We start from the raw sequence: 57,671 nt of genomic DNA on the forward strand, positions 1-57,671 counted from the left end.
CTTCTCCAAAACCGAGGTTTTCCGTAGTGCTCATCGTTCCCGATTTTGCAAGAATCGCCATTTTTCTATTAAGTGGAAATACATCAAATATGGCAAAAATCGGCTACATGCGAGTGTCAACAAATGACCAATCCACGGATTTACAGCGAGATGCATTAGTTTGTTCAGGTTGTGAGCGAATTTTTGATGACAAAATAAGCGGAAAATCATCAAAACGACCAGGGTTGAATCGGGCATTAAAAGCTCTCCACGCTGGCGATACTCTGATCGTTTGGAAGCTAGATAGATTGGGACGGAGCATGCGGAATTTGGTTGTACTGGTGGAAGAACTTCGGGAGCGTGATGTTAAGTTCCAAAGTCTAACCGATCACATCGATACTGACACACCAATGGGAATGTTTTTCTTTCATATCATGGGGGCATTAGCAGAAATGGAGAGAGCTTTAATTGTTGAGCGGACTCGAGCAGGGTTAGCGGCAGCTCGGGCGAGAGGCCGTATTGGTGGCCGTCCACAAGCGCTCACACTAGAGGATAGAGAAATGATTACACGGTTACTGGATAACGGCCAAACCAGACAACAAATAGCCATTATTTATGATGTTGGCATATCGACAATCTATAAATATTTTCCAGCAAGCACAACATGATTCGGCGTTTAGTTTATCGAGTACAGTTATTTTTGTCTGTGTTACCTGGAGTGTCCAGCACAGTTAATTACAACTGTGCTTCAGCTAACTTATGAAAGTAACCCGTCGATTGCTCCGCTTGCGGCGTTTAATGCTGTTTCGGCGCCGCTGCGAATGTTTGTCACCAAATCACCGAACGATGACGATTGCAGCCGTTCGCGATAGTCCTCGTCTACGCGTTGCAAGCTGAGGGAAAACTCTATCTTCTTCGCGTTACCGTATCGGTCAAACTCAGAATTGGTACGCTGCAAGCCGGTTAAAACATACATCCCGTAGATTTTTCCCGTTCCCTCAATGAGTGGCCAGGGGCGACCCATGTAGCCCATTGTCATGAGCGCCGATAGTGACAGGTTGCCGCCGGTGATTTCGGGATAGAGCACACCGTTCAGTGTGATCTGTGATTCACCCGCCCCGATGTATTGCCACGACGCTGAACGGTTAATGCGATCGTTCTTGACGTGGCGCCATTGCTGAGAATGCTGTAACTGCTGATACGGGGTTGTTTGGAGCGCAAAAACAAACATGCCGAATACCATCATCATAATATTTTCCCCTTAATCATGATCGCGGAATGAGCCGCGCCGATTTCGTTCTTTCTCGTTAAGAACTTGCCGTATTTTTTGCTCAACAAGCTGAGCAAGTTCGCGTGGATCCTGCTTGCCAACATCGTTAAATGTCAGATTGAAAGATGGCCCTGCGCCAGTTGCTGAAACGGGAACGGCTGCGCTTTGCCGGATTGGTTGCGCGGTAATGTCTTGTATTTGCTGCGAGACGACACGCGGCACTTTCTGCGCGGCAATACGCGTTTCCTGAAATGCCCCCTGCAATGCAAATGCCCGTGGCAGGTTTTTAAAAACGATATCACCAGGGCCAATGCGTTTTTTGGTTTCATCCAGCAGGCCGGTGGTATTGTCAGAAATCTTCTGTAGTCGCCTCTGCGTGCCGCTGTCCCCTGTTAGGGGCTGGGGCGGTGTATATCCAGGGGGGAGGAGTGGGCCAACAAACGGATTATTCCCGTTATCATTTTTTGTAGTAACAGAGGCAACAAACCCCTGAAGAAAGGCCGCTTTATCATTGAGAAGTGCTAATCGCTGGGCATCTTCTATTTTCTTGCGCGCCTTTTCGGCTTCATCAGGTAGTACGCCGAGCTTTTCAAGTATCCATGCTAGCGTGTCGAGCAGCATTTTTGCAGGAGTCAGAACAAGGTTCAGCGCACCACCCAGTACATTGCCAAAGATTTCACCTGCACTGGCGCACTTATTCAGCGTTTCTTTACTGGATTCCATTGGGGTGAGTAAGTTCTTGAACCAGTTCACCACGTTACTGACAGCCGTTCCTATTGCATCAAAGATCGGACTGAACTGTGCGAAAGTTTGTGAAAAAGCCGCTCGCAATGGGGCCAGGCTTTCCATGATCCCGCTAAACATACCGCTGAAGAACGCTTTGATCGGCTCCCAATACTTCCAGATGAGCACGCCCGCCGCGATAAACGCCGCGCCAATGAGTCCTATAGGGCTAAGCAGTAGCGATAGCGCACCACCCAGAATGGATACCGCACCGCTGATCATGCTCCAGAGCGCTGGCAGGCCAGTTAACCGCAGCAGCAAACTACCGATGCCTTTACCCAGCGACGTGAGCGCAGAAAGCGGAGAGGTGAACGCAGAAAACAGCATCCCGCGTAACGGTGCGAGCAGGGCGGGCAATCGGGAAAAACCACCTGATAGTGACGTTATTACTTGCGACCAGCCGCCCATGCGCGCCATCGATCCGCCCGCTGCACCGCCTAGTTTTTGGAAAATTGAGATTGCGCCGCCGATCCCCTTCCCGCCTGTTAGTAACGTGAAACCGAGTTGCAGCTTTGCCAGCGGCCCCATCAGGATTCCCATTGCTAACGATGTCGCGCCGATTGCTGCTACGAGCGCCAGTGCTCCGCCGCCGACCAGTAAGATCGTTTGGGTTAGTTTGGGATTTTCTTTAACCCATTCCATCATGCTGTTAATGACGTTGCTTAGGCTTTGAGCGAGTGTGCGAAGTGGGCCGTCTGTGGTTTCTGCAACCTGAATACGAAAACCCTCCCATGCGCTGTCCAGTTCTTTCAGATCGCCACCGAGGTTATCAGCCATTACCTTTGCGGCTTTTTGTGCTTCACCGCTGGCGTTTTTCAGATCCTCTAACAGTTTTTGTAATTCGCCACTTCCGGCGGACATAACCAGCGCCTGAAATGACTTTGCGGCTTCTTCACCGGCAATATCTTTAAAGAAAGAGAGCTTATCGGTATCGCCATACTTACTTATCTTTTTATATAGGTCGGTAAGAACAACTTCAGCGGGTCGCATTTTTCCTGTTGCATCAGCTACCTCTACTCCCAACTCTTTGAGCGCATCCTTTGCCTTGCCTGTGGGGGCGGCAAGACGTGAGAACGTGGCTTGTAACCCCGTACCAGCAATACTTCCACGTAATCCGACATTCGCCATTACGCCGATCATTGCTGTTGTCTGTTCAACACTAACGCCCAGACTTGAAAGTCCCGTACCCGCATATTTCATTGCCTCACCGATATTTTGTAAGTCGGTGTTGGTGCGAGTGAAAGCGCCAGTTAGGACGTCACTAATACGATCCATTTCTTTAGGATCAAGGCGGAACTGCGAAAGAATATTTGAGCTAATATCGGCGGATTCGCCTAATTCCATTCCGCCGGCCAGCGCCATGTTAAGAACGCCGGGGAGTGCTGCTTGTATGGATTGTGGGGTAAAGCCAGCCATTGCAAGAAATGCCTGGCCGCTGGCAGCGTCCCGCGTGGTAAATGCTGTTTCGGCACCGAGCTTTTTCGCCTGAGCACGTAAGGCGCCCATTTGTGCATCGCCTTTATCTAGCCTCGTCAGCGCCTGAACACGTGACATTTCCTCATCAAACCCTACGGAGGGCGCCAGAAAACGTCCGCCTGCGTAACCTGCTGCCGCTGCACCGATTGTGGCGCCAGTGCCACTGCTACGCAGATTGCCTGCTGTCTGATGTGCCTGGTCATAACGTGCGCGAGCTTGAGTTACGGCTGCTAGCTGTCGCCGTTCGCGTTCTAGCGATTGGCTGTACTGTTCTGTTCGCCGTATGGCGCTTTGTATTGTTCCGCTGCCACTGGTAAGTGTTACGCCGTGCTGGCGCAGGGCTTGCCCTACGTCGCGCAGTTTTGCGGTCTGTACGCTGTATGCGGTAGAAAGCGCCGTGATCTTTGTGCGTAAGCCGTCAAGTTTCGCGCGCTGAGCATCTGATAACGTGCCGGTTTCTTTTAGTCGCTGGCTGAGTCCCGCGGCCTCACGCTGAGCATTGCTGAGCTTTTGCGCGGTGTCGTTGGTGCTGTTTCGTAGCTTCTGAAAAGATGAGCTTTGCGATTCAAGACTTTTGATCGCTGACTGGGTTTTTTTGATGGATTCAGAAAGACTGCCCGAACTATTACGGGCAGCATTGACAGGGCGTGTAAATTTATCAATGGCACTGAATGCAACACGGATATCAAGATTCGTCATCCTGATTGGCTCCACTTCTGATAGCCGCCCGTTCACGCCAGGCTATCAGCTCGTTAAGCTCCATGCCGTACATTTCTGAGAGCGGCCAATGAAAGATTGTGGCGATATCTGCGATCAGATCCTCCACGCGGTCAAACAGCAAAACGGTTAGTTGTTCTCCGTTTCCGCCTCGCTCTGTTCTGTAGGCGCCTGCGGTGCCAAAAAAGGAACCAGCGCCTCGTTGAGTCGAACGAAATCACTTGTTGAAAGGCTGGCGATTTCTGGCAGGGTCAGTGCTGGCGATGTGACGCGCGTTAATAGTGTCGATACCGCGTCAAAGTCCAGATTGATTACATCGCCGAGGCGCAGGCCGCGCAACGATCCGGCCTGCTTAATTGCCTGGGTGATCTCAATGTGCGTGATTTCGCTGCCCTTACGCTTGATCGGTGCTGACAGCGTAATTTTGCTGATACTCATACTTATTGCTCCATGCGGCGTGAGCCGCCGTGTAAATGCATGATTCGGATAGTCAGTAATGACTGTGTTTGCCGGAGCCATACCCCGCCGGGAGTTGGCGCCGGTGTTATGGGTTAGCCGCCCAGCCCCAGCGCGGAACGAACGCGATCAGGGTAAAGATTTTCACCGTTGCGCTTGTAGATGAAATTGAGCAAATCAAATTCCAGCAACGGCTGATCATCAATAGACAGCTTGTAATAGGTATTCTTGATGGCGTAGGTGTGGTTTGTGTCATCACCTTGCTTGGATTCGCCGCCGTCGATTTCAGTGATACGGCCGCGCATCTCAACTTCAACGATGGAGCTGGTGCCGCCGGTGTAATATTCACCGACAAAGCGCAATTTCAACTCGTCAATATCGCCGCCGTACTTCAGGATCAATTGTTCTTCAAAACCGCCAACCTGCATTGACGCATCCAGGGCGCCAGAATCCAAACCGAGATCGACGGCCACAGCGCCAATCATTCCGCCGCCCTGAAAATCTTCCGTTTTACGGGTGGCTTTGGGTAACGTTACGCTCGGAATCTTCCCGATGTGGTTATCGCCGTCCACGTAGCACGTAAACAAGCGGAGCTTTTTAGGTACGGCCATTTACGCGCCCCCCAATGAAGAAAAAGCGGTTTCGAAATACTGGTCGGTAAACGTCTGATACAGACTGAGATCTTCCAGTGGCGGCACGGGTGTATAGTTGTAGCGCACAATGCACTTGCCCTGACGTAGCCCCGTGGTCGGGTTGTCTACGATATCGAACCAGCACGCCGCGCCGATCAATTTCCCCGCAGTGACTAACGCCTGTAGTTTTGCGTTAATGCCGCTCACCACGTCTTTTACGTTGCCTGGCGTCATCGGCTTATCGACGGTTGTAAATTGCGCTTCCGCGATGCTGTCAGCCAGAATCTGTGCCGTGCGGGTGTACACCTCAAAGATGTATTCTTTATCGGGATCGGTCGTGCGGTTGCCCCAGAAACGGAACCCATCGCGCTTAATCAGCGTCGTGATTTCGTGCGCGTTCAGTTCGTTAGCGTCGCTGTCTTCAGCTTGTAATGCCCAGAACACGTCTTTGGAAATCCCCAGCACGTTATTGACCGCTACGTTTGACAGCGACTTATGCCAGCCTTGCGTATTATCAATTAACGCCCGCAGACCACAGGCATACGCTACGGCTGGGAATTCCTCGTTTTCACCGGTCAGCGGGTTATACGCAATGAAGTTAGGCCAGATAGGCATGACTTCGCGGTAGTTCAGCGTCGCGCGGTAGGCTTTCGCCTCAGCAATGGTTTCGCAGTTGTGGCAGTACGCATAAAAGAACGCCCGCAGTTTCTGTGCGATAACACCAAGCTGGGTGGCAACCTCGATCGTATCGTGGTCGGGAACGGCTAAAATGCGTGGGCGGTAGCCGGTTTTCTGTTCAGCGGTCAAAAACGCATACATACCGGTATAGCTACCATCTGCCGCAGTACCGCCGATCACAAGCTGTGATTGCGTTTGATTACCGTCGCCCTCTACTGCTGCCGCTACACGAACCACAATCACCTTTGTGCTGCACTGGTCAGAAATGGCTTTCAGGCTTTTGTAAAGCGAGCCGGTTTTTCCTGCTTTACCCAGCGCATTATTAACGCGCGTGAGTAGTACGGGGATATTCAGCGGGAACATCTCAGGATCTGCATCATCAGCAACCGCAACAATGCCGATGACTGTTGAGTCAATGTCATTGATGGCCGTTACCAGATCGGTGCTTTCCCGGACGCGGACGCCGTGGAAAAAGTTGTCGGTCATGTCTTGCCGCCTCGTTTGTGAGTTCATCGTGATGTTCTCTGAAAACAAACGGTAGGACACGCATTAGCGGTTGTTGTGGAACGCTGACAACAAACGGCAGTTTGTTGTTTCGCGCGCGCATGAAACTATCAGCGCCGGGGGTGTGAAATGGCATTAAGCAACTTATCGGACATTCAGCAAACGCTGAGTTCAGGAATATCAGAGATTGATGACGCGCTGACAGAAGCCGTTAAAGTTCCGGCGTTTAACATCATGATGGGCGGGAAAACGCTGGTATTACTGGATGAACGGCTGATTTCTCTTTCAATGACGGATAACCGGGGCTTTGATGCCGATCAGGTAACATTATCGGTTGATGACGCTGATGGGTTACTGCAATTGCCCCCGCGCGGCGCTGAGCTTTCTGTATCGATAGGGTGGAAAGGAGAGGCATTAATTTATAAAGGGGTCTTTGTCGTTGATGAAGTCGCGCATAGCGGCCCGCCAGATACGTTAGAGGTAACAGCAAGAAGCGCTGATTTTCGTGATGAATTTAACGTTAAACGTGAGCTTTCGTGGCATGACTTAACTGTCGAGCGCGTAGTATCTGCCATCGCGCACCGCTATAAGCTAAAGCCAGTTATTAGTGCTCAACTGATGGATCTGGAGATCGACCACGCAGACCAGACCCAAGAAAGTGATATGTCATTCTTGACGCGAATGGCGGAAATGTTGGGCGCCATCGCCACGGTAAAGAATGGGTGCCTGCTGTTTATTCTGCCTGGTGGTGGCGTCAGCGCCTCCGGCAAGCCGTTACCTGCCGCTGAAATAACCCGTTCAAGCGGTGACAGGCACAGTTTCAGAATTGCAGATCGTGACGCTTACACTGGCGTTCGTGCCTACTGGCTCGATCTCAACTTTGGAAAAAAGAAAAAAGTCAGTGTGAAACGCCGCAAAGCAAAACCGAAAAAAGAAAAGAGCAGCAGCAGGGAAGGGGACTACATGGAGGGTGAGGACGGGAATGTTTACGTTCTGCGGAAAACCTACCAAAACGAAACGGCAGCAAAACGGGCGGCGGCGGCAAAATGGCAGCAACTTCAACGCGGTGCGGCGCAATTCTCTATTACCCTTGCGCGTGGCCGCGCAGACCTTTACCCAGAAGTGCATGTTTCCGTCAGTGGGTTTAAAAGTGATATCGACAATCAAGAATGGATAATATCGCGTGTAGAACATGTGATTGACGGTAGCGGATTTACATCACGACTTGAGTTAGAAGCGAAGATTGCTGACTGGATAGCAGAAAGTGACTAAAATAAAGGCAACTCAAACCCCGCCGGGGAGTTATCTATCTATGTTTGTTTGCCCTCATTGCGGCGCCACCGCACGCACGCGTACCAGTCGCCGTCTCAGTGAAATGACAATACGCCAGTATCATCAATGTCAGAATCTGGAATGCAGCATCACGTTTACGACGCTGAATAGCGTAGAACGCCTGGTAACGAAAAGAACGCGCTGTGAAGATGTACCTGCTGATTTTGTTCCGCGCGATGCTTTGCCATCATCGCACTATGGGAGAGACCAACTTAATCTAGCAATTTAAACCACTGGCCCCGCAAAGCGCGGGGCACTATTATTTAGTGGCTTTAATAACTGTGCGTATTTGACGAAATTACAATATCCCCACCGCCGTCTTTTGCTTTACCTGCCTCCTCGCAAGACGATTTTGGATTCTCAAAAACAAATCCTGAATGATTATTGCGGTTCAAAATGCTGATCTCTTTTGTGTTTTTTAGATATGCTGATTTTTTGTCACCAAACCAAAGTGGCGTGCATACCCCCATTTTTATAACAGCGCCGTAAATTTCAGGGGTTATGCGATCTTCATTCATCGTTATTGCTATAGCTCCTGCACTTTCACTGATTGCGAGGGGCTTCCAAGGGGTTAGAGACTTCTGCAAGGTGGATTGGTTGGGCGATTGAGCAAAGGTGCTGAATGAAGCCATTATCAAAAGCGCGGGAATATACTTTTTCATAAAACGTTTCCTGTTTGGTTCGTCCTTTGTGATTTTTTATGAGGCTCGCACCGCAAAGCGGAGTGTAAAAGATATGAGAAAGCATCTGTGAAGAAAAGCCCGCAATTAAGTGCGGGCTTGTCGATGTGGTCAATGTGTGGACATTAAAAGAAATAAATCCTTTTATTTCATGTGATTATGGTCTATTTCAAGTCACCGATTACTGACATTGCGAGGTTTTCTCCAAATTTGACCGAACCATTGCGGTCTTTATAAGCGCAGTCATGAGAGAGCAGATGCTTTTGGTCATGATCACTGACAAAAAACACTGTGTGACAGATGCTGCGTCGAATCTGTTTTGCAAGCCATCCATATGACCAAGGCGATATAGCGGGCTGGCAAAACAGGTTAGTCTAAATGTCAGAGGGGGAGAGAAAAAGGCCCCACTGATGTGGAGCCTTTATTTTACGCCTTTTCAGACAGTCAGGGAATTATATTGACTGTGTGAAAGTACGAGTGATGACATCTTGTTGCTGTTCTTTCGTCAGTGAGTTGAAACGTACTGCGTAGCCAGATACACGGATGGTTAACTGCGGATATTTTTCCGGGTTTTCCATGGCATCAAGCAGCATTTCACGGTTCATCACGTTAACGTTCAGATGCTGACCACCTTCAATGCTGGCTTCATGGTGGAAATAACCATCCATCAAACCTGCCAGGTTGGCTTTACGAACATCATCATCTTTACCCAGTGCGTTTGGCACGATGGAGAAGGTATAAGAAATACCATCTTTCGCGTAAGCAAACGGCAGTTTTGCAACGGAAGTCAGAGAGGCAACGGCACCTTTCTGGTCACGACCATGCATTGGGTTAGCACCAGGTCCGAATGGCGCACCAGCACGACGTCCGTCTGGCGTGTTACCTGTTTTCTTACCGTACACGACGTTGGAGGTGATGGTCAGAACAGACTGAGTTGGTGTCGCACCACGATAGGTGTTCAGTTTCTGAATTTTCTTCATGAAACGTTCAACCAGATCGCAAGCCAGTTCATCAACACGAGCATCGTTATTACCGAACTGCGGGTATTCACCTTCGATATCAAAGTCAATGGCCAAGCCGTTTTCATCACGGATTGGTTTAACTTTGGCATATTTGATAGCAGACAGGGAGTCAGCAGCAACAGACAAGCCTGCGATACCACATGCCATCGTACGGAATACGTCACGATCGTGCAGCGCCATCAGAGAGGCTTCGTAGCTGTACTTATCATGCATGTAGTGAATGATGTTCAGCGCGGTGACGTATTGTTTAGCCAGCCAATCCATGAAGTGATCCATACGATCCAATACTTCATCAAAATTCAGCACGTCGCCTTTGATTGGTTCAGATTTTGGACCAACCTGCATTTTCAGTTTTTCATCCACGCCGCCGTTGATTGCGTACAGCATGGTTTTTGCCAGGTTTGCACGGGCACCGAAGAACTGCATTTGTTTACCAACAACCATTGGGCTTACGCAACAAGCAATCGCGTAGTCATCGTTGTTGAAGTCAGGACGCATCAGGTCATCATTTTCATATTGCAGAGATGAAGTATCGATAGAGACTTTAGCTGCAAATTTTTTGAAACCTAAAGGCAGTTTTTCAGACCACAGGATGGTCATATTTGGTTCCGGAGACGGCCCCATCGTGTACAGGGTGTTCAGGAAACGGAAGCTGTTTCTGGTTACCAGCGTACGGCCATCAAGCCCCATACCAGCCAGAGATTCAGTTGCCCAGATTGGGTCACCGGAGAACAGTTCATCATATTCAGGTGTACGCAGGAAACGAACCATACGCAGCTTCATAACCAGATGGTCAATCAGTTCCTGAGCGTCTTCTTCAGTGATTTTACCTGCTTTCAGATCGCGTTCGAAGTAGATATCCAAGAAGCTGGACACACGACCAAAGGACATTGCGGCACCGTTTTGCGATTTAACCGCAGCCAGGTAACCGAAGTAAGTCCACTGCACGGCTTCTTGTGCGGTGGTTGCCGGGCCAGAAATGTCACAACCATATTTGGCAGCCATTTCCTTGATTTGGTTCAGAGCACGATGTTGGTCAGCGATTTCTTCACGCAGACGGATCGTTGCTTCCAGATCTTCGCCGTTTTCCAGTTTAGATTGCAGAGAAGTAAACTGAGCGAATTTGTCTTTCATCAGGTAATCAATACCGTACAGCGCAACGCGACGGTAGTCACCGATGATACGACCACGGCCATAGGCATCAGGCAAGCCTGTCAGAACACCTGATTTACGGCAACGCAGGATATCTGGCGTATAAACATCAAACACGCCTTGGTTATGGGTTTTACGGTATTCAGTAAAGATTTTTTTCAGTTGAGGATCCAGTTCACGGCCATAGACCTTACAAGAACCTTCAACCATTTTGATACCACCGAACGGGATTAACGCACGTTTCAGCGGAGCATCAGTTTGCAAACCAACAATCTTTTCCAGGCCTTTGTTGATGTAGCCTGCATCGTGAGACGTAATCGTTGCAGCAACGTGAGTATCAAAGTCAACCGGTGCATGAGTGCGGTTTTCCTGTTTGATACCTTCCATCACGCTGTCCCACAGCGCAGATGTTGCTTTGGTGGCGCCAGCCAGGAAAGACTCATCACCTTCATACGGTGTGTAGTTTTTCTGAATGAAGTCACGAACGTTAACTCCATCCTGCCATTCACCTTTGCTAAAACCTTGCCATGCGTTGGCTAATTTTTCATTCAGCTCGGTCATTTTACACCTACCTTTGATATGGATTTCTTAGAACCCGACGTTGCGGCCGAGAGCACCTTAGTGCTTGTCTCCACCGCGCAAATAAATTACCCAGTATGTTAAGCCTACCAATAAACCACCACCGATAATGTTCCCAATCGTCACAGGAATCAGGTTGTCGGTGATAAAGTGGCTGACGGTTAAATGCTCAAACTGAGATGGAACCATATTAATGGCCTGCCAGAACTCTGGCGATGCGAAGTTTTTGATGACGATTCCCATTGGAATCATGAACATATTCGCGATGCTGTGCTCGAAGCCGCTGGCGACAAACATGGCGACGGGTAATATCATCGCAAACATTTTGTCCGTCAGTGAGTGCCCAGAATAACTCATCCACACAGCCAGACAAACCATCAGATTTGCCAAAATGCCGAGGCACAGGGCTTCGATAAATGTGTGTTCAAGTTTGTGCTCAGCCGTTTGCAGAACATTGAGCCCCCATGCGCCGTTCGCGACCATATGTTCGCCAGAAAACCAAATAAGGGCAACAAAGAATAACGCGCCAATCAGGTTCCCAACATAAACATTGACCCAATTACAGGCTAGTTGTTTCCACGTGATTCGTCCACTCGCCTTGGCGATGACAGTCAGTACTGTCGATGTGAACAAATCCGCACCACAGACAACGACGAGCATCAACCCTAAAGAGAAGCAAATGCCACCGATTAGTTTGGCTACGCCAAAAGGGATGGTTGATGTACCAGTAGTGGATGTAATGTAGAAAACGAAGGCAATCGAAATAAAGACGCCCGCAGTAATCGCCAAATAAAAGGTCGTCCACGGTTGTTTCGTTGCTTTATAGACACCAGCATCCTCGGCAACTTTTGCCATTGCAGCCGGTAGTAAAAGTGTAAAGGGGTTGTCAGCTTTCACACTAACTCTCTCTTAAAAATTATCAGCGTTGGAATACTAACAAAGCAGTATACGGTAAAATTTGACGTGGATCATATAGCGCAAAACTATCTAGGGTGCGAAGGTATTGTTAGTGATGTCATTTCGTATTATCTATTTGATTTAATTATGGAAAAAATATTTTAAATATTATAAAAAGATTTGAATGTAGTGATGATAACCTACCTATTGCGCGTTAATAAAAATAATGTTTTGTATAATTTAGGTGCCGCCATTTGATGTAATTTAATTAAATCGTCACAATTAAATAACAATAAACCTTTCGTGTATCCTATTTCTGACAAATAATACGTTGAAAATAAAACTGCACATAAAGTAAGGGTATATCATCGGTTCTAAAATAGGCCAACATGATGAATGAGAGTCGCCTATTTTCGTGCCACTCTCATTCGTAGATTGCCAATGGATCGTGCAGATATTATTTATTTTGCCAGTATCGACGTTTAGCTTGCTGCAATTTCTCGTAAGCAGCTAACAGTGACTGATGTGCAGGTAGCGTAGTGAAACGTTCATCTATGTTAAATAACGCATAAAAGCACTGTTCGCCATTAATCGCTGCGCTGGCGGCATCGACCGTTTCACTGCCATACATTTTGACAAAAGCATCGTAGTATTCGGCTGGAGCTCGATCGGGTTCCATTGCCAGTAGCAAGAGTGTTTGCAGACAGCGATAGTAGTTGCTTCGTTGTGCGCTAAAAACGGAATCGTTGAAGTCCTGCGTCCATTCGGTCCAGCTCAATGCCTGCTCCAGGTCGCCTCCAGCCAGTGCGAGCATAGCTTTCAACTCACCAATACGTAGCGTGAACCAGCCGTTATCCTTACCGCTTGCAATGCCGAGCAATTCGCGAACACGGGTGAAATCGTCAAAACCTTCATCATCCAACTGTTGGATCAATGCCAGATATTCTTCTTTTTCCCATTGGCTGTTTGGCAAGGCGAGTAGCGTTTCACGCAAATGGGCGCCCATGTTGTTATTCGCTAGCAGCAGATCTTCCGCAGGATAAATATCTGACATACCGGGAACCAAGATGCGGCAAGCATAGACCGAAAGATGTTCATAATCAGCGATGTAGACTTCTTTGCCCTCTCGTTGAAATATTGACATTAATGTTGCAAATTCTTCTTCTGTCGTGCCGCTGAAGCACCAGTCAACAAAAGGATAATCGGCTTGTTTTTTGAACATATCCCAGGAAATAAGGCCGCTTGAGTCGATAAAATGCGTTTCCAGGTTGGTATGTTCGGCGACTTCTTCGTCGTCAAAGGTTGGTGGCGTGAAAACATCTAAATCTTTCAAGCCGCGGCCTTGCAGCAATTCGGTTACCGTGCGTTCGAGAGCGACACCAAAGTCTGGATGTGCGCCAAAAGAGGCAAAGCAGGTGCCGTTAGCTGGATTGAACAAAACAACACAGATCACCGGATATTTGCCGCCTAGTGAAGCATCGTAAGCGAAAATCGGAAAGCCTTCTTTTTCTAATGTCGCGACGGCTTCAACGACGCCGGGGTAACGGTTTAATACGTGTTGGGGAATGGCTGGCAAACTGATGGATTCAGCAATAATGCGGTTCTTAACGCTGCGTTCAAAAACCTCTGATAATCCCTGAACACGGGCTTCGCTGGCCGTATTTCCGGCAGACATGCCGTTGGATACATAGAGATTGCCAATAATGTTCATCGGTATATAAACCGGTTGCCTATCGGACTGACGAGTAAACGGTAGGGCGCAAATCCCGCGTTCTTTATTGCCGGATTGCAGGTCAATCAGATGGCTGCCGCTCAACGTTTGCTCTGGGTCGTAAAATTCGCGTAGATATGTATCAAGAATGCCTTCCGGCAGTGAGTCATCGTCTGGAATCGGGAACCATTTTTCATTTGGATAATGAACGAATTCGCTATTAGCAATCTCTTTTCCAAGATAGAAATCGGCAAAGAAATAGTTGGTTGACAATCGCTCGAAATATTCCCCTAACGCGGAGGCCAGTGCGGCCTTCTTACTGGCCCCTTTACCATTGGTAAAACACAGAGGGCATTCACGATCGCGGATATGTACGGACCAGACATTTGGCACCGGGTTTAGCCATGAGGCTTCTTCGATGTTGAACCCCAGGTCTTGGAGTTTCTGCTGAAAACGGGCGATGGAGTCTTCCAGGGCGGCGTCTTTGCCTGGGATAAATGTTTGGGTCATGTTTTTCACTTAGAAAGTAGTAGCTGGAGCGGCATAATACGTTTTTTTTAACTCAGACTCTATTTATTCCAAACACTTTGATAACAGTCGCGTCGGGGACGGTTATATGATGCTTTTGTTTGCCAACGTATTTTGATTTACGTAAGAGAGCGATAAGCGTTGCAGGCATGAGTGACGAATGATAAAACCGATAGTAGGGTAAGCAGTGTGGTGAACGTATTGAGGTCATACCCAACGCGTTTATGGCATTTGTGATAAAACAGTCTCTATTTTTTCAGATGTGGTGAGGGGAAATGACTCAGGTTTTTAATTTTAGCGCCGGTCCAGCAATGCTGCCGGTTGAAGTGTTACGCCGGGCTGAACAAGAACTATGTAACTGGCATGGTCTGGGCACATCGGTAATGGAAATCAGCCACCGCAGTAAAGAATTTATGCAGGTTGCCGCTGAGTCCGAGCAAGATTTGCGTGACTTGCTGAAGATCCCCTCAAACTATAAGGTCTTGTTTTGCCACGGTGGGGCTCGGGCTCAGTTTGCCGCGGTTCCGCTTAATCTGCTGGGGGATAATTCTCAGGCTGACTATATTGATGGTGGCTACTGGGCACAGTGTGCAATCAAAGAAGCAGAAAAATACTGCACGCCAAATGTGGTCGATGTAAAAACGCGCGTAGGCGATCTGCGCGGCGTAAAACCCATGAGTGAATGGTCGTTGTCGAATGACGCTGCGTTTGTGCATTACTGCCCGAATGAAACCATTGATGGTATTGCCATTGAAGAAGAGCCTGATTTCGGCGATAAGGTTGTCGTAGCAGATTACTCATCTAGCATTCTTTCTCGCCCGATTGACGTTAGTCGCTATGGCGTCATTTATGCGGGAGCACAAAAGAACATCGGGCCGGCAGGATTAACGTTAGTTATCGTTCGTGATGACTTGCTGGGCAAAGCTCGTCGTGAGTTACCGTCTATCCTCGATTATCAAATATTGTCTGATAATGACTCCATGTTTAACACCCCGCCAACCTTTGCCTGGTATTTATCCGGCATGGTTTTCAAATGGTTAAAAGAACAGGGCGGCCTGGTCGAAATGGAAAAACGCAATCAGGATAAGGCTGATTTGCTTTATAGCACGATTGATAACAGCGATTTTTATCGCAATGACGTTGTTGCGGCAAACCGTTCTCGCATGAACGTCCCTTTCTTGCTGGCTGATTCTGCTTTAGATAAAACGTTCCTTGCAGAGGCTCAGACTGCTGGCCTTCATGCGTTGAAAGGACACCGTGTGGTTGGTGGTATGCGTGCATCTATCTATAACGCGATGCCCATTGAAGGCGTTAAGGCGTTGACAGATTTCATGGCTGATTTCGAACGCCGCCACGGCTGATCAACGTTATTCTGGTTCGTTATTTTTTATAAACCCCGGTTCCCCGGGGTTTTATTTCCACATTTAAAGAAAAGAATAGGCCTCGCATGCAGGAATCCCTGACCCTCAAACCCATTAAGCTGATTAATGGCACGCTTAACTTACCTGGATCAAAAAGCGTTTCTAACCGCGCGTTATTACTGGCAGCGTTGTCGCAAGGCAAGACCCGGTTGATCAACTTGCTGGACAGTGACGATGTTCGTCATATGCTTAATGCGTTAGCGGCACTGGGAGTGGAATATCATCTGTCATCAGACCGGACAGTGTGTGAAGTGACCGGATTGGGTGGGGCGTTCAGGGCAGTCCAGCCGTTGGAGTTGTTTTTAGGCAATGCGGGAACGGCGATGCGCCCATTGGCTGCTGCTCTGTGTCTGACTGACGGAGATATAGTGCTGACGGGGGAGCCGAGAATGAAAGAGCGCCCAATCGGCCATTTGGTTGATTCGTTGCGTCAGGGAGGAGCAACCATTGATTATCTGGAGCAAGAAAATTATCCCCCGCTGCGTTTACGTGGCGGTTTTCTGGGCGGCAAGATCACGGTTGACGGCAGTGTTTCCAGCCAATTTCTAACGGCTCTGTTGATAACCGCGCCTTTGGCGGCGCAGGATACGCAAATTAGTATCCAAGGCGATCTGGTTTCTAAACCGTATATTGATATCACCTTGCATATGATGAAAACGTTTGGCGTTGATGTTCGTAACGATCGCTACCGGACATTCTCTGTGGCTGGCCGCCAACAGTATTGCGCGCCAGGTGACTATCTGGTTGAAGGGGATGCGTCTTCAGCGTCGTATTTTCTTGCCGCGGCCGCAATACGGGGGGGAACGGTACGTGTCACCGGTATAGGCCGTCATAGCGTTCAGGGCGACATCCGTTTTGCCGATGTGCTGGAAAAAATGGGCGCGCAAATTCGCTGGGGAGAAGATTATATCGAATGCCAGCGCGGCGAACTTCATGCCATTGATATGGACATGAACCATATTCCTGATGCTGCGATGACTATTGCAACAACCGCGTTATTTGCTCAAGGTGGAACGACGACATTGCGCAATATTTATAACTGGCGGGTAAAAGAAACCGATCGGTTGGCGGCGATGGCGATTGAGTTACGTAAAGTGGGCGCGGATGTTGAAGAGGGTGAAGATTATATTCGGATCACACCGCCTGCGACGTTGAATTTTGCTGAAATCGGGACCTATAACGACCATCGTATGGCGATGTGTTTTTCTCTGGTTGCCTTGTCTGATACGCCCGTTACTATCCTCGATCCTAAATGTACGGCAAAGACATTTCCTGACTATTTTGAGCAACTGGCCCGTTTAAGCGAACTGGCGTAGCACATTTCATACAGGCTCGTCACTGGGCCTGTTCCCTTCATTTCCTTAGTGCCCGCAGTGAGGTGTCGTCTTATTTTTCCTGCCAATATAACCTTTCTTTCCATTGATGCGTATAATGAAGCACCGTAGTGTCTGAAACGACATCAACGGGATTTCCCAGTGTAAAGGAGAGAAAGATGGCGGTGACTGCACCGGTAATTACGGTTGACGGACCGAGTGGCGCAGGGAAAGGCACATTGTGCAAGGCCCTGGCGGAAGCTTTACAGTGGAACCTGCTGGACTCAGGGGCGATTTATCGCGTTCTGGCTTTGGCTGCTTTACATCATCAGGTGGATATTCGTTCAGAAGAGGCGTTGGTTCCGTTGGCTTCTCATCTGGATGTTCGATTCATTTCTGAAGAAGGGCAGTTGAAAGTGATTTTGGAAGGTGAGGATGTCAGCAATGAAATCCGCACTGAAACGGTTGGTAATACAGCCTCTCAGGCTGCGGCGTTCCCCCGCGTTCGGGAAGCGCTATTGCGTCGCCAGCGAGCCTTTCGTGAAGCGCCGGGGTTGATTGCTGACGGACGAGATATGGGCACCGTTGTTTTTCCTGATGCACCGGTGAAGATATTCCTGGACGCAAGTGCAGAAGAACGCGCACAACGACGCATGCTACAGTTGCAGGAGAAAGGCTTTAGTGTTAACTTTGAACGCCTTTTGTCCGAGATAAGGGAACGGGATGACCGTGACCGGAACCGGATCGTCGCTCCGTTAGTCCCTGCCGCTGATGCGCTGGTGCTGGATTCGACAAGTATGACGATCGATGATGTGATCGCCAGAGCCTTGACTTATGCCCGTGACGTTTTGGCTGCATAAGCATCGCAAAAATGAATTTTTACCTCGCTGTAAGGATGCACAGCGGGGCATGTTAAACAACCCCATCGAGCAGGATGCCGGATGGACGTTAAATTGAAAACTCCTAAGATTATCAACATGACTGAATCTTTTGCTCAACTCTTTGAAGAATCCCTGAAAGAAATCGAAACCCGTCCCGGTTCTATCGTACGCGGTGTTGTGGTTGCTATTGATAAAGATGTCGTACTGGTTGATGCCGGTCTGAAATCTGAATCTGCCATTCCGGTAGAGCAATTCAAAAACGCACAGGGCGAACTGGAAATTCAGGTCGGTGATGAAGTCGACGTTGCTCTGGACGCGGTTGAAGATGGCTTTGGTGAAACATTGCTGTCTCGTGAAAAAGCGAAACGTCACGAAGCTTGGATCACGCTGGAAAAAGCTTATGAAGGCGCTGAAACGGTTACCGGTATTATCAACGGTAAAGTTAAAGGCGGTTTCACCGTTGAGCTGAACGGTATTCGTGCGTTCCTGCCAGGTTCTCTGGTAGACGTTCGTCCGGTTCGCGACACACTGCATCTGGAAGGCAAAGAGCTTGAGTTCAAAGTTATCAAGCTGGATCAGAAACGCAACAACGTTGTGGTTTCTCGCCGTGCAGTTATCGAATCTGAAAATAGCGCTGAGCGCGATCAACTGCTGGAAAACCTGCAGGAAGGCATGGAAGTTAAAGGTATCGTTAAGAACCTTACTGACTACGGTGCATTCGTTGATCTGGGCGGCGTTGATGGCCTGCTGCATATCACTGATATGGCTTGGAAACGTGTTAAACACCCAAGCGAAATCGTTAATGTGGGCGACGAAATCACAGTTAAAGTGCTGAAATTCGACCGCGAACGTACTCGTGTTTCTCTGGGCCTGAAACAACTGGGCGAAGATCCATGGGTTGCTATCGCTAAGCGTTACCCAGAAAGTACGCGTCTGACTGGCCGCGTCACTAACCTGACTGATTATGGCTGCTTCGTTGAAATCGAAGAAGGCGTTGAAGGTCTGGTTCACGTTTCAGAAATGGATTGGACCAACAAAAACATCCATCCGTCCAAAGTTGTTAACGTTGGCGATGTAGTGGAAGTGATGGTTCTGGATATCGACGAAGAACGTCGTCGTATTTCTCTGGGTCTGAAACAATGTAAATCCAACCCATGGCAGCAGTTCGCAGAAACCCATAACAAGGGCGATCGCGTTGAAGGTAAAATCAAGTCTATCACTGACTTCGGTATCTTCATCGGCCTGGACGGCGGCATCGATGGTCTGGTACACCTGTCCGACATCTCTTGGAACGTGGCTGGCGAAGAAGCCGTTCGCGAATACAAGAAGGGTGATGAAATCGCCGCTGTTGTTCTGCAGGTTGATGCAGAGCGCGAACGTATCTCCCTGGGTGTGAAACAACTGGCTGAAGACCCGTTCAATAACTACCTGTCTGTTAACAAGAAAGGTGCTATTGTTACTGGTAAAGTTACAGCAGTTGACGCCAAAGGTGCTACAGTTGAATTAGCGGACGGCGTAGAAGGCTATCTGCGTGCTTCTGAAGCCTCTCGCGATCGCGTTGAAGACGCAACGCTGGTACTGAACGTTGGCGACAGCGTTGAAGCAAAATACACCGGTGTTGATCGTAAGAACCGCGTTGTCAGCCTGTCTGTTCGTGCTAAAGATGAAGCTGATGAAAAAGATGCTATCGCAACAGTGAACAACAAGCCGGAAGAAGGTAACTTCTCCAATGCTATGGCTGAAGCGTTCAAAGCAGCAAAAGGCGAGTAATAACGGTGAAATGAGCAACTTCGGTTGCTCATTTTTGGAACGGTAGTAAGTTATCATGGTGATTCATAACCATGTACTTGGAGGAGCGATGACCAAGTCTGAGCTTATTGAAAGACTTGCTGGACAGCAATCTCATATCCCGGCCAAAGCGGTTGAGGATGCAGTGAAAGAGATGCTCGAACAGATGGCCACTACGCTGGCCGAAGGCGATCGTATTGAGATCCGTGGGTTCGGCAGCTTTTCACTTCACTACCGTGCCCCGCGTGTTGGTCGCAATCCGAAGACGGGTGAAAAAGTTGAGTTGGAAGGTAAATATGTCCCTCACTTTAAACCTGGCAAGGAACTGCGCGATCGTGCAAATATTTACGGGTAAATTATTACCGTAATAGATGCAATTTCTCGTGGTATTAATTGCAATGGATTGTTAAATAAGAACTTTAAAACGGCACCTAGATAGGTGCCGTTTTTTTACATTATGATAACCATATTATCTTGCTTTCTCTATCAGAATTGCGATATTTCAACCAAAAACACAATGACTTAATAAACAAAAAAATAATAAAACCGATAGCTATCATACAAATAATTTTTTTATTCGAAGAGGCTATTATGTTGAGAACATTATCAATTCACACAGGGATACTACTTTTACTAGGTTTTATGACGATATTACTGTTACTTGTCAGCGGTATGGGAATTATTGCCATTAATAAAAGTTATGAGTCAATGAATGCTATTAACCGAATTCAGGGTATTGAATTAGGTAATCTGGCGAGCAGTAATACCAATATGCAGCGAGTACGTGTTGCTGCTTCATTTGCCATACGGGCGTTGGAAACAAAACAATGGGATGATGCCGAGGCGGCGGCAGGGCGGTCTTCACAGTATGCGAATACTGCGAAAGAAGACTTACAACGTTTTTTTGCCGCGACGAGAGGGACAGGAAAGGGAGAGCAATTAGCGGATGTTATTGCTCAAGCCTATCAAAACTATTATGAGTATGGTATTACACCGATGTTGGATGCATTGAAAAATAGAGACATCGAACGTTATTATCAATATCAAGTCACGCAACTTAAAGAGTTAGGGACAATATTTGACAAGGCGAATAGAGCATATTTTGATTATGCACAACAGGCTGGTGTTGAACAGTTAGGTAATGCGTCTCTTGAACGTTCACGGATGTTGATATTAATAAGCGCATGCTGCTTGCTGGTTATCGTGCTGATTGTTTTCTCCTGGGTTATATTGCGTCATACATTACTTAAACCTCTCAATATGGCGATTCAGCATTTGGAGTTTGTTGCATCAGGCGATTTGACTCAAAATCTTCCACCAGCCGGACGAAATGAATTGGGTCGTTTGAATACCGCGCTCCACACTATGCAGCAATCACTGGCGACATCCGTCATTCGCGTGCGGGAGGCAAGTGAACAAATTGATGTAGGCAGTCGAGAGTTGGCGCAGGGGCATGAGGACTTATCGAGCCGGACGGAGGAATCCGCCGCATCGTTACAGCAAACGGCAGCAAGCATGGAGCAATTGACATCTACGGTCAGAAACAATGCGGAGAATGCACGGCAAGGGCATAATCTGGCAGAGGATGTTGCCAATACGGCGCAGCAGGGAAGCCATGTGGTACAAGAGGTTATGGAGAAAATGCAGGAGATAGCTACCAGCGCGGCCAGTATCAGTAACATTCTTAGCGTTATTGACGGTATTGCCTTCCAGACCAATATATTGGCGTTGAATGCGGCAGTTGAGGCTGCGCGAGCAGGGGAGCAAGGTCGGGGGTTTGCAGTAGTGGCGAATGAAGTCAGGACATTGGCGCAACGGAGTGCGCAGGCATCAAAAGAGATTCACGTGTTGATTGCTGACTCTAACGAACGTGTTAACGAAGGGTCTGAGTTAACGACCAGAGCAAGAGAAACGATGTCGACCATTTCAGATCAAATTATTAACGTCAATATTTTGATGAAAGAGATCTCACAGGCGTCACAGGAGCAGAGCAATGGGATTGATCAGATCAATATTGCGGTTAATCAGATGGAGGATGTCGCTCAGCATAATGCGTCGTTGGTAGAACAGGCAACGATGGCAACGCATTCGCTTGCTGAACAGTCGAGACAGCTTATCCTGGCGATGGATGCTTTCAAGGTTGAACGAGATCAAACAATCACACCATCCACGTTAACGCTGACGACACATAGTCCGATTATGGTATGACCAGAATAAAAAATGGTTGAGTCTAAGATCCGCCCCTCAGGGCGGATTGTGGGTCTAATCGGGGAATACAAAATAGCGTACCGGCTCTCTTTTATGGCAGCATTAAATTTATTGGTCGGTTTGTTTCCCCAGCCATTCGACCGCGAACATCCCGGCAGCGCTGACAGCGTCGATGGCGACGCAACCAATAGTTTGGCGGATTTGTGCTGCTAAACCGATGGTTGATAGCCCTGTACAAGAGAATGCGATGACTTTCGCACCCTGATCATATAATTCTTGTGCACAAGCGAGCGCGTTGGCACGGCCTTCTGCTGTAAGCAGATGCGTTGTCTGTGTGACACCTTTGGGCCGGGCATAGCGGACGTTTTCCCCGAGTAACCGTCGGAACGGTTCTGGAGCCTGGCTTCCGATACCAATGACGGCAACAGGTAATTTCAGATTAGCCGCCAGCCGAGCGCAAGCACTACCTGCACTAATGACGGGAATTGAAACGGCCTGACGCAGCGCATTGAGTCCAGGATCGGCAGCACAGCTTAAGAAAATAGCCTGGCAGCCTTCGCTTTCGTAGGTTTGGCCCAGCGTAATAATTTTTGGAACGGCTAAAGCCTCGCTACTTGCATCGAAGATACCATTTGGCTGATCGGGAATGCAGCGACTCACGGTTTGCAAACCATATTCTTCGGCTAATAAACGGCCATGTTCTTCTAGTAGCGAGGTGTCCTGCGTGGTGAGGACACGGATAATGCCTAGCGTCATAATGGATTCCTTCTCAACATCGGGCAGGTGGACCCAAATGATCCACCTCACTGGTTACAGAGATAAAGGATGATTAACCGCTATCGTTTGCGGCGTCTGGTGCGCACGGAATAGCGTAGCATCGTAAGGGCCAGCCAGATGTTGTTCTGCTCCGTCAACATGAATCCAGTCACCTTCCGGCAAGCCAACAACGACGGTGTCGGGCTGCGCTCGCAACAGTTCAGCGATGCGTTGCTCGCGAGTTTCCCCTTGATGTCCTTGTGGAAGCTTGTTGGTGTAGTGTGGATTAATTTGGTAATCGATCAGGTTTAATGCATCAAATCCATGCGGATCGACAATCGGCATGTCATTTGTGGTGCAGATGGTCGGGCAGGCGAGGTTAGCACCAGCGCTCCAGCCGATATAGGCCGCTCCGTCTACGACGCGCTGGCGGATGGCAGCCAGCAGGTTGCGCTCCCGGCAGCATTTCAGCAGATTAAACGTATTTCCACCGCCAACGATAATAATCTCTGCCTCACTTACGGCTTGCACGGCATCGTCCACGGAATGGGCAGACGTTAGTATGATTCCGGTGCTTGCCAGCGCCGTCTGTACTTTAGCAGCGTAATCGTCCCAGCTTATCGTGACGCCAGCGAATGGGATAAATACTGCACGGCGACGATGTTGAATCAGTTGGCTAATGGGGGGTAGCGCATGTTCCAGATAGCCTTTTCCGGGCAGGGTTCCGTTGCTTAACAGTAATAATTGCATCATGAAGTCCTATTTTATGCTGTCAGAGTAGGCCGGCAATCAACCGGGCGATCAGCGCATTGGAAAGTAACACGGGCAGACCCGTCGCCTGACGTACAATATTACGGTGGCGTTCGGTGTAACCCATGCAATCCATGATGATCGCGTCGGCTTGTTTAGCCTGTAGTGCTTGTGCTGCGGCAATCAGTTCTGCCTCACTGCCGTTGTAAGGCGACACGGCGGCATAAACTGGAGCGTGTTGCATTGCCTGCCATTTCTGACCTTCGCTACGCATTTGCTCTTCCAATGGCACCAGAATACCGGGACGGCGTTTGCCCAACAGCGTGGCAGCCACGGGAGGAACGATCATATCGGGTTCAATGAGCCAGGCTTGCTGGCAATGGAGTCCATGAAATTCGCCAGTACATAACAACAAAATAATGCTGCAACCCTGTTGTTCCAATTGATTCAGCTTTTGCTGTACCGCATCACGCACCGCACCTTTACCAAGAATGACGGCGTTGCCATTCAGTAGTCGGGAGGTAAGAATGGCTTCATCGCCCTGTGGTGCAAAACGCTGAGCAATCTCTTCGGTGGAAAGCCCATCCAGCACACCAGCATGAATACACTCCACCGTTTCCGGCAAATGGGTTTCTAATATTGGCGTAATATCGGCACGAGGTGCCTGACCGATAGTGAGTGTCCCCAGCTTAGTCATAGACATAACACCTCCTGTTATTGGCGTTTTTGCAAATGAGCCAATGAACCGTACAGTGACAGCAGTCGCTGATATTCTTCAGCATTGTAGAAATGACAAGTTTTGCGGGTAAACTCTTTTGCCACTTCAACGACAAAGCGTACGGCGTCGGCAATATCGACTTCATGACTGGCACCGGTACCACAACCGGGGACAATACCTTCTGTCGTGATGGCAACGCCGACAACGGGAGCCGACGTGGCAATAGAAGGCTGGAGAATGCTGTTAATGTGGAACACATCATTACCATAAGGTGTGATGTCTTGTGTGGTAATCGGGAACGTCACCGGCAAGCGGCCCGTTGTCATTTCCATGATTCGTAGTAAGTCTTCGGCTACGCGTAAGATATAACCTTCTTTTACCGTTGGAGATAATGCGAAGCCTTTATGATTAATAATGCGGTTGCCTTTCGTGGTATCAATGGAAAGTACCGCATCCATTTCTGGTGAGACTTCCTGCTCGTTCATATCCTCGGTTTCAACCGGTGAATCCATGAAATCGACTGGCTCATGGGGGCGAGTGGGCGCATCAGGGCAAATATGTGTGCACAGGATTACGTCGCCAGGCAGGCTATCACCTAATGTTTGCATTTTGGCCAGTTTTACCGCTGCTGCCACCGCCGCGATGGCACCGTCACCGTCGGAAACTAACCCAATGCGTCCTGGGCGGGCGCCAATGCCGCCTAACCGACCTACGATCCCTAATGTTGGCGCTTTTCCACCGTTACGTTTGCCGTCAGTGCCGGGAATGACAATTTTAACAAAGTCGGTTTTGCCTTTTGGGCCGGTGATTTCGGTTACCGTAATGTCAACCTGTGGGTAAGCGGATAAGAGCTCAACGACGGTCTGACCGCTGGCTGTCGCAGAATCAAGGGCTTCAATCACGTTCAATGTTTGGAAAAGGCTCATAACATATTCTCTTATTTAGGATTGATATAGGGTGATGCGACATATAGTTGTCGCATCAATAGCATGTTTTACTGCATTTACTTACCGCCGATCTTGCTGGCGAAAATAGAATGGAAGAAGCTATAGATAGCGTCACCGGCAATCAGCCCTGCTGCGAACACTTCCATTTGACTACGCATTTCGGCGCTTCCCCATTTCAGAATGACGAGTCGTAGTGCAATCCCTACCATTACCGCCCAACCTGCAAGGGGATTGGCAATCAGCAGGCCAGTAGCCAGTAGCACACCGAGCTGCCGACGAGAACCTCCCAACCATTGGATAATGGCACCGGGTATGGCCCATATGAGCAATGAGGTCGCAATGTCACCAGACACGCCAGCCTTGATCGTGGCGACATAGACTTTGGCGACGGGGGGAATCAGCCCTTGTTGAAAATAGCTCTGGTAAGAGAAATACACGACAGGGATAGCAACCACAAAGGCAATCATGGCTGCGAACAACTGTTGGCGACGCCCTTCCAGCTCGAAGGCAGCATCATGTCCATTATCTCGCAGGATAAATCCGGCTTTGAGGTCATATCCCATATCGGCGAAAGCGGGACCGGTTGCAACGGAAAATGAACAAAGTACAGCTAGCGCGAGCATGGGGAAACCAATCATCATACCGATGATCAGCGTAATCAGCGCCACGGCGAATGCCGGAAACCAGCCCGAGTGCATGGCCGCAAGACCGACAATCAGTTCATGGATGAAAGCAGCAAAAGCGGCATAGAAGATGAAGGCAATCAGCATACCTACTGACATTTCACTGTACAGTCCGGTACCGAAAGCAATTAATGCTGCGATCACGATATAACCGATGGCTCCCATGCGCAGCGCGGAAAGAACATGGTGACGGTCATCATTGGCAGCTTTTAGCGCTTCGGCGGTTAATACCCCCGAGGTATTGCGTTTACCGCGAATTAACATGATGACCTGGAATAGCGCGACAATACCCGCACCGATCATCATGCCATGAGGAATATAGTGCTGATTAATATCAATCCCCAGCAGTGGTTGACTATAACCACGCAACAATAGACCGATACCAAACATCGAGAGCGCCCAGATGTTCCCGATAAATGCTGTCCCCATCGCGGACATCGGCAATTTAAAGCTGGAACCCAGAACGCCCAACGCCAATCCGGCACTGAGTAATACCGCCTGTTTTCCGCCTTTATCCCCAGCTTTGATGGATTCCGCAGCAGCAACACCCGGTGGCCAGGTTCCGGTTGCGGGGAAAACGGATGTGTTGAACATGCGGTAAAGTAAATAGCCGTCCAACAACATCGCCAGCGCGACCCCAATGAACATCGGTAAAATTAAATCGGGCCGATCAAACAACCACGGTATACCGATTGGCAATAGCAGGCTATTGGCTGCGCCAAAGGTCGCGGACGAAATGGCGGTTTGCGCCAGGTTCTGTACATGAATGGAACGAAAACGCCGCATGAGTTGTAACGGCACCCGGGCGATCAACATGGCAATGAGTGCCCCGATGATCGATGTGTTGGGTGTGACACCGAGTGTGGTAAGCAACTGGATGCCAATGACGGCGCCAAACATACTGAGAATAACCAGAAACAGCAATGTCAGCGGACTGAATGTCCGCTGATGTACCTCTGGCGGCGTTTCTTCCTGGTGTAATGAAGGTTGTGACATGTGATACCACTCCTGTAAGCGTTATAAATGCGAGAGTGCGATGTTGTTATGATTATTTACATCAGCCTAACCAGTAGGGGTCGCCATATTTTTTACCAATAGGCATTGCCGCCTGATAGAGCTGTTGTGCCAACAGCAGGATCTCCTGCTGATCCGCCATGGAAGACGGAAAGGTGAGACAGAAAGCGATGCTCTCTTTTGTCTGTGGGTTGTGGACGGAACAACTTACGGATGCGGTGCCCGGTACCGCTTCATCGACCGCATGTGACCAGCGATGTTGGCGAATAGTATGAATGCGCGCCAATTGTGCCGTGACATCCAGCGAGGTTTTGGTATGCGGCGTCGGGTAATGGGCGGCGAGATGTTCGTCCGAAAAGCGAGAGAGTAATGCGCGACCGGTCGAGGTTTCCCAGGCCGGAGAACGTGTGCCGGGGTAAGTAATGACGCGCAGAGCATGGCGGCCGGGGATGACGCGTAACACCAGCACTTCGTCGCCATCCAATACGGAAAGATAACCTGTGTGGCCGGTACGTTGACATAAACTGCGCAAAGCTTGTTCTATATCATCGGTCAGAGAAGAAACACGATGCGCCAGATAAGCCGCTTCGATTAGCAAGAGACCGGTTTGATAACTGGCAGATTCAGGATCGCGTTGCAAAAAGCCTACTTCACACAACTGCTTTAGCACACGGGACGCGGTACTTTTGGGCATGTGCAACTGAGTGATGAGATCGCTCGCAGTAATGCTGCGTTTGAGCTGGCTCATCAATTTTAGAATGTCGGCTGTCGTATTTAATATGCTCATGACGAAGTCTCAAAAAATGGAACCAGGTTCCTATATATGAGACTTTGCAGAAAATATGCCAGTATGAAAAAACCGCGAAAGAAACGTGTTGAAGTATAAAATTAATACAATTTAATCAATGTGTTGAATGGATAATAAATAAGGTGAAATGCTATTTTTTTTCAGCAGAAAGATATTTTTCACCTTCTCAAAATGCACCAAAAAATGGCGTAGCGCACCAAAATAGTACGCCGTGTGCATTATTTTGGTGCTAACGATCGGTTTGATAAAAAGAAGGAAGGGGGAAATCGCGCGCATCGTACTATGCGCGCGGAGGATTACTTAGCGTGGCGATCTTTCAGGCAATGGATAATGGTTGCCAGATCCAAATTCTGATCCTGTAACAATACTAGCAGGTGGTACATCAAATCAGCGGCTTCGTTCGTCAGTTCTTCGCGGTCATGTACCGTTGCCGCTAATGCGGTTTCCAGACCTTCTTCTCCAACTTTCTGCGCAATACGCTTGGTGCCGCTGGCATATAAACGCGCGGTGTAAGAGCTGGTAGGGTCCGCAAGTTTACGTTCGGCAAGCAGTTGCTCCAACTGATAGAGGAACGTCCAGTCGCTGGCAGCTGGTGAGAAGCAACTGCTGGTGCCAAGATGACAGGTTGGCCCGACAGGATTAACCAGGATCAGCAGCGTATCGTTATCGCAGTCTGGCGTGATAGAGACGACATTCAGGAAATGGCCGGAAGATTCCCCTTTGGTCCACAGTCGTTGTTTGGTTCGTGAGAAAAACGTGACCTTGCCGCTCTCTTCCGTTACCTGTAAGGCATCCTGATTCATATAGCCCAGCATCAACACTTCACCGGATACCGCGTGTTGCACGACAACCGGTAGCATACCGTCTGTTTTTTCCCAATCGAGTTGGTTTCGTTGTTCGTCGTTTAGAAAGCGCTCTTTGCTTAACACACCCGAATCTCCATACCCTGTTGCTTAAGATATTGTTTCAGTTCGCCAATATTAATAATTTGCTTGTGAAACACCGATGCGGCCAGCGCGCCATCAACGTGGGCGATTTGGAACGCATCCAGAAAATGTTCCATGGTGCCTGCGCCGCCGGAAGCGATGAGTGGGACGTTGCAGACCTCACGCACCAGATTCAACTGGTGTAAATCGTAGCCGTTGCGTACGCCGTCCTGGTTCATCATGTTCAGAACAATCTCGCCCGCACCGCGTTTTTGTACTTCTTCCACCCAGGCCAGCGTTTCCCAGGTCGTGACCTTGGTACGCGTTTCATCACCGGTATATTGATTAACATGGTAGCGGCCCGTTGCAGCATCGTGCCAGGTATCAATCCCGACGACGATGCACTGCACGCCATAACGATCGGCCAGTCGGGTAATCAGCTCTGGATCGGCGAGCGCCGGTGAATTGATAGAAATTTTATCTGCGCCGAAAGAGAGGATTTGACCCGCTTCTTCCACGCTTTTTATTCCGCCCGCCACGCAAAAGGGAATGTCGATGACTTCAGCAACGCGGGATACCCAGCTTTTGTCCACCACACGTCCATCGGATGACGCGGTGATATCATAAAACACCAGTTCATCGGCACCTTCCTGCGCGTAGCGCTGTGCCAGCGGTACGATGTCGCCGATGATTTCGTGATTACGGAATTGCACGCCTTTCACCACTTGCCCGTCACGCACGTCCAGACAAGGAATTATCCGTTTTGCCAGCATGAAATCGCCTCCTTGACGTTAAATTTGCCTTCGAGCAAGGCACGGCCGACGATGACACCTTGCACACCGCTACCGCGTAAATTGGCGATATCCGTCAAGTTACCGATGCCGCCGGAGGCTTGAAAGGCGATCTGTGGGTAGCGCTGACTGATTTCACGATAGAGCTCGACGTTGGAGCCGCTCAGCGTACCATCACGAGAAATATCGGTGCACAAAACATGCTTCAGACCGAATGGCAGATATCGTTCGACGACCTGCTCAAGCGTCGCGTCGGAGTTTTCCTGCCAGCCGCTGATGGCGACATATTTTGTACCCTTGGCGTCAATACGCACGTCCAGCGCCAGCACCAGCGCTTCCGCACCGTAGCGCGTGAACCATTGCTGAACGCGTTCCGGTTGTTTGACGGCAGTAGAACCAATCACCACGCGGCTGGCTCCGGCTGTCAATAGCGCCTCCACGTCCTGCTCGGTGCGGATGCCGCCGCCGATCTGAACCGGTACGCTCACGCCGGCCAACAGGGTCGTTAACAGTGGGATCTGGCGAGCTGCCGGATCTTTGGCGCCAGTCAGATCGACCAAATGCAACACACCTGCACCTTGCTGTTGGTAGTCCTGCAAACGGGGTAGGGGATCGCTACCGTATTGGCGCTGTTGACCATAATCGCCCTGATGCAGACGGACCACTTGCCCGTCAATCAGGTCCAATGCGGGAATAATCATGACGCTCTACATCTCCAAAAAGTTTTTCAGCAATTGTGCACCAGCGGCACCCGAGCGTTCAGGGTGGAACTGAACGCCAAAGAAATTGTCTTTTTCCACTGCCGCCGTAAACGCTTCGCCATAGTGAGCTTGCGCAATGGTATTGGCACAAACAGGCATCGCGTAACTGTGGACGAAATAGAAATAAGCACCATCGTCAATATCACGGAATAAACGATGTCCAGCCTGTGGCGTCACCTGATTCCAGCCCATATGCGGTAACGGCAAACCGTGGTCAACCATCTTTTTCACGGGTGCATCAACGAGGTTTAGTGTGGAGATGCCGCCATTTTCGTCACTGTGTGTACCCAGTAATTGCATACCGAGACAGATACCAAGTACAGGCTGGGTGCAGGCTTTGATGAGATCGATCAGATTGCGATCGGCCAGTTGCTGCATCGCGGCCTGCGCGGTGCCGACGCCGGGCAGAAACAGCTTGTCCGCTTGCAGGACAATGTCAGCCTCGCGGCTGATGACGGGCGCGTATCCCAGGCGCTGCACGGCATAGGTCACCGAAGAGAGATTGGCGCAGCCGGTATCAAGAATGACGACCTTCATCAAAGCACTCCTTTCGAGCTCGGTAACGTGTCACCTTCCACGCGGATCGCCTGACGCAGTGTCCGTCCAAAGACCTTGAACAGGCTTTCAACGCGGTGATGATCGTTACGCCCTTTGGTTTTCAGGTGCAGTGTGCAGGCCATGGAATAGGACAGCGAACGAAAGAAGTGTTCGACCATTTCTGTGCTCAGGTCGCCCACGCGCTGGTAGCTGAATTCCGCTTTATATTCCAGATGCGGACGCCCGGAAATATCCAGCGCACAGCGCGCCAGACACTCATCCATCGGCAGGACAAAACCAAATCGACCAATACCGCGTTTGTCGCCCAGCGCTTTATTTAATGCTTCGCCCAGCGCGAGACCGGTATCTTCAACGGTGTGGTGATCGTCAATATAGAGGTCGCCTTTCACTTCAATGTTCATGCGAAAGCCGCCGTGGGTGGCGATCTGATCTAGCATATGATCGAAAAAACCGACGCCGGTATTGATTTTACTGTTACCTTCCTGATCCAACCAGACGTTGACATCAATCGAGGTTTCACGCGTGACGCGGTTGACGTGTGCATGACGGTTACGCTTGGTTAGCTGGTTGGTAATCGCTTGCCAGTTCAGCCCACCGCGCTGGTAGAGCAGGCCAGTAATGCCCATGTTTTTTGCCAGCTGAATGTCAGTTTCCCGATCGCCGATAACGTAACTATGCGCAAGGTTTATCGCACCTTCTTGCAGATATTGGGTTACCAGTGCTGTCTTGGGCTTGCGACACTCGCAGTGGTCGGCTGGCAGATGTGGACAAATTAACGTTTCCTGGAATCGGATACCTTGTGATGTCAGGATCTGCATCATTAAGTTATGCGGTGGATCGAAGGTTTCCTGCGGAAAACTATCGGTTCCGAGTCCATCCTGATTGGTGATCATCACCAGCGTATAACCGGCCTTCTGTAGCGCGAGCAGCGAAGGAATGACATCGGGCTCAAGCGCCAGTTTATCCAACCGATCAACCTGAAAATCTTCAGGTGGTTCGGCAATCAAGGTTCCATCACGGTCAATAAAGAGATATTTCTGGCCCACGGCGGCTCCTTAAAATTAAGCGTTGATGCCTGGAAATGGTTGTAATGCAGCAACAACGCGTTCACATTCGTAGCGGCTGCCGATGGTAATACGCAAACAGCCTGCAAGGCTCGGTTGCTTATTTTGATCTCGTAGAATAATGCCCTGATCCCACAGCGTCTTGAATACAGCAGACGATGCAGTGAAGCGCACCAGCAGATAGTTGCTTTCGCTGGGAAACACGGCCTCAACACAGGCAAGTGCTTGTAGTTTGTCACTCAGCCAGCGACGATTAACGGTAATTTCTTCAACATTCGCTTTCATTTTTGCGATGCCTTCTCGACTCAATGCCTGCGCGGCAATGTCCGCGACGGGGGTCGACAGCGGGTAAGGTGCAATCACCTTCAGCAGCAGTTGAATCACCTCTGGGTTTGCCAGCGTAAAGCCACAGCGTAATCCGGCGAGTGAAAAGGCTTTGGACAAGGTACGTAGGATCACCAAATGTGGAAATTCGCTGAGCCAGCTCGTGGTCGATGCCTGTGGGCAGAATTCAATGTAGGCTTCATCAATCACGACCAGCGCTTTTCCCTGTGCCAGCGTGAGTAACTGGCGTAGATCCTCTCGTGCAATTAAGTTACCGGTCGGGTTATTCGGGCTGCAAACGTAAATAACCTTGGTGCCGACTAACTGTGCTTCAATCGCATCAAGATCCAACTGCCAGTCTGATTTGCTGGCTACCGTACGGCGTTCTACGCCAAACGTTTCGGCGCTGACGGCATACATGCCGTAAGTCGGCGGACAGTACAGGATGGCATCTTTCCCCGGTTCGCAGAAGGCGCGGATGAGCAATTCGATGCCTTCATCTGCGCCACGACTGACCAGAACTTGTTCCGGTTGTACATTGGCATAATCAGCATAACGACGAATAACGGTTTCTGGCTGACATTCAGGATAGCGGTTCAGCGTTTGCTGGGTAAGTTGGAATGTGGGTGCTTCTGGATACTCATTAGCATTTAGCCAGACATCGCCGTTGCCGCCTAAACGACGGGCAGATTGGTAGGGCGTCAGCGCTCGGACGTTGGCGCGAGCCAGTTCTTCAATGCTGCTCATGCTTTCTCCTTCAGTGCGGCAACACGCAGAGTGACGGCGTTTTTGTGGGCGGTCAGTTGTTCGGCCTGTGCCAGCGTTTCTATCGTTGGTGCCAGTTGCAATAATCCCTGCGGCGTGAGCCGTTGTACGGTCATACGTTTTTGGAAATCGGCTAAACCAAGGCTTGAATAGGTTGAGGTATAGCCGTAGGTAGGCAATACGTGATTGGTGCCGGAGGCGTAGTCGCCAGCGGATTCTGGTGACCAGTCACCAAGGAACACTGAACCCGCGCTGGTGATGCGATCGACCAACGATTCAGCGTCACGGGTCTGGATGATCAGGTGTTCCGGACCATATTGATTGCTGATTTCAATACATTGCGCCAAATCACGGGCGACGATGACACGGCTGCTGGCCAGCGCCTGACGCGCGATCTCTGCGCGGGATAGCTGTGTAAGTTGTTCTTCAACCGCGGTTGCCACGGCTTCGGCCATTTCTGCATCAGGGGTGAGCAGGATGACCTGTGAGTCTGGGCCGTGCTCCGCCTGCGACAGCAGATCAGACGCGACAAAGGCAGGCGTCGCGCCACTATCGGCGATCACCAGCACTTCGGATGGACCGGCAGGCATATCGATGGCAGCGCCATCAAGCTGTTGGCTAACCTGACGTTTGGCTTCCGTCACATAGGCGTTGCCAGGGCCAAAAATTTTATCCACTTTCGGTACGCTCTCGGTGCCAAACGCCATTGCGGCAATCGCTTGTGCGCCACCAAGCTGAAAGACTTCTTTAATGCCACACAGTTGTGCTGCATACAAAATTTCATCGGCAATCGGCGGAGGAGAACACAGCACGACGCGCCCGCAGCCTGCGATGCGTGAAGGCGTTCCCAGCATCAGCACGGTTGACGGTAGTGGAGCGGATCCGCCAGGAATATACAGGCCGACAGTCGCGATAGGGCGAGTGATCTGCTGGCAACGCACGCCTGGCTGCGTTTCGATATCGACTGTCGGCAGTTTTTGCGCGTTGTGGAATGTCTCGATATTACGTACGGCGATCGTCATGGCCTGTTTGACATCATCACCCAGACGCGCCGAGGCGGCGGCAATCTCAGCTTCGGTGACGCGGATCGCATTCACCTGTACTTTATCAAACTGTGCGCTGTAGTCGCGCAGAGCGCTATCACCACGGCTTTTCACGTTTGTCAGAATATCGCTCACGATGGCGGTGATGCGGTCTGACGCAGAAATGGCGGGGCGCGTCAATAATTGGCGCTGCTCTTCAACTGAACAGCGTTGCCAGTCAACGAGAGTGCTGAAACTGCCAGTGCTTTGGGTATTATCTGCCATCGGTATCACTCCATCATTTTTTCAATCGGTAAAACCAGAATTGAGCTGGCACCGAGCGATTTGAGTTTTTCCATGGTTTCCCAGAACAGCGTTTCGCTGCTGACCATGTGCATTGCGACGCGGCTTTGGTCGCCAGCCAGTGGCAAAATGGTAGGTCGCTCTGCTCCCGGTAATAATGAGATGACTTCATCCAGACGCTCACTAGGTGCGTGCAACATAATATATTTTGATTCACGCGCCTGAATCACGCCCTGCATACGGGTTAGCAATTTATCAATGAGTTGCTGTTTCTCGGCGGGCATGTCGCCATCGCGTTGGATCAAGCAGGCTTTAGAGCGGTAAATCACTTCTACTTCACGCAGACCGTTTGCTTCCAGCGTTGCACCGGTTGATACCAGATCGCAGATGGCATCAGCCAGACCGGCACGCGGCGCGACTTCGACGGAGCCGTTCAACAGGCAGGATTTGAAGCTGATGGATTTACGGTCAAGGTACTGTTTAAGCAGGTGAGGATAAGAGGTGGCAATACGTTTGTTTTGCAGACATTCGGGGCCGGTGTAGGCTTCGTCCAGCGGCATGGCTAACGACAGGCGGCAGCCGCCAAAGTCCAGACGGCGCAGCGTGAAATAACGGGGATCTTCACCCTGAGCACGACGATTAAGTAGCTCTTCTTCCAATACATTCTCACCGATGATGCCCAAATCGACCACGCCATCCATGACCAATCCCGGAATATCATCATCACGGACGCGTAGAATATCGATTGGCATGTTTTCGGCAAAGGCGATAAGACGTTGCTGCTGTAAATTAATTTTAATACCACAACGAGCCAGCAGTTCGCGTGAGTCGTCGCTCAGACGCCCAGATTTTTGCATTGCTATCCGTAAACGTGTTTTATCCAGCATGGAAACCTCATTAACCTGTCAATTAAAGCTATTTTCAAATACGTGGTTTTTTTAGTCTTGCGCACATAAAAAAACCCTCGGAAGTTGATCTTCCGAGGGCTCTCTTTTCGTTCTGCGCCACTGGAAGATCTTAATGTCTTCCAGCACCAAACGCCTGAAAGACTAATCAGGATGATGGTGATGATGGTGGTTAAACAGAACGCGAGTCATAATTCTCTCTTAATTTATCTATGTCATGTTGCCTGTCGAATAACCTAAACTATATTCAGGCTAATACGCAACACTTTTTTATTTGAAACGAGGTATGTGGCAACCTGAGATGCTGATCGGAGAGAGTGAATGATGAAGAGAGTGGCGATTATCGGGCTGGGATGGTTAGGCATGCCACTGGCATTGGCACTAAAAGGTCGGGGCTATCAGGTTGTCGGCAGTAAAACGACGATGGATGGTGTTGATGCCGCTCGAATGAGCGGTATTGAGTGTTACAAGCTTAAATTTACGCCAGAGTTGGAATGCGATGCGAATGAACTGAATGCATTACTTCAGGCAGATGTTCTCATCATTACGCTACCGGCTAGCCGCACGGCTAAAGGGGGAGAAGGGTATGCGCAGGCGGTACAACAGTTAGTTAATTCAGCTCGCGTTTTTCATGTGTCGCGTATTATTTTTACCAGTTCAACATCGGTATATGGTAGTACGTCTGGGACGGTAAAAGAGTCGTCGGCGTTAAATCCAGTCACTACTGCGGGTAAAACGTTAGTCTCCCTTGAGCAATGGTTGCAGCACTTACCGGATGTTTCGGTGGATATCTTGCGATTGGCTGGCCTTGTTGGAGTTGAACGCCACCCAGGTCGGTTTCTGGCTGGGAAAGTGGGGTTAGCGGGTGGTGCTCATGGTGTTAATCTGGTACATCAGGAAGATGTCATGTCGGCCATTCAGCTACTGCTGAAACGACCGCATGGTGGGCATCTTTATAATCTTTGTGCGCCGTTGCACCCGGTAAAGCAGCGCTATTATCAAGATCAGGCGCGTAAGCTGAATTTGCCATTACCACAGTTTGCAGCCGGAGGTAACGGCGATTCGGGCAGATTGGTTGATGGGCAACGTATTTGTCAGGAACTTGGATTTGAATATCAATATCCTGACCCTATGACGATGCCCTTGAGTTAATGCACACCTTATTTAATTCAGTTTTATTGTGTTGCTCAGACAGTCAATGGGCTGTCTGGGTGCCTTGTTAAAATGAAGTCCAGTCTTTTCCTGATGATTCAGTGGCGCGTTTTGGAGATGAGTGCGGTGTAGGTAGCGCAGCGACAGACGGCGTGCGTTCGAGATTATCGTGTGTGGAAAGACGAAAATTGGTGAGCAGGTTTTCCAGTAAAATCGCTTGTTCTTCCAATGAATTTGCAGAAATCGACGATTCCATAACGAGTGACGCATTTTGCTGTGTGGTGGTATCTAATTCGCCGATGGCTTGTGCAATTTGCCCAATCCCCCGACTTTGCTCTTCTGAGGCAGATGAAATTTCCCCCATAATATCGTTAACGCGTGCGACGGCAGACACAATTTGCTCCATGGTTTCCCCGGCAACAGCAACTAACTGACTACCCGCATTGGTGCGATCGACGGATTCTGAAATTAGCGCGGCGATATCTTTTGCCGCTTGAGAACTTCTTTGTGAAAGATTGCGAACTTCCCCTGCGACGACGGCAAAACCGCGTCCTTGCTCGCCTGCCCGGGCGGCTTCGACTGCCGCATTCAACGCCAATATGTTGGTTTGAAATGCGATGCTATTAATGACGGTCGTAATATCGGCAATTTTCTTCGAACTGGCTGCGATATCATCCATGGTCGTGACAACTTTTTTAACCACATCGCCGCCTTTGTGTGCGCTTTGTGAGGCATCGGCGGCGATCTGGCTGGCATGTTTGGCGTTATCCGCGTTGTTTTTCACCGTAGAAGTCAGTTCTTCCATACTCGCCGCGGTTTCAACGACGGCGGCGGACTGTTGCTCCGTCCGAGAGGATAAATCGGTATTTCCTGTGGCGATTTTGGAAGCTGACATACTGACGCTGCCAACGCTGTCACGGACTTCAGATATCATATGGCGCAGTTTTTCATTCATGCGACCCATTGCCGATGTGAGCTGCCCCAACTCGTCATTACGATCGGCAACGATGGTGGAAGTTAGATCGCCCTCAGCAATTTTTTCAGCCAGCGAGAGATTGTGGATAATGGGTTGGGTAATTTGACGAGTAATCAGCAACGAGATGACGATACCGATAATGACGGCAATAAGGCCGATGATCATCGTGATTGTCGCGGAATTATAAGCCAGTGCATCATTCTTCTCTTTTACGATGGTGATAATGGCTTTAATCGACGCGCTGCTTTTATCACCGCCAACTTTCACGCCATCTTCTGCTTTTTTTAGTTCATTGATGTTTCTGAAATATTCATCATTCAGATTTTTATAGTTGGTGACAAACGCTTGTAAGCTGGCGGCTATCGTGTTTTGTTCAGGGCTTAGCGTGCTAATCGTGTTCTGATAGCGTTGTTCAAACTGGCTAAATATGTCATTCAGCGCTTTTAGGGCATCATTATCTTGTTTCAGTTGTAACGCATACGAGCGACTTTTTATTTCTGGTATCAGTCGTGCCAGTTCTTCTGTAGAGAAATCAGCGGTTATGTTTTGCAGGTTGGCGGTATCAATCCTATTCTTACTTTCCACTACGCGTTGTGTCGCCTTTCCCATCTCCGTGATTGCATTCTGGAACTCGTTTAAGTGCTGAACAATGTCGTTGATAATCGATTGTTCTTCATTGCTCCATGATAATTTTTTTGCATCATCGCTGAGTTGGGATGCATGTCTGATATATCCAGACATCGTTTCACGTGATTTTTCGTCATAAGAGTAGAAGTATTTCAACCGGTTTATTTTGGCCTGGAATACATCAATATTGATGTTATAAATCAAGTTGGTTTTTTCATAAATATCTTTGATTTCCCTGAATCGAACGGTACTCAGTAGTGATGAAATAACCACCAATAGGAGTATGATCCCGAAGCCAATATAAAGTTTTTGCGATATTTTAAAGTCTTTGATTCTTCTTGCTAAGAACATGATGCTCTCCATGGCTATTCAGGTGTAGTGACAGACGTAACGTTCAGCCTGTTCCATGCTCTTATCGGAGTTCTTAAGGGGATATTTAGTAATAGGTATTGATGTAATAAAGATGTGTGATGATCATCTCTCGTGTTTGGACAAACGCACAGATTCTGTTGTGAAAAGTGCGGTAACGCGAGGTTACCCATCGGGCTTTATGGCGTGTCTGAGGGGCTCGTCGTTCCTCGATAACGTTGTCTCGGGATGAATGATGCTGAATGAGGCAAGGCGTTTTTTCTAATTAATTTCCTAAAGTTGTATGCAGAATGTGTCGATACCGTTTAAACCGATTTGTATCATGTGGTTCATTCGAGATATTTAGCAACATACCCAGCATGTACGGCGATCAACGCGTATACGACTTGAAGTATGACGGGTATAAACCATTATCTGTATGGTGGGGACAAAAGCGGTGGATGAAAATTTGAAAGAGCAGTTTGTTAAGCGCAATAGGCTGGCTATTTGTGCGACGCTGCGTGAGTTGAAGAAAAATGATACGACCGTAATGGTTCATCATTCTCGTGGTCAGTTCATTAGTAAAATCCTGGATGTCATGCCGAATAATGACATGTTTGTTTTTGATTTGGGAGGCGTAGAGAAAGAGAACAGCCGTGCGTTGTATGCGGGGGCGTTGTCGTTTGTTGCTGAGCCGGCTGGTGCCAAGGTTGAGTTTAAAGCAGAAATTGCCCGGACTGTTGATTTTCAGGGGTTACCGGCATTTACGGCCTCGATTCCTGAACAACTTTATTTGATTCAACGTCGAACCTATTTTCGCATTAATACTCCTTTGTGGCCGCCGCTAACGTGCCGCGGGGAATTGCCAGACGATAGTCATTTCCAATTTACGATCAAGGATCTTTCATTGGGAGGATTGAGTCTTTATACCGACCGCGATACGACGGATTTATTGAAAGAAGGCGATATTATCGAAAAGGTTGAAATGGACCTTGATGAATATGGCTTTTTCTGTATTGATTTACAATTTGTTGGTCAATCAGCAGTAAAAGTTGTTGATAATAAAGGTGAGATTAAGCTTACTCAGCGCCTGAGTTTTAAGTTTTTGGCCTTATCCGCTGCGCAAGAACGAGATTTGCAGCAGGTCATTTTCGAGCTAGAAAGATTACAGAACGAAAAAAAGAAAAAATTTCAGGATGATTTGTAATTTCTTCGTGTTATTTGTTACAGATTTGACATTCAGCAGCTAAATAAAAATTTATTAAAACAACGCGTTATAAAAATTTTCATTAGAAAATGGTATCTGCTACTCCCAGCGTCTTGTTATCTGGGAATGTCTGATGCAGAATACGCGCCTTGCAAAATAGCCGACGCCTTCATTCGCGTCGGTTATTTTTTTGCATTCATGTCTTTAACTAAGAGGCCGGACAACGATCCGGATAGATAAATCTGTTTGTGTGTGCCAGTGAGCCACAGTGAGGAAAGGAAAGATGGGGCAATCTGTAAGCTTTTTGCCGGTGCCCGCCGGTTTGTGCTGCAAAAGCATTGATTATGGCGCGATTCAGCCACAATTTATTTTGAGTGCTGTATCAGCTATCTCTTCTCGTCGCTATCCAGGTTTGACCTGTTCGAATTATTCACGTGTTACTTCTTCCATGTCCAATCGATATCACTCTGCCATGAATGCGGGTGTTACGTCTTTTGCTGGCAAAGGAGGAGTACGCCATGTCATTTGATACCAACATTACCTCGACAAAACGTGTCCACTTAAAAAGAACACTCACGTTATGGCCCGTTGTCATGATGGGGTTGGCCTATATGCAGCCAATGACCATTTTTGATACGTTTGGTATCGTTTCTGGTCTGACGGATGGGCATGTCGCAACGGCCTATGCCTTTGCGTTAGCTGGCATTCTTTTTACTGCGTTAAGTTACGGTAAGCTGGTGCGCCGTTTCCCGTCCGCAGGCTCTGCTTATACCTATGCGCAGAAAGCGATTAGCCCTCACGTTGGGTTTATGGTTGGCTGGTCGTCGTTGCTTGATTATTTATTCATGCCGATGATTAACATCCTGCTGGCGAAAATTTATCTTGAAGCCATTTTCCCCGGCGTTCCTTCGTGGATTTTTGTTGCAGCCTTGGTTGGTCTGATGACGCTGTTTAACCTGCGTGGTATTAACTTGGTCGCTAACCTTAACTCGATTATTGTGGTGGTTCAGGTTGCCATTATGGTTGTGTTTCTGGGACTGGTTATTCACGGCGTATATCAAGGTGAAGGTGCGGGTACGCTGACCAGTACGAAGCCGTTCTGGTCCGAAAATGCTCACGTAGTGCCTATGATCACTGGCGCGACGATACTGTGTTTCTCGTTTTTAGGGTTTGATGGTATCAGCTCGTTGTCTGAGGAAACGCAGGACGCCAGCAACGTTATTCCGAAAGCGATTTTCCTGACGGCATTGATCGGCGGTGTGATTTTTATTGCTGTGGCGTATTTCCTGCAATTGTATTTTCCTGACATCTCTCGGTTTAAAGACCCCGATGCGTCGCAACCGGAAATCATGTTGTATGTCGCTGGCAAATTCTTCCAGTCGATTATTCTGGTGTTTTCCTGCGTGACCGTTCTGGCGTCGGGTATGGCGGCACATGCCGGCGTATCGCGTCTGATGTATGTCATGGGACGTGATGGTGTATTCCCTGAACGTTTCTTCGGCTACGTTCATCCCAAATGGCGGACGCCCTCTCTGAATGTCTTGCTGGTGGGAGCGATCGCACTTTCTGCGGTATCTTTCGATCTGGTTACGGCGACGGCGCTGATTAATTTTGGTGCCTTGGTGGCGTTTACTTTTGTTAACCTGTCTGTGATTTCACAGTTCTACATTCGTGAACGTCGTAACCGTACGCTGAAAGATACCTTTAGCTACCTGATTCTGCCAGTACTCGGTGCGTTGACCGTCGGTGCGTTGTGGGTGAATTTGGAAGAAAGTTCAATGACGCTGGGGCTGATCTGGGCAACGGTAGGACTGATTTACTTGGTGTTTGTCACCAAGGCTTTCAGCCAGCCGGTGCCACAGAGTACGGAAGAGCTTGTTTAAAACGGCATACGGTCAGGCATTTTCCTGACCGTTAGTTAGCTGGCTAGCGTTTGAGCGTAAGCCAGCAGAGCTTTTATCAGGTCGGTCTTTTGCCGATCGCCTTCATAGCGCTGATAAAGGTCGTCGAGTTCGGTAATATATTCCTGTAAGCGTTCAGCCGTAAATCTCTCTTGTCGATGCTGTAACCAACGCTGTTGCTCGTTATCATCCAGTGTTTGAGGAAAGTTGCGTGCCCGATAGCGAAACAACAGCGGTTCCAGCCGATTATCCACAAATTTTAAATCCAATGCGGGCAAGTTTTGTGGTGCCGTTTCCTGAATGATCTTCATGGACATGCGATCGGCATCGCCGAAGAAGCCATCGTACAATCTTAAGTCAACATCGTTGGACGTCGCAAAGGCCGATGTTTCGGCGAACAATTCAACGGCTTTCTCTCTAACCTGCGCGTTCTGTCGCAATAATGCTAGATTGTCCAGGCAACGCTGGCGATCGATTCCCAACCGGGCCGCATCTTCTGGCCGCAATGTACTGGCGGGTGCCAGTACCGGACATTTATTAATGTGAACGAGCTTAATCGGAACCGGGCTTTGTTCATGAGATAACTGTTCGCGGCGAGTGTATAAGCGCTCACGCAGTTCATCCGCATTCAGTGTTAGTAATGGCGTCATATCACCAGCCAAATCGCACATGATCACCGCGTTTCGGTTATCCGGATGCCATGCCAAGGGAACGACCCAACTGGTATTGCCTTTTGCTGCACCAAACATCCCAGACACATGCACAAGCGGTTTCATTTTGGGAACGTCAATAAGTTGATTGACTTTGTTTTTATTCCGCAATTGAAACAGGTAATCAAACAGTTTGGGTTGAGCCTGCTTCAATAATTTTGCCATGGCGATCGTGGCATAAACATCGGACATGGCATCGTGAGCATGTTCGTGTTCAACGCCGTTCGCTTTAGTCAGATGCTCTAGTCGAAAACTGGGTAAACCGTCCTCATTTTCAGGCCAGATAATACCTTCCGGGCGTAGCGCATAACAGGCACGTAGGGCGTCTAACAGATCCCAGCGAGAATTGCCATTTTGCCAACTATAGGCATAAGGATCATAGAAGTTACGGTAAAAAATATTACGACTGACCTCATCATCAAACCGGATGTTATTGTATCCCATGATGCACGTGCCAGGTTCGCTGAATGCGGCGTGTATGTGGCGGGCAAATTCGGCCTCGTTGACACCTCTCGACAAGGCCAATTGCGGTGTGATCCCCGTAATCATTACGGCTTCTGGTTCTGGTAAATAATCATCGGTTGGTTTGCAATAAATCACCAACGGTTCACCGATAATATTGAAATCCATATCCGTGCGGACGCCAGCAAACTGCGCGGGGAGATCGTGCGCGGGATGCTTGCCGAAGGTTTCATAATCGTGAATAAAAAACGTCGGTTGTGTTTTATTGGTCATAGTCACGTTCAGCTAATACTTGCTCTCAGGCGAAAAACAGATGGAAACGCTAAGGATAACATTGAATAGCGTTTTCTAGTGCGCTTTCCTGATGTACATCAACATCCGCAATCCCATAATTGCTAGTCATCCGTACATGCCTTCGGTTACAATTTTGCACCTTAATGCGAATGATAATGAAATTCTTTTATTGCCGATGGGATACCTCCGGCATAAGTAGCACGAGAGGAGAGTACGGGTGAACGTAACGATTGCGATGAAAACAACATTATTGGTGTCAATGCTGGCGTTGTCCGGATGCGATCAGACAGCATCGACAAACGAAGGGACGAAAACCATCAGCATCGAACATGCTCAGGGAACCACACAGGTTCCGCTCTCACCAAAGAAGGTCATTGTTTTCGACCCAGCGGTCTTGGATACGTTGGATGCGATGAAGATAGAGGTCGCCGGCGTACCGAAAAGTGGTACTCGTCTGCCTGAGTTTCTTGCCAAATATAGCGGCGATCAGTACCTCGATGCGGGGACGTTATTTGAGCCGAAATACGAAGCACTGAGCAGCGCTGGTCCTGATTTGATTATTGCAGGCGGCCGTACACGCGATGCTTACGATAAGCTGAGTGCGATTGCGCCGACAATTTCTATGGATGTTGATGAACATCAATTTATGAATAGCTTTACTCAGCGTGTCGAACAGCTGGGAACGATTTTTGGCAAAGAAGATGAAGCTAAAAAGCAACTGGCTGACTTTAAAAAGAATATTGCTCAGACCCATGAGAAAGCGACCAATGCAGGCAGTGCGTTGGTGCTGATGGTGAGCGGTGGGAAAATGTCTGCCTACGGCCCGAAATCTCGCTTTGGTTTTATTTTTGATGAACTGGGATTTAAACCCGCAACAGAATTTCCTGATGCTGGGCGCCACGGCAATGTGGTGACGTCAGAATTTTTACTGAGCGTTAATCCTGAATGGCTATTTGTCCTCGATCGTGACAGTGCGATTGGTCGCCCAGGTGGTGAATCGGCTCAACAAGTGTTGGACAATCCGTTGATTCATAAAACAGCCGCATGGCAAAACAATCGCGTTATCTACCTTGATTCAGCATCGTTATATATTGCCGGTGGCCTGCAAAGTTATCAGGAATTGGTGCGTGATGTGAACGACGCCCTAAAATAAAAAATCGCCAGGAGCGATTTTTAACGTCACAGAGTGACGGCCCGAAGGGTAATGGGCAGGACAGCCAAGTATAAAAAATCGCCAGGAGCGATTTTTAACGTCACGGAATGATGACCCTAAAGGGTATGGGCAGGGTAGCCCAACATATCTCAATAACGGCAGGTCTCGGCTGTATAATGAAATCTTTTTATTTTTCTTTTGGTGTGTTTTTACTTGCTTGCATGGTCATAGCCAGCCTGTTTATTGGTGCAGGACAGATGAATATGCAAGCCGTTTGGACCGATCCGGCAATGCGCGATATCTTTTTCATTAGTCGGGTGCCGCGCACGATAGCCTTGCTTCTGGCGGGGAGCGCCATGAGCGTGGCCGGTTTAATTATGCAATTACTGACGCAGAATCGCTTCGTCGAACCCTCACTGGCCGGAACGACACAGTCTGCTGGCCTGGGGCTGCTGGTTGTTATGGTGCTGTTTCCGAGTGCAGCGATATTTTTAAAAATGGCCGTTGCCAGCGTATTCGCGCTGGCTGGCACGTTGTTATTCATGATTTTACTGCGCCGGGTGGTGCTTAAATCAGCGTTGGTAGTGCCTCTGGTTGGCATAATGCTGGGGGCGGTGATTAGCGCGATCACGACGTTTGGCGCGATGCATTTCGATCTCTTGCAGGCGTTAGGAAGCTGGGAATCTGGTGATTTCTCTGGCGTATTGCAAGGCCGCTATGAATTATTGTGGCTGGTAGGGGTATTGACGCTGGTCGCCTGTTGGATTGCAGATCGCTTTACGGTGGCAGGAATGGGGCGAGAATTCTCTGTCAATGTTGGGCTTAACTATCGGCAGGTTATGCTGATGGGGTTATCCATCATCGCGGTGATTAGCGGCGTGGTGATTGTAGTTGTGGGTAATTTGCCTTTTCTTGGTCTCATCGTCCCCAATCTGATCAGTATGTTATTCGGTGATAATGTGCGTAAAACGATCCCATGGGTTTGTTTGCTGGGAGGCGGCTTAGTGTTGCTATGTGACATTATTAGCCGGGTTATTCGTTATCCATTTGAAATACCGGTGAGTGTGATTCTTGGTGTCATCGGTGCCGTTGTTTTCCTTCTTCTCTTGTTAAGCCAAAAACGCCATGTCGGTTAATGAACGTAATACTACGATACCCGTTGAATCTGGTTCTCTGTTGGCTGGTTTGACTCCGAGTCTGCGCCTGATGTGGCTGGCAGGATTATCACTGGGACTGGTCGCCATATTTATGACGATCAACCTCGGCAGCAATTTACAATACATTATGGTGCACCGGGGATTGACGTTGATCACGATGTTACTCGTTGCTTTTGCTGCGAGCGTATCAACCGTTTTGTTTCAGACTGTCACCAATAATCGGGTGTTAACACCATCTATCATGGGGTTTGAAGCGTTATTTGTTCTGATTCAGACCGCATTAGTCTTTGTATTCGGCGTCGGTGGTATCCCGGGGTTAGGTGTCGGCGGTAAATTTATTCTGGAAGCTGTGCTGTTGATCCTGTTTTCAGCGATGCTGTATCGATGGTTGTTTACCGGTAGCCGTAATAACCTTCATCTGGTGTTGTTGGTCGGTATCATTTGCGGAACGTTGTTTCGCAGTATGGCGAATTTGATGCAGCGCCTATTGACGCCGAGTGAATTCGCTATTGTACAAGGACGGATGTTCGCCACGTTTACCCGAGCGGTTCCTGAATTAATCGCATTATCCGTTGTGATTACCGCAATGGTTGCATGGGTAATATGGCGCATGCGTTTTCGTTTTGATGTGCTTGCCCTGGGTCGTAATACCGCGATTAATCTGGGTATGGATTACAAACGGAGCGTAACTATCATTCTGTTGTTGGTATCTATTCTGGTGGCAATCTCAACGGCACTTGTAGGCCCGCTCACTTTCCTTGGCTTTATGGTGGCGAATTTGGCGTATTTAGTGGTTGGCTCCAGTCAACATCGATTTTTGCTTCCCGCCGCTTTTTTACTGGGCGTGGTGTCGCTGGTTGGTGGACAATTAATTTTAGAACACCTTCTTAATATGGCTGGCGCACTCTCTGTTGTCATTGAATTTATCGGTGGTTCTTTGTTTATTTTACTGTTACTTAAAAAGGTTTCCGTGTGATTGACATCGGCAATGTAACCAAGACCTATAATCATGTTACGGTTTTAAAAAATGTCACTGCGACCATTCCTCGCGGTGGTGTCACGTCAATCATCGGCCCTAACGGAGCGGGAAAGTCGACGCTGCTTTCTATCATCAGCCGTTTACTGGAGGCGGATCAGGGGCAGGTTAGTGTTAACGGTATGGATGTGGCAACCACCGCGAGTGATAAACTGGCGACGTGTTTGTCAGTATTGAGGCAGGAAAATCAGTTTGCCAGTCGCTTAACGGTGGCAGAGTTGGTCGGATTTGGCCGCTATCCTTACACGAAAGGCCGATTAAATGCTGACGATCGTGAACGTATTGCGACCGCTCTGGCATTTCTTAACCTGACTGAACTTAAAGATCGCTTTTTGGATGAGCTATCTGGCGGACAGCGTCAGCGGGCCTATGTCGCGATGGTACTCTGTCAGGACACAGAATATGTGTTGCTGGATGAACCACTGAATAATCTGGATATGAAACATGCGGTGGCGATGATGAAGCAAATTCGTCGTGCGGCTGATGAACTGGGAAAAACGATTGTTCTGGTCATCCATGATATCAATTTCGCTTCAACTTACTCTGATTACATTATTGCGATGAGAAAAGGGCAGATCATCTACAGTGGTCAGCCGGAAGACATTATGCAATCTGAGATTCTGGAGGATATTTTTGATACGGAGGTCGTGATTGAGCAGGTTCATAATCAACGCATTGCTGTGTATTATCGATAATTAAATATCTTGTCACTGATAGCAATAAACCCGCACCTTGAAAGGTAGCATAGTTAGCCTGTATGGTGGGCGCATAAAGAATCTGTGTATGACTTTACGTAAGGGTATAGCAAATGGATAAGGACACTAAACCGTGTTTCCAGGATGTGCTGGAGTTTGTGCGCATGTTTCGCCGCAAAAATAAACTGCAACGTGAAATCGTTGATAACGAAAAGAAAATTCGTGACAACCAGAAGCGCGTATTATTGCTGGATAACCTGAGTGAATACCTGAAGCCCGGTATGACGATTGAAGATGTGCAGGGGATCATTGCAAACATGCGTGGCGATTACGAAGATCGCGTGGATGATTACATCATCAAAAATGCGGATTTATCCAAAGAACGTCGTGAATTATCTAAGAAACTGAAAGCCATGGGTGAAGTAAAGTAATCTTCTCGCTTCGTTAATTCACCGTTACCTACCACGAAAGGGATCGCTAAGGCGGTCCTTTTTTTGTCACTTTTATCCCCCCAATAATCCTTAAAATGCATAGTGTTTTGCAAATTCTCTGTAACGGATGGCAAAAGAAAAACATTACTGCATGGATGATTCCTTCCTCTTACTCTTGGGCTATGAGCAAGCGCCACACTACGACATCCTAGGCGAAATAGCAGACCGCAAAATTACGTAAAACGATATGTATTGCCAAGCTATGTATCTCCAGGTGCGGCGAATGGCAGAAAATCGATGACGCTCCGGTCACTGAGTCGCGGCGGGATAGCCGAATTTAGCTTGGTCATGGCAAATCTGTGCTTTTCACCGTGAGGAAAGGATGAAGAGAATATCGCTGAATATACTTTGTTTAACTGCGATTATCGGTATTTTGCCCTTACTTGTGCTTTCTTCGTTGCCCTCTGCGAGGCTGTTATGGTTGGGTCTTGGTTTGGCTATCGCACTGTTGCTGCATCGGTCTTACCTTTCTTACCTTATTGCCGTTGCGATTTTTAGCTTTTGTTGGGCAGGTTTAACCGCACAGGCCTTGTTGGAGCAGATAGAACCGTTGACACAGCGCCCGGTTGACGCGGTTGTGACCATTAGCAGTATGCGGTTTGCAGAGCTTGATGAAAGCAGAGTGATTATCAAGTTAGAAAAAATTAATCAGCGCTGGGTTTTCCCACCGCTGTATGCTCAGGTGACCCTATCGCAATCAATGCAACAGTGGTGTGGCGGACAACGCTGGGCAGTGAGCGCAAGTTTTCGCCCCGTTCATAGTCGCTTGAATGAAGGCGGGTTTGATAGTCAACGTTGGGCGATATCGAAACGCCAACCAGTGTCGGGTCGGATCATATCGGCACAGGTTATCGACGCTGAATGTAGCTATCGTCAGCGGATTCTTTCACAGGCGGAAGAACAAACGACGTCATTTTCATGGCGTTCCATTTTGTTGGCGCTGGCCTTTGGTGAAATGAAAACGGTTGATCCTGATACCAAAGCCGTTTTACAAAAAACGGGAACGATGCACCTGATGGCGATATCCGGCCTGCACATTGCACTGGCTGCTGGATTCGGCTGGGCCGTCGCTCGGCTGATACAATATGGTTTTCTCACCCATCGCATCGGATATCGTTTCCCCCTGTTGACGGGCGTTGTCGTCGCCTGGGGATATGTCTGGTTAGCTGGCGGTAATCCACCTGCCGTCAGAGCCGCTTTAGCACTTTCTGTCTGGATGATGTTGAAAGCGAGCGGCGTGATTTGCTCTTCATGGCAAGTCTGGCTATGGTGCGTGGCGCTTATTTTGTTATGCGATCCGCTTAGCGTCTTATCTGACAGTTTCTGGCTTTCTTGTTTGGCCGTTTCATCGCTTATCTTCTGGTTCCAATGGGCCCCATTACCCTTACACTGCCAACGACGATTTCGTTGGTGTTGGTTACGATGGCTCCATCTGCAAACGGGCATTACTTTACTGTTAATGCCGTTACAACTCAGTATGTTTCATGGTGTTAGCCTGACGTCCTTGCCAGCTAATCTCTGGGCTGTTCCCGTGGTTTCATTTATTACTACCCCACTTATTTTACTGGCATTGCCCCTTATGCCATTCACGTACCTGAGCCATGGATTATGGTGGCTTGGCGAGCAATCGCTGAATGCGGTGTTTGTGCCATTATCTCACTTGCAGTTTGGCTGGATAGATCTTGACGGATCGCTACTGATTGGGAGCGTGACAGGGTGGGGCATCGTGGCCATCTGGCGTTTTGCCTGGTGGAAAACACATCCCGCTACGCTGGGGGCCTTGATCGTATTACTCGTACTTTCCCGAGTAAAAAATGATGAGCCGAACTGGCGAGTGGACATGCTAGATGTTGGGCACGGGTTGGCGATCGTGATTGAACGTGAGGGAAAAGCGGTACTTTATGATACCGGCAATCGGTGGGATGGCGGCGATATGGCAACGCGAGAAATATTACCTTATTTGCGCTGGCGGGGCCTTCATGTGGAAAAAATTATTCTGAGTCATAGCCACCTGGATCACATCGGTGGTCTGGAGCAGATTCGGCAGGTTTATCCATCGGCAAATATTTATAGTTCATTTAAACAAGCCGATCATCAGCCATGTGTTCAGGGGGAACGCTGGCGTTGGAGAGGATTGACGTTTACGGTTTTGTGGCCAACGAGGTTGGTCGAGCGGGCAGAGAATAACGATTCGTGTGTGATTCGTATTGATGATGGAAAACACCGAGTTCTGTTGACGGGAGATATTGAGTCCGAAGCGGAAAAACAACTGGTTAGATGGCAAAGGAATGCGCTAAATGCAGATTTGTTACAAATCCCTCATCATGGCAGCAAAACATCGTCTTCGCCGCCTTTTATTCGGGCCGTCAACGCTCAACATGTTATCGCGTCCACCGCACGTTATAACCCGTGGCGACTACCTTCAGATAAAGTCGTCGAACGATATCGGCAGCAGCGTTATGAATGGTTAGACACGGGCATGTTTGGGCAATTAAGTGCCCATTTTTTCACCGATTCATGGCAAATATTGCGCTTTAGAACACAAATATCGCCCCGTTGGTATCATCAGTGGTTTGGCGTAAAGCGCTATAACGAGTAAAATAGGCGGCTATTTCTTTCTGGCTCAGGTTTATTGCATGCTGAATGACAAAGATCTCTCCACCTGGCAGACGTTTCGTCGCCTCTGGCCGATGATCTCTCCTTTTAAAGCGGGGCTAACGGTAGCCGCGATTGCGCTGATTGTTAATGCGGCTGGCGACACGCTGATGCTGTCTTTGCTTAAACCCTTGTTGGATGACGGTTTTGGTAAAGCCGATCGGTCAATTTTAGTCTGGATGCCGCTGGCGGTCATTGGACTGATGTTGATGCGCGGGGCGTCTGGCTTTGTATCCAGTTACTGTGTTGCCTGGGTTTCAGGGAAAGTGGTGATGAATATGCGCCGCCGCCTATTTTCTCATATTATGGGAATGCCCGTTTCTTTCTTCGATCAGCAGTCAACGGGGACATTGTTGTCACGAATCACCTATGATTCTGAACAGGTTGCTGCGTCGTCTTCCGGTGCCCTGATTACTGTTATTAGAGAAGGTGCGTCGATCATTGGTCTTTTCATTCTGATGTTTTATTACAGTTGGCAGCTTTCCATCATCCTGATTGTGATTGCGCCTATTGTTTCTATTGCCATTCGTCTTGTTTCCAAACGCTTTCGCAATATCAGTAAAAGTATGCAGGACACGATGGGGCATGTGACGACCAGTGCAGAACAGATGTTAAAAGGCCATAAAGAAGTGCTGATTTTTGGTGGCCAGAGTGTCGAAGCAAAACGGTTTGACAAGGTCAGCAATCGCATGCGCCAACAGGGAATGAAATTGGTGTCTGCGTCTTCAATATCCGATCCGATTATTCAGTTGATTGCTTCGCTGGCCTTGGCGTTTGTTTTATATGCAGCGAGTTTCCCAAGCGTGATGGAAACTCTGACGGCGGGGACGATTACCGTTGTTTTCTCCTCCATGATCGCCTTGATGCGACCGCTTAAATCACTGACAAACGTCAATGCGCAATTTCAGCGTGGGATGGCTGCTTGCCAAACGTTGTTCGCTATTTTGGATATGGAACAGGAAAAAGACACTGGCAAACGGGAGATTGAGCGGGCAAAAGGAGATCTGGAATTCCGTAATGTCTGTTTTTCCTATTCGGGACGAGAAAATCTGGCGCTGAACAATGTCAGCTTACATATTCCACCGGGAAAAACGGTGGCGCTGGTTGGACGTTCGGGGTCAGGTAAATCGACGATCGCTAATCTGATCACTCGTTTTTACGACATTCAATCTGGTGAAATTTTACTGGATGGTTGCGACCTTCGTGATTACACCTTGGCTTCATTGCGTAACCAGGTGGCGTTGGTCTCACAGAACGTACATCTGTTTAATGACACGATTGCCAAGAATATTGCCTATGCCTGTCATGATCGCTTTAGCCGTGAAGAAATTGAGCGGGCTGCCAAAATGGCACATGCGATGGACTTTATCAGCAAGATGGATAATGGTCTGGATACCGTGATTGGCGAGAACGGTGTGCTATTGTCCGGCGGGCAGCGTCAGCGTATTGCTATTGCACGAGCGCTGTTACGCGATTGCCCGATTCTGGTGCTGGATGAGGCAACGTCGGCATTGGATACTGAATCGGAGCGGGCGATACAGTCTGCATTGGATGAGTTACAAAAAGATCGTACTGCGTTGGTTATCGCGCATCGTCTTTCCACCATCGAGAACGCAGATGAAATTCTGGTTGTTGAAGATGGACACATTATTGAGCGTGGTGACCATGCTACCTTGCTGGCTAATAATGGAGCCTATGCTCAACTACATAAGATGCAATTTGGCGAATGATTGAGCGTATCTGGTCAGGACGTTCGCCACTTTATTGGCTGTTGATCCCTCTCTCATTGTTATATGGCGGGATAACTTTTTTAATCCGCCAGAGCTATCGCTGGGGGTGGCGTGAGCGTTGGCGAGCGCCTGTGCCTGTTATCGTGGTCGGTAATCTGACGGCGGGCGGTAATGGGAAGACGCCGGTCGTCATCTGGTTGGTTGAGCAACTGCAAAAGAAAGGATATCGGGTGGGGGTGGTGTCCCGTGGTTATGGCGGTAACGCCCATTATTATCCTTTGTTGGTTGATGACGCGGTGACAACCTTGCAGGCTGGTGATGAACCGGTGCTGATTTATCAGCGCACAGGCGCTCCGGTTGCTGTCGCGCCAAAACGACGTGAGGCGGTAGAAGCGTTATTGGCTCATTATGTTTTGGACGTAGTGATCACCGATGATGGTCTCCAGCATTATGCGTTAGCGCGCGATATTGAGCTGGTGGTCGTTGACGGTATCCGGCGATTTGGTAATGGCTGGTGGTTACCTGCAGGCCCCATGCGTGAAAGAGAGAGTCGATTGTCTTCGGTTGATGCGGTTATTGTTAATGGCGGCGTTCCTCATAAGGGGGAAATCGGCATGACCCTCGCTTCGGGCATGGCGGTTAACCTGCTTTCGGGCGAAACGTGTGAGGTTTCTTGCTTACAAAATGTGGTTGCGATGGCGGGGATCGGACACCCTCCGCGTTTTTTCGCCACGTTGCGTCAGTCGGGTGTAAGCATCGCGCGCGAAGTGGCTTTTTCCGATCATCAACGCTATCAGCCAGAGCAACTGAAGCCCTTAACCCCTGATGGTCGTCAACCGTTATTAATGACAGAAAAAGATGCCGTAAAATGCAGGATGTTTGCCTGTGCTAACTGGTGGTATCTCCCTGTTAGTGCCGTTCTGCCCTCGGCACAAGCCGATCAATTGCTCAGTCAAGTAGAGCATGTATTGGTCAAGCATGAATGAAAGACAAGTGCGGGCTGATTATTTCAGCGGCGCTATTGCCTGTCGAATAATTTCTATGATGGAGGAAGCATGGATCATCGTTTACTTGAGATCGTTGCCTGTCCGGTATGTAACGGGCGTTTGTACTTCAATAAAGAGAAACTGGAACTGATATGTAAGGTTGATGGTCTGGCCTATCCTGTTCGCGACGGTATTCCCGTTTTATTAGAAAATGAAGCGCGCACATTAGGTGCCGATGAGATAACACAATGAGTTTCACCGTCATTATTCCTGCACGCTTTGCGTCGAGTCGTTTGCCCGGTAAACCGCTAGCGGACATTTGTGGTAAGCCGATGGTGTTGCATGTAATGGCCCGGGCGTTAGAGTCAGGGGCTCAGCGCGTCATTGTTGCCACCGATCATCCAGATGTCCAGACGGTGGTTCAGCAAGCTGGTGGCGAAGTTTGTCTGACCAGCCCTGACCACAATTCTGGAACTGAGCGCCTTGCCGAAGTCATCGAACGCTACGGTTTTGCCGATGACGAAATTATTGTGAATGTACAGGGGGATGAACCTCTGATCCCGCCAGTCATCATTCGTCAGGTCGCAGAAAATCTCGCTTCTTGCCGGGCGGGGATGGCGACGTTGGCCGTGCCAATAGAGACATGCGAAGAGGCGTTCAATCCTAACGCGGTTAAGGTGGTGACGGATGCCGAAGGGTACGCATTATATTTCTCTCGTGCGACGATACCTTGGGAGCGTGAGCGTTTTGCGCAGTCTAAAGAGAGCATCGGCAATCATTTCTTACGACACATTGGTATTTATGCGTACCGAGCGGGTTTTGTTCGTCGTTATGTAAGTTGGGCACCAAGCCAGCTAGAGCAGATTGAACTGTTGGAGCAACTGCGAGTGTTATGGTATGGCGAAAAAATTCATGTTGCGGTAGCAAAAGCGATCCCCAGCGTTGGCGTTGATACACCAGAGGATTTGGTTCGTGTGCGCCAGGCGATGACAAGCCGCTAAGTAAAAAGATCTATACCCAAAATAATTCAAGTTTCAGGAAGGCGGCAAGAGAAGGAATCCCGATGAGCTTACTTGAGTAAGTGATTCGGGTGACTGAACGCAGCCAACACACATGCAACTTGAAGTATGACGGGTATATCAAGCTAGTCCATATTAGACGGAGGTTTTCATCACAAGAAAGTCTCCGTTTTTATTTGCAGCAAAACAGCAGCAGTACCTTCTTTATTTGATCTGTATTGGGGAAATTGTGATTCACTGACCGCATCATGACGGTTAGGGCGCTTTTGCTCAGTAGAGGTTTTGCCGTTTATGGAACAATTAAAAGCGGAATTAAGTACGGTGTTGGGGGAAAGCCTGAGTCGCCTTGAACGTATCAGCGAACAACCTTACGCGCATCTGTATGCTTTATACGATAAAGAAGGTCATGCTATCCCTTTACTTGCCAAAAGTTATGTTTGCCAAGGTGTTGCACAGCAGGAAGCCTACAAGTTATCGATGTTAGCGCGAGAAGGGGATGTACGCCTACCGACGGTGTATGGATTGGTTGTTACCCAACAGCCGCCGTATAAAGAGTTGCTATTGATTGAGCGCCTGCGCGGCGTATCGGTTGAAGCGCCCACGCGAACCGTACAGCGTTGGACGCAACTGATGGATCAAATTGTAGAAAATGTTTTGGCCTGGCACCGAATCGATAGTCATGGCTGTGTAGGTTCTGTCGATAGTTCACAGGATAATGACTGGGTAAGCTGGTATCAGCAACGTTTAGAAGTGTTATGGTCCACGTTGCTCAATATTACTGCGCCGTTATTGACTCAGGACGATCGCAGTCTGCTTTATCGTTCCCGCCAGACGTTACCCACCTTATTCGATGATTTTAATGATAGCTGTGTCTTGGTTCACGGCAATCTCTCACTACGTAGTATGTTGAAAGATGCCCGTAGCGATCAGCTACTGGCGATGATTAACCCGGGCATGATGCTGTGGGCTCCCAGAGAATATGAACTCTTTCGCCTTTGCGAATCTGGTATGCCGGAACAACTGCTCTATCATTACCTGAAGAAAGCGCCTGTTTCTGAATCGTTTGTCCATCGACGCTGGTTATATGTTATCTGGGAGGCCGTTTCCCGTTATATCCACACGGGGCTGTTGGATCGTCAACTGTTTGATACCGCGTCCCGAGAGCTTGCGCCCTGGTTGGAATAACCGGTGATGCTATTCTTCCTGTTCGGTTTTTGTCCCTTTCAGGCTTTGCCAAACTCGTCCTAGAGTTTCATACCAGGCCCGCTCGCTATGCGATAAATAATAGGCGGAAGGGAAAATTTTCTCCCATGGATTAAGCACGGTCGTTATAGCCAACTGGTTTGCGGGCGCGGGCATAGGGTGTAATCCTTCAGCCTGAAAGAAGCGCATTGCACGGGGGAGATGGTTTGCCGATGTGACTAACCAAAATGGCTGTTGGCCAACAATTTTAGCCGTGCCAATAGCTTCTTCCTCTGTATCCCTTGCGGTATCCACTAGCAGAATATCTCGAGAGGGGACGCCCAGACTTTCAGCCACCCACGCGGCGGTTTGCGCACTGCTGATGGGGTTGCCTTGTGCTGCCGCACCAGTAAAAATCATTTTCGCACCGGGGTTGGCATGATAAATGCGGATCCCTTCTGTCACGCGTGGCAGGCTGTTACTAATGAGATTGGAACTGGGGGCCCAGTCAGCGTTGTAGGTATAGCCACCGCCAAGCACCACGATATAATCAGCTCGAGGTTGATCGGCTTGCCAGGTTGGATAACGGTTTTCTAATGGTAGCAACAGGCGATCGGCAATCGGTTGAATACTGAATAATGTCAGGATAAGCCAACTGATTAAAATGAGTGTTTTTCCCATGCGTTGATGCCGGGTGAACCATAAAAGCAGCAGACCAGCACCGATTAGCAGCAATAGCAATGGCAGCGGCTGCAACAGGCTGCCGACAAATTTTTTAAGCGTGAAAAGCATAAAATCGCGCTCCTTTTGAGTGAAAAAAACGCATTCAGGAAGATATTATGTGGTGAGAAGATTTATTCTAAGTCAGCCTGTGCCAAAATGGCAGACTTGAGTACGCTCGGTATACTGGATTGCGATACCTTCATTTATGGCGGGTTGTGGCGCAGATGGTGAAAAACGTACTGGCGTTTTTTGTTCACCTTGAATTTATGATATGGAACCATTGACTTCATGCAGGATCGCAATTTTAACGATATCGCAGAGAAATTTGCTCAGAATATTTATGGCACCACAAAAGGGGCACTGCGGCAGGCGGTGCTATGGCAGGATCTTGAAGGGCTGCTTGGCCGACTTCCTGCCCGTCCCTTAAATATTCTGGATGCTGGCGGTGGTGAAGGGCATATGGCCTGCCGTTTGGCTGCTTTAGGACATCAGGTATTGTTGTGCGATCTATCCGATGAGATGATTCAGCGAGCCAAAGAGGCAGCAGCGGCACAAGGTGTGAGCCATAATATGCGCTTTGTACAAAGTGCGGCGCAGGATATCGCACAATATATGGAAAGCCCCGCCGATCTGATATTGTTTCATGCGGTATTGGAATGGGTCGCTCAGCCTCAGGCTGTGTTGGCGATCTTAAAGGATTGTCTGGCACCTGGCGGAGCGCTGTCGTTGATGTTTTATAATCAGAACGGATTGCTGATGCGTAATATGGTGTTGGGTAATTTTGCCTATGTGCAGGCGGGGATGCCTAAACGCAAGCGTCGGTCGTTATCGCCGGATCACCCGCTGGATCCGCAGCAAGTTTATGGCTGGCTTGAGGATATGGGGTTATCGATTAGCGGTAAAACGGGTGTCCGGGTCTTTCATGATTATTTGCAGAATAAGCAGCAGCAGCGTGATAATTTTTCTGAAATTCTTGAGCTTGAACAGCGTTATTGTCGGCAGGAGCCCTTCGTGAGTTTGGGTCGTTATATCCATGTCATGGCGCATAAACCCCAGTTGAAGGATGCATTATGAGTGATTTTTCCCAGACTGTACCCGAATTGGTCGCCTGGGCACGAAAAAATGATTTTTCCCTTTCCCTTCCCACGGAACGCTTGGCTTTTTTGCTGGCAATCGCCACGCTTAACGGTGAGCGCATGGATGGTGAAATGAGCGAAGGCGAGTTGGTTGACGCTTTTCGTCACGTCAGTCAGGGATTTGATCAAACCGATGAAACCATTACCGTGCGGGCAAATAATGCGATTAACGACTTGGTTCGTCAGCGTTTGATTAATCGTTTTACCAGTGAGCAAGCGGAAGGCAATGCGATTTATCGCCTGACGCCGTTAGGCATCGGCATTACGGATTACTATATTCGCCAGCGAGAGTTTTCAGCCTTGCGGTTATCCATGCAACTTTCAATTGTGGCGCAGGAGCTAAGTCGTGCGGCAGAGGCTGCGGAAGAAGGCGGGGATGAGTTTCACTGGCATCGTAACGTGTTTGCGCCGTTAAAATATTCTGTCGCGGAGATTTTCGACAGTATTGACTTATCCCAACGGGTCATGGATGAGCAACAGCAAGGGGTCAAAAGCGATATTGCCGCGCTGTTGAATCAGGACTGGCGTGCAGCGATTAGTAGCTGCGAACAGTTGCTGACAGAAACCTCAAGCACGCTGCGTGAATTGCAGGATACGCTGGAAGCCGCCGGGGACAAACTCCAGGCCAGTCTGCTGAGTATTCAGGATGCCATTCTGAACAACTCACACAATCTGGAGTTTGTTGATAAGCTGGTTTTTGATCTGCAAAGCAAACTCGACCGTATTGTCAGTTGGGGGCAACAAACCATCGATTTATGGATCGGTTATGATCGGCATGTGCATAAATTTATCCGTACCGCGATCGATATGGACAAGAACCGGGTATTTGCACAGCGCTTGCGTCAGTCGGTACAACACTATTTCGATCACCCCTGGGCGCTCACCTTTGCTAATGCCGATCGACTGCTGGATATGCGTGATGAAGAATT

54 protein-coding genes and 1 other annotated feature (1 of these 55 running past the window's edge) are annotated in these 57,671 nt (G+C 48.9%); of the genes, 26 read left to right on the forward strand and 28 right to left on the reverse strand.

What is annotated here, in order from left to right; all coding sequences use genetic code 11:
- The first annotated feature begins 89 nt into the window (after positions 1–89).
- Entirely contained in the window at positions 90–647 is a 558-nt protein-coding gene (locus ACKPVM_RS04935) for a recombinase family protein (RefSeq protein WP_409307831.1), read from the forward strand.
- Positions 648–736: 89 nt separating this feature from the next.
- On the opposite strand, the gene ACKPVM_RS04940 is transcribed toward ACKPVM_RS04935, so the two are convergent.
- The 6 genes from ACKPVM_RS04940 to ACKPVM_RS04965 all read right to left on the reverse strand — a co-directional run bounded on the left by ACKPVM_RS04940 (position 737) and on the right by ACKPVM_RS04965 (position 6,477).
- On the reverse strand, positions 737–1,228 hold the full coding sequence (locus tag ACKPVM_RS04940; RefSeq protein WP_409307410.1) for a phage tail protein: 492 nt from the start codon (positions 1,226–1,228) through the stop codon (positions 737–739).
- Positions 1,229–1,240: 12 nt separating this feature from the next.
- Positions 1,241–4,207 carry a phage tail tape measure protein gene (locus tag ACKPVM_RS04945; protein WP_409307412.1) on the reverse strand — a complete coding sequence of 989 codons (2,967 nt, stop codon included), beginning with the start codon at positions 4,205–4,207 and terminating at the stop codon, positions 1,241–1,243.
- Positions 4,194–4,334: a GpE family phage tail protein gene (locus ACKPVM_RS04950; protein WP_011094148.1), complete on the reverse strand. Its 141-nt coding sequence runs from the start codon at positions 4,332–4,334 to the stop codon at positions 4,194–4,196. The genes ACKPVM_RS04945 and ACKPVM_RS04950 overlap by 14 nt, the downstream gene beginning before the upstream one ends.
- A 20-nt stretch (positions 4,335–4,354) precedes the next feature.
- On the reverse strand, positions 4,355–4,663 hold the full coding sequence (locus tag ACKPVM_RS04955) for a phage tail assembly protein (RefSeq protein ID WP_349910582.1): 309 nt from the start codon (positions 4,661–4,663) through the stop codon (positions 4,355–4,357).
- 113 nt (positions 4,664–4,776) lie between these two features.
- Positions 4,777–5,292 carry a phage major tail tube protein gene (locus ACKPVM_RS04960; protein ID WP_409307414.1) on the reverse strand — a complete coding sequence of 172 codons (516 nt, stop codon included), beginning with the start codon at positions 5,290–5,292 and terminating at the stop codon, positions 4,777–4,779.
- A complete protein-coding gene (locus ACKPVM_RS04965) occupies positions 5,293–6,477 on the reverse strand; it encodes a phage tail sheath subtilisin-like domain-containing protein (protein WP_409307415.1) in 1,185 nt (394 codons plus the stop codon).
- 252 nt (positions 6,478–6,729) lie between these two features.
- On the opposite strand from ACKPVM_RS04965, the gene ACKPVM_RS04970 reads away from it, so the two are divergent.
- Positions 6,730–7,767, forward strand: coding sequence for a phage late control D family protein (locus ACKPVM_RS04970; RefSeq protein WP_409307833.1), 1,038 nt, complete (start codon positions 6,730–6,732; stop codon positions 7,765–7,767).
- 40 nt (positions 7,768–7,807) lie between these two features.
- Complete coding sequence (locus tag ACKPVM_RS04975) at positions 7,808–8,056, forward strand: Ogr/Delta-like zinc finger protein (RefSeq protein WP_409307417.1); 249 nt, start codon at positions 7,808–7,810, stop codon at positions 8,054–8,056.
- A gap of 43 nt (positions 8,057–8,099) precedes the next feature.
- Here ACKPVM_RS04975 and ACKPVM_RS04980 read toward each other — a convergent pair whose 3' ends face one another.
- From ACKPVM_RS04980 to ycaO, 4 genes are all read right to left on the reverse strand, one after another.
- Positions 8,100–8,489, reverse strand: a complete 390-nt coding sequence (locus tag ACKPVM_RS04980) for a hypothetical protein (protein WP_409307419.1) — start codon at positions 8,487–8,489, stop codon at positions 8,100–8,102.
- Between the two features lie 470 nt (positions 8,490–8,959).
- On the reverse strand, positions 8,960–11,242 hold the full coding sequence (pflB, locus tag ACKPVM_RS04985; protein WP_409307420.1) for a formate C-acetyltransferase: 2,283 nt from the start codon (positions 11,240–11,242) through the stop codon (positions 8,960–8,962).
- Between the two features lie 57 nt (positions 11,243–11,299).
- On the reverse strand, positions 11,300–12,157 hold the full coding sequence (gene focA, locus ACKPVM_RS04990) for a formate transporter FocA (protein WP_409307422.1): 858 nt from the start codon (positions 12,155–12,157) through the stop codon (positions 11,300–11,302).
- Positions 12,158–12,614: 457 nt separating this feature from the next.
- The gene (ycaO, locus tag ACKPVM_RS04995; protein WP_409307424.1) at positions 12,615–14,378 is read right to left on the reverse strand and encodes a 30S ribosomal protein S12 methylthiotransferase accessory factor YcaO; all 1,764 of its coding nucleotides are present in this window, start codon (positions 14,376–14,378) and stop codon (positions 12,615–12,617) included.
- A 293-nt stretch (positions 14,379–14,671) separates the two neighbouring features.
- Here ycaO and serC point away from each other — a divergent pair, with 293 nt between their 5' ends.
- From serC to ACKPVM_RS05025, 6 genes are all read left to right on the forward strand, one after another.
- Positions 14,672–15,757 (forward strand): 3-phosphoserine/phosphohydroxythreonine transaminase, encoded by a 1,086-nt coding sequence (gene serC / locus ACKPVM_RS05000; protein WP_409307426.1) that lies wholly within the window; start codon positions 14,672–14,674, stop codon positions 15,755–15,757.
- An 86-nt stretch (positions 15,758–15,843) separates the two neighbouring features.
- The gene (gene aroA, locus ACKPVM_RS05005) at positions 15,844–17,133 is read left to right on the forward strand and encodes a 3-phosphoshikimate 1-carboxyvinyltransferase (protein ID WP_409307428.1); all 1,290 of its coding nucleotides are present in this window, start codon (positions 15,844–15,846) and stop codon (positions 17,131–17,133) included.
- 176 nt (positions 17,134–17,309) lie between these two features.
- The gene (gene cmk / locus ACKPVM_RS05010; protein ID WP_409307429.1) at positions 17,310–17,990 is read left to right on the forward strand and encodes a (d)CMP kinase; all 681 of its coding nucleotides are present in this window, start codon (positions 17,310–17,312) and stop codon (positions 17,988–17,990) included.
- Positions 17,991–18,107: 117 nt separating this feature from the next.
- On the forward strand, positions 18,108–19,781 hold the full coding sequence (gene rpsA, locus ACKPVM_RS05015; protein ID WP_409307431.1) for a 30S ribosomal protein S1: 1,674 nt from the start codon (positions 18,108–18,110) through the stop codon (positions 19,779–19,781).
- A 55-nt stretch (positions 19,782–19,836) separates the two neighbouring features.
- Positions 19,837–20,154: an integration host factor subunit beta gene (gene ihfB / locus ACKPVM_RS05020; protein ID WP_409307433.1), complete on the forward strand. Its 318-nt coding sequence runs from the start codon at positions 19,837–19,839 to the stop codon at positions 20,152–20,154.
- Between the two features lie 236 nt (positions 20,155–20,390).
- On the forward strand, positions 20,391–22,007 hold the full coding sequence (locus tag ACKPVM_RS05025) for a methyl-accepting chemotaxis protein (RefSeq protein WP_409307434.1): 1,617 nt from the start codon (positions 20,391–20,393) through the stop codon (positions 22,005–22,007).
- A gap of 108 nt (positions 22,008–22,115) precedes the next feature.
- Here ACKPVM_RS05025 and ACKPVM_RS05030 read toward each other — a convergent pair whose 3' ends face one another.
- From ACKPVM_RS05030 to hisL, 15 genes are all read right to left on the reverse strand, one after another.
- Entirely contained in the window at positions 22,116–22,763 is a 648-nt protein-coding gene (locus tag ACKPVM_RS05030; protein ID WP_409307436.1) for an aspartate/glutamate racemase family protein, read from the reverse strand.
- A gap of 54 nt (positions 22,764–22,817) precedes the next feature.
- Positions 22,818–23,513, reverse strand: a complete 696-nt coding sequence (pepE, locus tag ACKPVM_RS05035) for a dipeptidase PepE (protein ID WP_409307835.1) — start codon at positions 23,511–23,513, stop codon at positions 22,818–22,820.
- Between the two features lie 22 nt (positions 23,514–23,535).
- Positions 23,536–24,216: an AroM family protein gene (locus ACKPVM_RS05040; RefSeq protein ID WP_409307437.1), complete on the reverse strand. Its 681-nt coding sequence runs from the start codon at positions 24,214–24,216 to the stop codon at positions 23,536–23,538.
- Between the two features lie 11 nt (positions 24,217–24,227).
- Positions 24,228–25,157, reverse strand: coding sequence for a DUF1177 domain-containing protein (locus ACKPVM_RS05045; protein ID WP_409307439.1), 930 nt, complete (start codon positions 25,155–25,157; stop codon positions 24,228–24,230).
- A gap of 77 nt (positions 25,158–25,234) precedes the next feature.
- On the reverse strand, positions 25,235–26,857 hold the full coding sequence (locus ACKPVM_RS05050; RefSeq protein WP_409307440.1) for an OPT/YSL family transporter: 1,623 nt from the start codon (positions 26,855–26,857) through the stop codon (positions 25,235–25,237).
- Between the two features lie 61 nt (positions 26,858–26,918).
- Positions 26,919–27,662, reverse strand: a complete 744-nt coding sequence (locus ACKPVM_RS05055) for an IclR family transcriptional regulator (RefSeq protein WP_409307442.1) — start codon at positions 27,660–27,662, stop codon at positions 26,919–26,921.
- Between the two features lie 317 nt (positions 27,663–27,979).
- Entirely contained in the window at positions 27,980–28,612 is a 633-nt protein-coding gene (gene hisIE, locus ACKPVM_RS05060) for a bifunctional phosphoribosyl-AMP cyclohydrolase/phosphoribosyl-ATP diphosphatase HisIE (RefSeq protein ID WP_409307443.1), read from the reverse strand.
- Positions 28,606–29,382, reverse strand: a complete 777-nt coding sequence (gene hisF / locus ACKPVM_RS05065; RefSeq protein WP_409307445.1) for an imidazole glycerol phosphate synthase subunit HisF — start codon at positions 29,380–29,382, stop codon at positions 28,606–28,608. Before hisF ends, hisIE begins: the two co-directional genes overlap by 7 nt.
- Positions 29,364–30,101 carry a 1-(5-phosphoribosyl)-5-[(5-phosphoribosylamino)methylideneamino]imidazole-4-carboxamide isomerase gene (gene hisA, locus ACKPVM_RS05070; RefSeq protein ID WP_409307447.1) on the reverse strand — a complete coding sequence of 246 codons (738 nt, stop codon included), beginning with the start codon at positions 30,099–30,101 and terminating at the stop codon, positions 29,364–29,366. Before hisA ends, hisF begins: the two co-directional genes overlap by 19 nt.
- Before the next feature lie 6 nt (positions 30,102–30,107).
- Positions 30,108–30,698: an imidazole glycerol phosphate synthase subunit HisH gene (gene hisH, locus ACKPVM_RS05075; protein ID WP_409307448.1), complete on the reverse strand. Its 591-nt coding sequence runs from the start codon at positions 30,696–30,698 to the stop codon at positions 30,108–30,110.
- Complete coding sequence (gene hisB / locus ACKPVM_RS05080) at positions 30,698–31,765, reverse strand: bifunctional histidinol-phosphatase/imidazoleglycerol-phosphate dehydratase HisB (RefSeq protein ID WP_409307450.1); 1,068 nt, start codon at positions 31,763–31,765, stop codon at positions 30,698–30,700. The genes hisH and hisB overlap by 1 nt, the downstream gene beginning before the upstream one ends.
- 15 nt (positions 31,766–31,780) lie before the next feature.
- Positions 31,781–32,854 carry a histidinol-phosphate transaminase gene (hisC, locus tag ACKPVM_RS05085; RefSeq protein ID WP_409307452.1) on the reverse strand — a complete coding sequence of 358 codons (1,074 nt, stop codon included), beginning with the start codon at positions 32,852–32,854 and terminating at the stop codon, positions 31,781–31,783.
- Positions 32,851–34,179: a histidinol dehydrogenase gene (gene hisD, locus ACKPVM_RS05090; protein WP_409307454.1), complete on the reverse strand. Its 1,329-nt coding sequence runs from the start codon at positions 34,177–34,179 to the stop codon at positions 32,851–32,853. Before hisD ends, hisC begins: the two co-directional genes overlap by 4 nt.
- A 5-nt stretch (positions 34,180–34,184) precedes the next feature.
- On the reverse strand, positions 34,185–35,084 hold the full coding sequence (gene hisG, locus ACKPVM_RS05095; RefSeq protein ID WP_409307456.1) for an ATP phosphoribosyltransferase: 900 nt from the start codon (positions 35,082–35,084) through the stop codon (positions 34,185–34,187).
- A 65-nt stretch (positions 35,085–35,149) separates the two neighbouring features.
- Positions 35,150–35,271, reverse strand: a sequence feature (His leader region).
- Positions 35,247–35,294: a his operon leader peptide gene (hisL, locus tag ACKPVM_RS05100; RefSeq protein ID WP_106389040.1), complete on the reverse strand. Its 48-nt coding sequence runs from the start codon at positions 35,292–35,294 to the stop codon at positions 35,247–35,249. It overlaps the preceding feature by 25 nt.
- A gap of 132 nt (positions 35,295–35,426) precedes the next feature.
- On the opposite strand from hisL, the gene ACKPVM_RS05105 reads away from it, so the two are divergent.
- Entirely contained in the window at positions 35,427–36,254 is an 828-nt protein-coding gene (locus ACKPVM_RS05105) for an SDR family oxidoreductase (RefSeq protein ID WP_409307837.1), read from the forward strand.
- A gap of 67 nt (positions 36,255–36,321) precedes the next feature.
- Here ACKPVM_RS05105 and ACKPVM_RS05110 read toward each other — a convergent pair whose 3' ends face one another.
- On the reverse strand, positions 36,322–38,208 hold the full coding sequence (locus ACKPVM_RS05110; RefSeq protein WP_409307458.1) for a methyl-accepting chemotaxis protein: 1,887 nt from the start codon (positions 38,206–38,208) through the stop codon (positions 36,322–36,324).
- Positions 38,209–38,662: 454 nt separating this feature from the next.
- Between ACKPVM_RS05110 and ACKPVM_RS05115 the strand changes: the two genes are divergently transcribed.
- The 3 genes from ACKPVM_RS05115 (at position 38,663) to ACKPVM_RS05125 (ending at position 41,295) form a co-directional block, all read left to right on the forward strand.
- Positions 38,663–39,412 (forward strand): flagellar brake protein, encoded by a 750-nt coding sequence (locus ACKPVM_RS05115; RefSeq protein WP_498044270.1) that lies wholly within the window; start codon positions 38,663–38,665, stop codon positions 39,410–39,412.
- A gap of 283 nt (positions 39,413–39,695) precedes the next feature.
- Entirely contained in the window at positions 39,696–39,941 is a 246-nt protein-coding gene (locus tag ACKPVM_RS05120; protein WP_409307462.1) for a hypothetical protein, read from the forward strand.
- Complete coding sequence (locus ACKPVM_RS05125; protein ID WP_409307464.1) at positions 39,931–41,295, forward strand: APC family permease; 1,365 nt, start codon at positions 39,931–39,933, stop codon at positions 41,293–41,295. The genes ACKPVM_RS05120 and ACKPVM_RS05125 overlap by 11 nt, the downstream gene beginning before the upstream one ends.
- A gap of 35 nt (positions 41,296–41,330) precedes the next feature.
- On the opposite strand, the gene sbcB is transcribed toward ACKPVM_RS05125, so the two are convergent.
- Positions 41,331–42,758 carry an exodeoxyribonuclease I gene (gene sbcB / locus ACKPVM_RS05130; protein WP_409307466.1) on the reverse strand — a complete coding sequence of 476 codons (1,428 nt, stop codon included), beginning with the start codon at positions 42,756–42,758 and terminating at the stop codon, positions 41,331–41,333.
- Between the two features lie 238 nt (positions 42,759–42,996).
- Between sbcB and ACKPVM_RS05135 the strand changes: the two genes are divergently transcribed.
- The 11 genes from ACKPVM_RS05135 to ACKPVM_RS05185 all read left to right on the forward strand — a co-directional run bounded on the left by ACKPVM_RS05135 (position 42,997) and on the right by ACKPVM_RS05185 (position 54,886).
- Positions 42,997–43,932 (forward strand): siderophore ABC transporter substrate-binding protein, encoded by a 936-nt coding sequence (locus ACKPVM_RS05135; RefSeq protein WP_409307468.1) that lies wholly within the window; start codon positions 42,997–42,999, stop codon positions 43,930–43,932.
- Between the two features lie 176 nt (positions 43,933–44,108).
- Positions 44,109–45,068 carry an ABC transporter permease gene (locus tag ACKPVM_RS05140; RefSeq protein WP_409307469.1) on the forward strand — a complete coding sequence of 320 codons (960 nt, stop codon included), beginning with the start codon at positions 44,109–44,111 and terminating at the stop codon, positions 45,066–45,068.
- On the forward strand, positions 45,058–46,065 hold the full coding sequence (locus tag ACKPVM_RS05145) for an iron chelate uptake ABC transporter family permease subunit (RefSeq protein ID WP_409307470.1): 1,008 nt from the start codon (positions 45,058–45,060) through the stop codon (positions 46,063–46,065). Before ACKPVM_RS05140 ends, ACKPVM_RS05145 begins: the two co-directional genes overlap by 11 nt.
- Positions 46,062–46,820 (forward strand): iron ABC transporter ATP-binding protein, encoded by a 759-nt coding sequence (locus tag ACKPVM_RS05150; protein ID WP_409307472.1) that lies wholly within the window; start codon positions 46,062–46,064, stop codon positions 46,818–46,820. Before ACKPVM_RS05145 ends, ACKPVM_RS05150 begins: the two co-directional genes overlap by 4 nt.
- 113 nt (positions 46,821–46,933) lie before the next feature.
- Positions 46,934–47,251, forward strand: coding sequence for a PTS system regulator TmaR (gene tmaR, locus ACKPVM_RS05155; protein ID WP_409307473.1), 318 nt, complete (start codon positions 46,934–46,936; stop codon positions 47,249–47,251).
- Positions 47,252–47,633: 382 nt separating this feature from the next.
- A complete protein-coding gene (locus ACKPVM_RS05160; RefSeq protein WP_409307474.1) occupies positions 47,634–49,910 on the forward strand; it encodes a ComEC family protein in 2,277 nt (758 codons plus the stop codon).
- 37 nt (positions 49,911–49,947) lie between these two features.
- On the forward strand, positions 49,948–51,696 hold the full coding sequence (msbA, locus tag ACKPVM_RS05165; RefSeq protein WP_409307476.1) for a lipid A ABC transporter ATP-binding protein/permease MsbA: 1,749 nt from the start codon (positions 49,948–49,950) through the stop codon (positions 51,694–51,696).
- Positions 51,693–52,682: a tetraacyldisaccharide 4'-kinase gene (gene lpxK / locus ACKPVM_RS05170; RefSeq protein ID WP_409307478.1), complete on the forward strand. Its 990-nt coding sequence runs from the start codon at positions 51,693–51,695 to the stop codon at positions 52,680–52,682. Before msbA ends, lpxK begins: the two co-directional genes overlap by 4 nt.
- Before the next feature lie 69 nt (positions 52,683–52,751).
- On the forward strand, positions 52,752–52,934 hold the full coding sequence (locus ACKPVM_RS05175) for a Trm112 family protein (RefSeq protein ID WP_409307480.1): 183 nt from the start codon (positions 52,752–52,754) through the stop codon (positions 52,932–52,934).
- Positions 52,931–53,683, forward strand: coding sequence for a 3-deoxy-manno-octulosonate cytidylyltransferase (gene kdsB, locus ACKPVM_RS05180; protein WP_409307481.1), 753 nt, complete (start codon positions 52,931–52,933; stop codon positions 53,681–53,683). The genes ACKPVM_RS05175 and kdsB overlap by 4 nt, the downstream gene beginning before the upstream one ends.
- Positions 53,684–53,992: 309 nt before the next feature.
- Positions 53,993–54,886, forward strand: coding sequence for a YcbJ family phosphotransferase (locus tag ACKPVM_RS05185; RefSeq protein ID WP_409307483.1), 894 nt, complete (start codon positions 53,993–53,995; stop codon positions 54,884–54,886).
- Between the two features lie 9 nt (positions 54,887–54,895).
- Here ACKPVM_RS05185 and elyC read toward each other — a convergent pair whose 3' ends face one another.
- Positions 54,896–55,675 carry an envelope biogenesis factor ElyC gene (gene elyC / locus ACKPVM_RS05190; protein ID WP_409307484.1) on the reverse strand — a complete coding sequence of 260 codons (780 nt, stop codon included), beginning with the start codon at positions 55,673–55,675 and terminating at the stop codon, positions 54,896–54,898.
- A 219-nt stretch (positions 55,676–55,894) separates the two neighbouring features.
- Between elyC and cmoM the strand changes: the two genes are divergently transcribed.
- Together cmoM and mukF are read left to right on the forward strand one after the other, a co-directional pair.
- On the forward strand, positions 55,895–56,680 hold the full coding sequence (gene cmoM, locus ACKPVM_RS05195; protein WP_409307486.1) for a tRNA uridine 5-oxyacetic acid(34) methyltransferase CmoM: 786 nt from the start codon (positions 55,895–55,897) through the stop codon (positions 56,678–56,680).
- Positions 56,677–57,671: the 5' portion of a chromosome partition protein MukF gene (gene mukF / locus ACKPVM_RS05200; RefSeq protein WP_409307488.1), read on the forward strand. The gene runs 331 nt beyond the window's last position; 995 of the gene's 1,326 nt are visible here — the first part of the coding sequence; it begins with the start codon at positions 56,677–56,679; its stop codon lies off the right edge, out of view. Before cmoM ends, mukF begins: the two co-directional genes overlap by 4 nt.

The organism is Pectobacterium hainanensis, assembly GCF_046237015.1.
Taxonomy (GTDB): domain Bacteria; phylum Pseudomonadota; class Gammaproteobacteria; order Enterobacterales; family Enterobacteriaceae; genus JBJYIN01.

Excerpts from the sequence above, each read along its gene's own strand:
- lpxK (WP_409307478.1), top strand. The coding sequence starts at position 51,693 with ATGATTGAGCGTATCTGGTCAGGACGTTCGCCACTTTATTGGCTGTTG.
- ACKPVM_RS04945 (WP_409307412.1), bottom strand. The coding sequence starts at position 4,207 with ATGACGAATCTTGATATCCGTGTTGCATTCAGTGCCATTGATAAATTT.
- ACKPVM_RS05050 (WP_409307440.1), bottom strand. The coding sequence starts at position 26,857 with ATGTCACAACCTTCATTACACCAGGAAGAAACGCCGCCAGAGGTACAT.
- ACKPVM_RS05160 (WP_409307474.1), top strand. The coding sequence starts at position 47,634 with ATGAAGAGAATATCGCTGAATATACTTTGTTTAACTGCGATTATCGGT.
- hisC (WP_409307452.1), bottom strand. The coding sequence starts at position 32,854 with ATGAGCAGCATTGAAGAACTGGCTCGCGCCAACGTCCGAGCGCTGACG.
- ACKPVM_RS05105 (WP_409307837.1), top strand. The coding sequence starts at position 35,427 with ATGAAGAGAGTGGCGATTATCGGGCTGGGATGGTTAGGCATGCCACTG.
- sbcB (WP_409307466.1), bottom strand. The coding sequence starts at position 42,758 with ATGACCAATAAAACACAACCGACGTTTTTTATTCACGATTATGAAACC.
- ACKPVM_RS05110 (WP_409307458.1), bottom strand. The coding sequence starts at position 38,208 with ATGTTCTTAGCAAGAAGAATCAAAGACTTTAAAATATCGCAAAAACTT.
- ACKPVM_RS04980 (WP_409307419.1), bottom strand. The coding sequence starts at position 8,489 with ATGAAAAAGTATATTCCCGCGCTTTTGATAATGGCTTCATTCAGCACC.
- ACKPVM_RS05055 (WP_409307442.1), bottom strand. The coding sequence starts at position 27,662 with ATGAGCATATTAAATACGACAGCCGACATTCTAAAATTGATGAGCCAG.
- aroA (WP_409307428.1), top strand. The coding sequence starts at position 15,844 with ATGCAGGAATCCCTGACCCTCAAACCCATTAAGCTGATTAATGGCACG.
- ACKPVM_RS05120 (WP_409307462.1), top strand. The coding sequence starts at position 39,696 with ATGGGGCAATCTGTAAGCTTTTTGCCGGTGCCCGCCGGTTTGTGCTGC.
- ACKPVM_RS05140 (WP_409307469.1), top strand. The coding sequence starts at position 44,109 with ATGAAATCTTTTTATTTTTCTTTTGGTGTGTTTTTACTTGCTTGCATG.
- hisH (WP_409307448.1), bottom strand. The coding sequence starts at position 30,698 with ATGAAGGTCGTCATTCTTGATACCGGCTGCGCCAATCTCTCTTCGGTG.
- ACKPVM_RS04965 (WP_409307415.1), bottom strand. The coding sequence starts at position 6,477 with ATGACCGACAACTTTTTCCACGGCGTCCGCGTCCGGGAAAGCACCGAT.
- rpsA (WP_409307431.1), top strand. The coding sequence starts at position 18,108 with ATGACTGAATCTTTTGCTCAACTCTTTGAAGAATCCCTGAAAGAAATC.
- ACKPVM_RS04970 (WP_409307833.1), top strand. The coding sequence starts at position 6,730 with ATGATGGGCGGGAAAACGCTGGTATTACTGGATGAACGGCTGATTTCT.
- ACKPVM_RS05040 (WP_409307437.1), bottom strand. The coding sequence starts at position 24,216 with ATGTCTATGACTAAGCTGGGGACACTCACTATCGGTCAGGCACCTCGT.
- serC (WP_409307426.1), top strand. The coding sequence starts at position 14,672 with ATGACTCAGGTTTTTAATTTTAGCGCCGGTCCAGCAATGCTGCCGGTT.
- ACKPVM_RS05175 (WP_409307480.1), top strand. The coding sequence starts at position 52,752 with ATGGATCATCGTTTACTTGAGATCGTTGCCTGTCCGGTATGTAACGGG.
- hisA (WP_409307447.1), bottom strand. The coding sequence starts at position 30,101 with ATGATTATTCCCGCATTGGACCTGATTGACGGGCAAGTGGTCCGTCTG.
- elyC (WP_409307484.1), bottom strand. The coding sequence starts at position 55,675 with ATGCTTTTCACGCTTAAAAAATTTGTCGGCAGCCTGTTGCAGCCGCTG.
- hisD (WP_409307454.1), bottom strand. The coding sequence starts at position 34,179 with ATGGCAGATAATACCCAAAGCACTGGCAGTTTCAGCACTCTCGTTGAC.
- ACKPVM_RS04935 (WP_409307831.1), top strand. The coding sequence starts at position 90 with ATGGCAAAAATCGGCTACATGCGAGTGTCAACAAATGACCAATCCACG.
- ACKPVM_RS05030 (WP_409307436.1), bottom strand. The coding sequence starts at position 22,763 with ATGACGCTAGGCATTATCCGTGTCCTCACCACGCAGGACACCTCGCTA.
- ACKPVM_RS04955 (WP_349910582.1), bottom strand. The coding sequence starts at position 4,663 with ATGAGTATCAGCAAAATTACGCTGTCAGCACCGATCAAGCGTAAGGGC.
- pepE (WP_409307835.1), bottom strand. The coding sequence starts at position 23,513 with ATGCAATTATTACTGTTAAGCAACGGAACCCTGCCCGGAAAAGGCTAT.
- pflB (WP_409307420.1), bottom strand. The coding sequence starts at position 11,242 with ATGACCGAGCTGAATGAAAAATTAGCCAACGCATGGCAAGGTTTTAGC.
- tmaR (WP_409307473.1), top strand. The coding sequence starts at position 46,934 with ATGGATAAGGACACTAAACCGTGTTTCCAGGATGTGCTGGAGTTTGTG.
- ACKPVM_RS05125 (WP_409307464.1), top strand. The coding sequence starts at position 39,931 with ATGTCATTTGATACCAACATTACCTCGACAAAACGTGTCCACTTAAAA.
- ycaO (WP_409307424.1), bottom strand. The coding sequence starts at position 14,378 with ATGACCCAAACATTTATCCCAGGCAAAGACGCCGCCCTGGAAGACTCC.
- hisF (WP_409307445.1), bottom strand. The coding sequence starts at position 29,382 with ATGCTGGCAAAACGGATAATTCCTTGTCTGGACGTGCGTGACGGGCAA.
- ACKPVM_RS05025 (WP_409307434.1), top strand. The coding sequence starts at position 20,391 with ATGTTGAGAACATTATCAATTCACACAGGGATACTACTTTTACTAGGT.
- kdsB (WP_409307481.1), top strand. The coding sequence starts at position 52,931 with ATGAGTTTCACCGTCATTATTCCTGCACGCTTTGCGTCGAGTCGTTTG.
- cmoM (WP_409307486.1), top strand. The coding sequence starts at position 55,895 with ATGCAGGATCGCAATTTTAACGATATCGCAGAGAAATTTGCTCAGAAT.
- ACKPVM_RS05145 (WP_409307470.1), top strand. The coding sequence starts at position 45,058 with ATGTCGGTTAATGAACGTAATACTACGATACCCGTTGAATCTGGTTCT.
- ACKPVM_RS05045 (WP_409307439.1), bottom strand. The coding sequence starts at position 25,157 with ATGAGCCTTTTCCAAACATTGAACGTGATTGAAGCCCTTGATTCTGCG.
- ACKPVM_RS04975 (WP_409307417.1), top strand. The coding sequence starts at position 7,808 with ATGTTTGTTTGCCCTCATTGCGGCGCCACCGCACGCACGCGTACCAGT.
- ACKPVM_RS04940 (WP_409307410.1), bottom strand. The coding sequence starts at position 1,228 with ATGATGATGGTATTCGGCATGTTTGTTTTTGCGCTCCAAACAACCCCG.
- cmk (WP_409307429.1), top strand. The coding sequence starts at position 17,310 with ATGGCGGTGACTGCACCGGTAATTACGGTTGACGGACCGAGTGGCGCA.
- ACKPVM_RS04960 (WP_409307414.1), bottom strand. The coding sequence starts at position 5,292 with ATGGCCGTACCTAAAAAGCTCCGCTTGTTTACGTGCTACGTGGACGGC.
- ihfB (WP_409307433.1), top strand. The coding sequence starts at position 19,837 with ATGGTGATTCATAACCATGTACTTGGAGGAGCGATGACCAAGTCTGAG.
- hisG (WP_409307456.1), bottom strand. The coding sequence starts at position 35,084 with ATGCTGGATAAAACACGTTTACGGATAGCAATGCAAAAATCTGGGCGT.
- msbA (WP_409307476.1), top strand. The coding sequence starts at position 49,948 with ATGCTGAATGACAAAGATCTCTCCACCTGGCAGACGTTTCGTCGCCTC.
- ACKPVM_RS05185 (WP_409307483.1), top strand. The coding sequence starts at position 53,993 with ATGGAACAATTAAAAGCGGAATTAAGTACGGTGTTGGGGGAAAGCCTG.